The organism is Daejeonella sp., assembly GCF_046590655.1.
In the GTDB taxonomy this organism is placed as follows: domain Bacteria; phylum Bacteroidota; class Bacteroidia; order Sphingobacteriales; family Sphingobacteriaceae; genus Daejeonella.
On the sequence record NZ_JBKJUM010000100.1, the window covers coordinates 1 to 57,671 of the forward strand.

45 protein-coding genes (1 of these 45 running past the window's edge) are annotated in these 57,671 nt (G+C 42.0%); 20 read left to right on the forward strand and 25 right to left on the reverse strand.

Features of this window, described 5'->3' with window-relative positions; genetic code table 11:
* Window positions 1-225: 225 nt before the first annotated feature.
* Both prfA and ACLL8Z_RS09545 read right to left on the reverse strand, forming a co-directional pair.
* Window positions 226-1,299: a peptide chain release factor 1 gene (gene prfA / locus ACLL8Z_RS09540; protein ID WP_411274549.1), complete on the reverse strand. Its 1,074-nt coding sequence runs from the start codon at window positions 1,297-1,299 to the stop codon at window positions 226-228.
* Window positions 1,300-1,404: 105 nt separating this feature from the next.
* A complete protein-coding gene (locus tag ACLL8Z_RS09545) occupies window positions 1,405-2,172 on the reverse strand; it encodes a UDP-2,3-diacylglucosamine diphosphatase (protein WP_411274550.1) in 768 nt (255 codons plus the stop codon).
* A gap of 252 nt (window positions 2,173-2,424) precedes the next feature.
* Between ACLL8Z_RS09545 and ACLL8Z_RS09550 the strand changes: the two genes are divergently transcribed.
* Entirely contained in the window at window positions 2,425-4,563 is a 2,139-nt protein-coding gene (locus ACLL8Z_RS09550) for a prolyl oligopeptidase family serine peptidase (RefSeq protein WP_411274551.1), read from the forward strand.
* Between the two features lie 94 nt (window positions 4,564-4,657).
* On the opposite strand, the gene ACLL8Z_RS09555 is transcribed toward ACLL8Z_RS09550, so the two are convergent.
* The gene (locus ACLL8Z_RS09555) at window positions 4,658-6,388 is read right to left on the reverse strand and encodes a S41 family peptidase (protein WP_411274552.1); all 1,731 of its coding nucleotides are present in this window, start codon (window positions 6,386-6,388) and stop codon (window positions 4,658-4,660) included.
* A 96-nt stretch (window positions 6,389-6,484) separates the two neighbouring features.
* Complete coding sequence (locus ACLL8Z_RS09560; protein WP_411274553.1) at window positions 6,485-6,700, reverse strand: hypothetical protein; 216 nt, start codon at window positions 6,698-6,700, stop codon at window positions 6,485-6,487.
* 137 nt (window positions 6,701-6,837) lie between these two features.
* On the opposite strand from ACLL8Z_RS09560, the gene ACLL8Z_RS09565 reads away from it, so the two are divergent.
* On the forward strand, window positions 6,838-7,452 hold the full coding sequence (locus ACLL8Z_RS09565) for a porin family protein (protein WP_411274554.1): 615 nt from the start codon (window positions 6,838-6,840) through the stop codon (window positions 7,450-7,452).
* A gap of 83 nt (window positions 7,453-7,535) precedes the next feature.
* Here ACLL8Z_RS09565 and ACLL8Z_RS09570 read toward each other — a convergent pair whose 3' ends face one another.
* From ACLL8Z_RS09570 to ACLL8Z_RS09590, 5 genes are all read right to left on the reverse strand, one after another.
* Window positions 7,536-9,089, reverse strand: a complete 1,554-nt coding sequence (locus tag ACLL8Z_RS09570) for a glycoside hydrolase family 10 protein (RefSeq protein ID WP_411274555.1) — start codon at window positions 9,087-9,089, stop codon at window positions 7,536-7,538.
* A gap of 20 nt (window positions 9,090-9,109) precedes the next feature.
* The gene (locus ACLL8Z_RS09575; protein ID WP_411274556.1) at window positions 9,110-9,883 is read right to left on the reverse strand and encodes an N-acetylmuramoyl-L-alanine amidase; all 774 of its coding nucleotides are present in this window, start codon (window positions 9,881-9,883) and stop codon (window positions 9,110-9,112) included.
* 9 nt (window positions 9,884-9,892) lie between these two features.
* A complete protein-coding gene (locus tag ACLL8Z_RS09580; RefSeq protein WP_411274557.1) occupies window positions 9,893-10,915 on the reverse strand; it encodes a glycosyl hydrolase family 18 protein in 1,023 nt (340 codons plus the stop codon).
* A 95-nt stretch (window positions 10,916-11,010) separates the two neighbouring features.
* A complete protein-coding gene (locus tag ACLL8Z_RS09585; protein WP_411274558.1) occupies window positions 11,011-12,849 on the reverse strand; it encodes a RagB/SusD family nutrient uptake outer membrane protein in 1,839 nt (612 codons plus the stop codon).
* Window positions 12,850-12,859: 10 nt separating this feature from the next.
* Window positions 12,860-16,273 (reverse strand): SusC/RagA family TonB-linked outer membrane protein, encoded by a 3,414-nt coding sequence (locus tag ACLL8Z_RS09590; protein WP_411274559.1) that lies wholly within the window; start codon window positions 16,271-16,273, stop codon window positions 12,860-12,862.
* 462 nt (window positions 16,274-16,735) lie between these two features.
* Between ACLL8Z_RS09590 and ACLL8Z_RS09595 the strand changes: the two genes are divergently transcribed.
* The 6 genes from ACLL8Z_RS09595 (at window position 16,736) to ACLL8Z_RS09620 (ending at window position 26,364) form a co-directional block, all read left to right on the forward strand.
* Window positions 16,736-17,479 (forward strand): DeoR/GlpR family DNA-binding transcription regulator, encoded by a 744-nt coding sequence (locus ACLL8Z_RS09595; RefSeq protein ID WP_411274597.1) that lies wholly within the window; start codon window positions 16,736-16,738, stop codon window positions 17,477-17,479.
* Window positions 17,480-17,693: 214 nt separating this feature from the next.
* The gene (gene nagB, locus ACLL8Z_RS09600; RefSeq protein WP_411274560.1) at window positions 17,694-19,610 is read left to right on the forward strand and encodes a glucosamine-6-phosphate deaminase; all 1,917 of its coding nucleotides are present in this window, start codon (window positions 17,694-17,696) and stop codon (window positions 19,608-19,610) included.
* Between the two features lie 7 nt (window positions 19,611-19,617).
* On the forward strand, window positions 19,618-21,141 hold the full coding sequence (locus ACLL8Z_RS09605; protein ID WP_411274561.1) for a sulfatase: 1,524 nt from the start codon (window positions 19,618-19,620) through the stop codon (window positions 21,139-21,141).
* Between the two features lie 78 nt (window positions 21,142-21,219).
* On the forward strand, window positions 21,220-22,377 hold the full coding sequence (locus tag ACLL8Z_RS09610; RefSeq protein WP_411274562.1) for an acyltransferase family protein: 1,158 nt from the start codon (window positions 21,220-21,222) through the stop codon (window positions 22,375-22,377).
* A gap of 30 nt (window positions 22,378-22,407) precedes the next feature.
* Complete coding sequence (locus ACLL8Z_RS09615; RefSeq protein ID WP_411274563.1) at window positions 22,408-25,239, forward strand: M16 family metallopeptidase; 2,832 nt, start codon at window positions 22,408-22,410, stop codon at window positions 25,237-25,239.
* Between the two features lie 159 nt (window positions 25,240-25,398).
* A complete protein-coding gene (locus ACLL8Z_RS09620; RefSeq protein ID WP_411274564.1) occupies window positions 25,399-26,364 on the forward strand; it encodes a hypothetical protein in 966 nt (321 codons plus the stop codon).
* On the opposite strand, the gene ACLL8Z_RS09625 is transcribed toward ACLL8Z_RS09620, so the two are convergent.
* Window positions 26,348-27,880 (reverse strand): glycoside hydrolase family 10 protein, encoded by a 1,533-nt coding sequence (locus tag ACLL8Z_RS09625; RefSeq protein ID WP_411274565.1) that lies wholly within the window; start codon window positions 27,878-27,880, stop codon window positions 26,348-26,350. The genes ACLL8Z_RS09620 and ACLL8Z_RS09625 overlap by 17 nt on opposite strands.
* A 251-nt stretch (window positions 27,881-28,131) precedes the next feature.
* On the opposite strand from ACLL8Z_RS09625, the gene ACLL8Z_RS09630 reads away from it, so the two are divergent.
* Window positions 28,132-29,046, forward strand: coding sequence for a hypothetical protein (locus ACLL8Z_RS09630; RefSeq protein WP_411274566.1), 915 nt, complete (start codon window positions 28,132-28,134; stop codon window positions 29,044-29,046).
* 55 nt (window positions 29,047-29,101) lie between these two features.
* The gene (locus tag ACLL8Z_RS09635; RefSeq protein WP_411274567.1) at window positions 29,102-29,431 is read left to right on the forward strand and encodes a hypothetical protein; all 330 of its coding nucleotides are present in this window, start codon (window positions 29,102-29,104) and stop codon (window positions 29,429-29,431) included.
* Window positions 29,432-29,437: 6 nt separating this feature from the next.
* Here ACLL8Z_RS09635 and ACLL8Z_RS09640 read toward each other — a convergent pair whose 3' ends face one another.
* Window positions 29,438-29,575 carry a hypothetical protein gene (locus ACLL8Z_RS09640; RefSeq protein ID WP_411274568.1) on the reverse strand — a complete coding sequence of 46 codons (138 nt, stop codon included), beginning with the start codon at window positions 29,573-29,575 and terminating at the stop codon, window positions 29,438-29,440.
* Between the two features lie 57 nt (window positions 29,576-29,632).
* On the reverse strand, window positions 29,633-30,244 hold the full coding sequence (locus tag ACLL8Z_RS09645) for a hypothetical protein (RefSeq protein ID WP_411274569.1): 612 nt from the start codon (window positions 30,242-30,244) through the stop codon (window positions 29,633-29,635).
* A 372-nt stretch (window positions 30,245-30,616) separates the two neighbouring features.
* Between ACLL8Z_RS09645 and ACLL8Z_RS09650 the strand changes: the two genes are divergently transcribed.
* Both ACLL8Z_RS09650 and ACLL8Z_RS09655 read left to right on the forward strand, forming a co-directional pair.
* Window positions 30,617-31,144 (forward strand): RNA polymerase sigma factor, encoded by a 528-nt coding sequence (locus ACLL8Z_RS09650; RefSeq protein ID WP_411274570.1) that lies wholly within the window; start codon window positions 30,617-30,619, stop codon window positions 31,142-31,144.
* A gap of 372 nt (window positions 31,145-31,516) precedes the next feature.
* Complete coding sequence (locus ACLL8Z_RS09655; protein ID WP_411274571.1) at window positions 31,517-31,810, forward strand: ATP-binding protein; 294 nt, start codon at window positions 31,517-31,519, stop codon at window positions 31,808-31,810.
* Here the strand turns inward: ACLL8Z_RS09655 and ACLL8Z_RS09660 are convergent.
* A complete protein-coding gene (locus ACLL8Z_RS09660; protein WP_411274572.1) occupies window positions 31,796-34,441 on the reverse strand; it encodes a hypothetical protein in 2,646 nt (881 codons plus the stop codon). The genes ACLL8Z_RS09655 and ACLL8Z_RS09660 overlap by 15 nt on opposite strands.
* Before the next feature lie 217 nt (window positions 34,442-34,658).
* Here ACLL8Z_RS09660 and ACLL8Z_RS09665 point away from each other — a divergent pair, with 217 nt between their 5' ends.
* The 3 genes from ACLL8Z_RS09665 to ACLL8Z_RS09675 all read left to right on the forward strand — a co-directional run bounded on the left by ACLL8Z_RS09665 (window position 34,659) and on the right by ACLL8Z_RS09675 (window position 38,842).
* A complete protein-coding gene (locus ACLL8Z_RS09665) occupies window positions 34,659-35,030 on the forward strand; it encodes a response regulator (protein ID WP_411274573.1) in 372 nt (123 codons plus the stop codon).
* A gap of 96 nt (window positions 35,031-35,126) precedes the next feature.
* Window positions 35,127-37,466, forward strand: coding sequence for an ATP-binding protein (locus ACLL8Z_RS09670; RefSeq protein ID WP_411274574.1), 2,340 nt, complete (start codon window positions 35,127-35,129; stop codon window positions 37,464-37,466).
* A 158-nt stretch (window positions 37,467-37,624) separates the two neighbouring features.
* On the forward strand, window positions 37,625-38,842 hold the full coding sequence (locus tag ACLL8Z_RS09675) for a family 1 glycosylhydrolase (RefSeq protein ID WP_411274575.1): 1,218 nt from the start codon (window positions 37,625-37,627) through the stop codon (window positions 38,840-38,842).
* A 47-nt stretch (window positions 38,843-38,889) separates the two neighbouring features.
* Here ACLL8Z_RS09675 and ACLL8Z_RS09680 read toward each other — a convergent pair whose 3' ends face one another.
* The 4 genes from ACLL8Z_RS09680 to ACLL8Z_RS09695 form a co-directional block, all read right to left on the reverse strand.
* Entirely contained in the window at window positions 38,890-39,048 is a 159-nt protein-coding gene (locus tag ACLL8Z_RS09680; RefSeq protein WP_411274576.1) for a hypothetical protein, read from the reverse strand.
* Window positions 39,049-39,203: 155 nt separating this feature from the next.
* Window positions 39,204-39,341 (reverse strand): hypothetical protein, encoded by a 138-nt coding sequence (locus ACLL8Z_RS09685; RefSeq protein WP_411274577.1) that lies wholly within the window; start codon window positions 39,339-39,341, stop codon window positions 39,204-39,206.
* 516 nt (window positions 39,342-39,857) lie between these two features.
* Window positions 39,858-42,032, reverse strand: a complete 2,175-nt coding sequence (locus ACLL8Z_RS09690) for a family 1 glycosylhydrolase (RefSeq protein ID WP_411274578.1) — start codon at window positions 42,030-42,032, stop codon at window positions 39,858-39,860.
* A gap of 208 nt (window positions 42,033-42,240) precedes the next feature.
* The gene (locus ACLL8Z_RS09695) at window positions 42,241-42,420 is read right to left on the reverse strand and encodes a DUF3606 domain-containing protein (protein WP_411274579.1); all 180 of its coding nucleotides are present in this window, start codon (window positions 42,418-42,420) and stop codon (window positions 42,241-42,243) included.
* Window positions 42,421-42,923: 503 nt separating this feature from the next.
* On the opposite strand from ACLL8Z_RS09695, the gene ACLL8Z_RS09700 reads away from it, so the two are divergent.
* Both ACLL8Z_RS09700 and glf read left to right on the forward strand, forming a co-directional pair.
* Window positions 42,924-44,075 (forward strand): glycosyltransferase, encoded by a 1,152-nt coding sequence (locus ACLL8Z_RS09700; RefSeq protein WP_411274580.1) that lies wholly within the window; start codon window positions 42,924-42,926, stop codon window positions 44,073-44,075.
* Window positions 44,068-45,213, forward strand: a complete 1,146-nt coding sequence (gene glf, locus ACLL8Z_RS09705) for a UDP-galactopyranose mutase (RefSeq protein WP_411274581.1) — start codon at window positions 44,068-44,070, stop codon at window positions 45,211-45,213. Before ACLL8Z_RS09700 ends, glf begins: the two co-directional genes overlap by 8 nt.
* Window positions 45,214-45,250: 37 nt before the next feature.
* Here glf and ACLL8Z_RS09710 read toward each other — a convergent pair whose 3' ends face one another.
* From ACLL8Z_RS09710 to ACLL8Z_RS09725, 4 genes are all read right to left on the reverse strand, one after another.
* Entirely contained in the window at window positions 45,251-48,988 is a 3,738-nt protein-coding gene (locus tag ACLL8Z_RS09710; RefSeq protein ID WP_411274582.1) for an ATP-binding protein, read from the reverse strand.
* A gap of 75 nt (window positions 48,989-49,063) precedes the next feature.
* A complete protein-coding gene (fabD, locus tag ACLL8Z_RS09715; protein WP_411274583.1) occupies window positions 49,064-49,948 on the reverse strand; it encodes an ACP S-malonyltransferase in 885 nt (294 codons plus the stop codon).
* Between the two features lie 17 nt (window positions 49,949-49,965).
* Window positions 49,966-50,598 carry a GTP cyclohydrolase I FolE gene (gene folE / locus ACLL8Z_RS09720; protein WP_411274584.1) on the reverse strand — a complete coding sequence of 211 codons (633 nt, stop codon included), beginning with the start codon at window positions 50,596-50,598 and terminating at the stop codon, window positions 49,966-49,968.
* Window positions 50,599-50,609: 11 nt separating this feature from the next.
* A complete protein-coding gene (locus ACLL8Z_RS09725) occupies window positions 50,610-51,020 on the reverse strand; it encodes a 6-pyruvoyl trahydropterin synthase family protein (RefSeq protein ID WP_411274585.1) in 411 nt (136 codons plus the stop codon).
* A gap of 176 nt (window positions 51,021-51,196) precedes the next feature.
* Between ACLL8Z_RS09725 and mqnB the strand changes: the two genes are divergently transcribed.
* Genes mqnB through rfaD form a run of 3 tightly spaced genes read left to right on the forward strand, consistent with a single transcriptional unit; the run spans window position 51,197 to window position 53,658 of the window.
* Window positions 51,197-51,835, forward strand: a complete 639-nt coding sequence (mqnB, locus tag ACLL8Z_RS09730) for a futalosine hydrolase (protein ID WP_411274586.1) — start codon at window positions 51,197-51,199, stop codon at window positions 51,833-51,835.
* Window positions 51,832-52,683 carry a menaquinone biosynthesis family protein gene (locus tag ACLL8Z_RS09735; protein ID WP_411274587.1) on the forward strand — a complete coding sequence of 284 codons (852 nt, stop codon included), beginning with the start codon at window positions 51,832-51,834 and terminating at the stop codon, window positions 52,681-52,683. Before mqnB ends, ACLL8Z_RS09735 begins: the two co-directional genes overlap by 4 nt.
* Before the next feature lie 9 nt (window positions 52,684-52,692).
* Window positions 52,693-53,658, forward strand: coding sequence for an ADP-glyceromanno-heptose 6-epimerase (rfaD, locus tag ACLL8Z_RS09740; protein WP_411274588.1), 966 nt, complete (start codon window positions 52,693-52,695; stop codon window positions 53,656-53,658).
* 59 nt (window positions 53,659-53,717) lie between these two features.
* Here the strand turns inward: rfaD and ACLL8Z_RS09745 are convergent, their stop codons facing one another.
* From ACLL8Z_RS09745 to gldD, 4 genes are all read right to left on the reverse strand, one after another.
* Complete coding sequence (locus ACLL8Z_RS09745; RefSeq protein ID WP_411274589.1) at window positions 53,718-54,947, reverse strand: FtsX-like permease family protein; 1,230 nt, start codon at window positions 54,945-54,947, stop codon at window positions 53,718-53,720.
* Window positions 54,948-55,119: 172 nt separating this feature from the next.
* Entirely contained in the window at window positions 55,120-55,758 is a 639-nt protein-coding gene (locus tag ACLL8Z_RS09750; protein WP_411274590.1) for an MBL fold metallo-hydrolase, read from the reverse strand.
* Window positions 55,759-55,886: 128 nt separating this feature from the next.
* Window positions 55,887-57,188, reverse strand: coding sequence for a M20/M25/M40 family metallo-hydrolase (locus ACLL8Z_RS09755; RefSeq protein ID WP_411274591.1), 1,302 nt, complete (start codon window positions 57,186-57,188; stop codon window positions 55,887-55,889).
* Window positions 57,188-57,671, reverse strand: partial view of a gliding motility lipoprotein GldD gene (gene gldD / locus ACLL8Z_RS09760; protein WP_411274592.1) — the 3' portion only. The gene runs 101 nt beyond the window's last position; the window shows 484 of its 585 coding nt (coding positions 102-585); its start codon lies off the right edge, out of view; the stop codon is at window positions 57,188-57,190. The genes ACLL8Z_RS09755 and gldD overlap by 1 nt, the downstream gene beginning before the upstream one ends.

The window sequence follows — 57,671 nt, forward strand, 5'->3', positions numbered from 1 at the left end:
CAGGACCACTACATTAAAAGTGTAATGCTCTACCAGCTGAGCTACGGAATCATTATTAGAACTACTTTCAAGATCGTTTTTCTTAAAAGTGAGGCAAATATACGGCAATAACCCTTACAGTGCAAATAATAAAAAGGTTAATTTTCTGATAGTCCTTAACCCCCTAATATTCAATTAAAAACATTAAAATGAAGCCGGGTTTTACCGATTTCTGCAGACTAAATGTCAGGCAAATGATCCTTCTTTCATCTTTTCCGCGTTCTCTGCAAGCTGCAATTGGTCGATAACTTCCTGGATATCGCCATTCATCACATTCGGAAGGTTATAGATGGTTAAGCCGATCCGGTGTTCTGTTACTCTTCCCTGGGGATAATTATACGTTCTGATCTTGGCAGAACGGTCGCCTGTTGCAACCATTGTTTTTCGCTTTTTGGAAGTTTCCTCAAGCATCTTCGCATGTTCAAGCTCATAAACCCGGCTTCTTAAAACTGCAAAAGCCTTATCAAAATTTTTCAACTGTGACTTCTGGTCCTGACATTGTGCTACAATTCCTGTAGGTAGGTGAGTTAAACGTACGGCAGAATAAGTAGTGTTTACTGACTGCCCGCCCGGACCAGACGAACAAAACAAATCTTTCCGTACATCATTCATGCTTATCTGAACATCAAATTCATCGGCTTCGGGTAATACCACTACAGATGCAGCTGATGTATGCACACGCCCGGCTGTTTCCGTATCAGGAACACGCTGTACGCGATGAACACCTGATTCATATTTTAGCTGGCCGTAGGCATCTTCTCCATTCACATTAAATACAACTTCTTTATAACCGCCTGCTGTACCTTCTGTAACATCAACTATTTCCATTCTCCAGCCTTTACGTTCGCAAAAACGAGTATACATCCTGTATAAATCGCCTGCAAAAAGAGCTGCCTCATCACCACCGGTACCGCCACGAATTTCCACGATAGCATTTTTGCCATCTTCAGGATCCTGTGGAATAAGCATCATTCGGATCTTTTCCTCCAGTTCTTCCTGTTGCGGAATCAGCTCTTCAAGCTCCATCTTAGCCATTTCACGCATCTCATCATCCTTCTCGTTGGAAAGAAGGTTTTTGTTAGCCTCAATATTGCTCATAACGAGACCATAAATCTTGTACTCGTCTACAATTTTGGTAAGATCTTTATATTCTTTATTAAGCTGGGCAAAACGCTTCATGTCTCCCATGGTTGCAGGGTTACTCAGTTCCCGTTCTACGTCTTGCCAGCGCTCCTTAATTAATTCTAATTTATCTAACATCGTCTATTTCGGATTGCAAATACCCAGTATTTTGGGATATGCTAATAATTCACAAAAATACGGCTTTTTCAGATAATAAATAATCTTGAAACTAAGAGGAATATTCTATGACAGATTTGTCGTTTTCGGGTCCCGTTCAAAATACCCTAATACAAGATTTTTCCCATCAAAAACAGCGTATGAATTAAAATGAACCCACTCACCAAGATTGATGTAGCGGCTTTTGCCTAAGCTTAAGTCTAAAGGAAGGTGCCGATGTCCAAAGATCAGGAAATCGAAATGCTCCCTTTCAAGCATTTCACGTGAATATGTATAGAGCCATTCGTTTTCGATATTTCCAAAGGCGTCCTCCTCCGCATTATGGGCACGGCTATTCCTGGACCAACTCTGAGCAATGGCAATACCCAGGTTAGGATGCAAACGGGCAAAAAGCCATTGACAGGTTTTACTCCTGAATATTTTTTTTAAAAGCTTATATTTTTTATCTCCCGGACCGAGCCCATCACCATGATGGAGATAAAATTTCAGACCATTTCTTTCAATGACAAGTTCATCAGAAATGATATTAATACCTAATTCCTTTGAAAAATAATCAAACATCCACATATCGTGATTGCCTTTGAAAAAAGTGATTCCAATTCCCAAATCGCTTAATTCCGCGAGCTTACCCTGGAATCGGATGAATCCACGTGGAATAACCGTCTCGTATTCAAACCAAAAGTCGAACACATCCCCAACGAGAAAGATCTCTGCTGCGTCAGATTTGATTTGATCCAGCCATCTTACAATGCGGTCTTCCCGTACCCGGCTACTTGTTTTGTCTGGAACACCCAGATGGAAATCAGATGCAAAGTAAATTTTGGTGCCTGGCATGATTTCAAAAGTACATAATTTTTGCTTTTTGAATTAAACACTTCCCGGGAGGTGTATGCACAATCTATTTACAGTTCATTTGTTGTTTATTGACCATTTCTCAGCTGTCATGCGAAACTACACTGCTTATCACAAATCTGTCAACTTATACTTCAGATCCTGTGTTCATATGTACTTCTCTGCTCAGGCAACGAGGATATTACATGTTTCTCAAGGTCTTTTCTTATTTTTAAAAAATAAAACCAATTTCACATGAAATCAATTCTAACTTTTAGCGTACTAAGTGTTGCTTTGCTCAGTTGTCACATGGTTAACGCCCAACATACAAGCCCGAATCCCAATACAATGAACTACCCGAAAACAAATAAAGTTGAAGTTTCTGACACCTATTTTGGAACGACGGTCAAAGATCCATATCGCTGGCTGGAAGATGACAGAGCAGAAAATACCAAGGCATGGGTAGAAGCTGAAAACAAAGTCACCCAGAATTATTTAGCGAGAATACCTTTCCGGAATGAGATCAAAAACCGGCTAGAAACTTTATGGAATTATGAGAAATTCACCGCGCCCTTTAAGGAGGGTACCTATACCTATTTTTACAAAAACGATGGACTCCAAAATCAATATGTCCTTTACCGCCAAAAAGATAGAGGTACTCCTGAGGTTTTCTTAGATCCTAACAAGTTTTCAAAAGACGCCACCACATCACTTGCAGGGATTGAGTTTACTAAAGATGGGAGCATGGCCGCATATCAAATTTCTGAAGGAGGATCGGACTGGCGAAAGGTGATAATACTAAATACAAGCGACCTGAAAATGGTGGGGGATACCATGACGGATGTTAAATTCTCAGGACTTTCCTGGAGAGGAAAAGAAGGCTTTTATTACAGTAGTTACGATAAACCAAAAGAAGGAAGCCAGCTTTCTGGTCTCACTCAATATCATAAGTTATATTTCCACCGCCTCGGGACTAAACAGTCGGAAGATGTTCTTGTATTTGGCGGTGATAACACCCCAAGGCGATACATTGGCGGCAACGTTACGGAAGATGACCGATTCCTGGTTATAACAGCCGCAAAGTCAACGACGGGAAATGAGCTTTACATTCAGGATTTGTCCAAACCTGGAAGCCCGATTGTGAATGTGGTTGATAACTTTGACGGAGAGCACTATGTTATCGATAATATCGACGGCAAATTGTACATCTTCACGAACTTGAACGCTCCTAACTATAAAGTAGTTACAGTTGATGCATTAAACCCATCACCAGCAAACTGGAAAGACCTCATTCCTGAAACAGGGAATGTGTTAAATGTAAATACAGCCGGCGGAAAGATATTTGCCAATTACCTCAAAGATGCCACTTCGCTGGTGATGCAGTACGACATGAATGGTAACCTCGAGCGAACTGTAACTCTTCCCGGAGTAGGTACAGCAAGCGGATTCAGCGCCAAAAAATCCGAAAAGGAATTGTACTATACTTTCACTTCATATATTTATCCTCCAACAATATTCAAATATATTATCGGTACTGGGCAGTCGCTTGAGTACAAGAAATCCGGGGTTTCATTCGATCCCTCTTTGTACGTTTCTAAACAGGTTTTCTATACCTCCAAGGATGGAACCCGGATTCCGATGATCATCACTCACAAAAAAGGAGTTGAACTCAATGGAAAAAACCCAACACTTCTTTACGGTTACGGGGGCTTTAGCATCAGTCTGACACCGGCATTCAGTACCTCTAATATTGTTCTTTTGGAGCAGGGCGGGGTTTATGCTGTGCCTAATCTACGTGGAGGCGGTGAATATGGTGAAAAGTGGCATTTGGCTGGTACGAAAATGAACAAGCAGAATGTATTTGACGATTTCATCGCAGCAGCGGAATATTTAATTAGTAATAAATATACTTCCAAAGACTACCTCGCAATTTCCGGGGGGTCGAATGGAGGCTTATTGGTTGGAGCAGTTATGAGCCAAAGGCCTGAATTGTTCAAGGTTGTACTTCCTGCAGTGGGTGTTCTCGATATGCTCCGCTATAATAAGTTTACTGCCGGAGCGGGTTGGGCTTATGATTATGGGACAGCAGAAGAATCCAAGGAAATGTTCGAATATATGCTTAAGTATTCGCCTTATCATGCTTTAAAACCGGGAGTTTCATATCCGGCAACATTAATTACTACAGCCGACCATGATGATCGTGTTGTACCTGCACATTCATTCAAATTTGCAGCCCGTTTACAGGAATTTCACAGTGGCGAAAGTCCTGCCTTGATTCGTATAGAAACAAATGCCGGTCATGGAGCTGGAAAACCCACTGCTAAGATAATCGAAGAGCAGGTAGATAAATGGGCGTTTATGTTGTATAATATGGGGCTGACCTGGAAACAGTGAGGGGTTAGTTGTTCGTTGTCGTTTGTTAGGCTAGGCGGTTAGGAATGTCGGAAATCCAGTCCAGCAACTTACAACCAATAACCAACAACGAAAATCACTGAGCGTTTGCAGAAAAATTGACCCCAGGCTTCCCTATTGATTTATAATTTCCTTCGCCATTAAGTATCGACGCTAAAACAGATCTATTACTGATAATTTTAAGGGACTCAGCGATATCGGCATCGTATTTAAATCCTTGTTCAAGCCTGCCTTTTTCAAAAAAATATCTGGCAACGATTTCAGCTTCGAGTACTTTACGGATTTCGTCTTTAAACTGTGTCAAATCATTCTTCTTACTGTGGGATACTTTGGTTTTTAATGCATCATATTCAGCTTTGATATCTCCCATCTTGCTTTCCCTTTCGGCTTCGTCACGCAAATCATTCAAAATTTTTTCGGTGCGGGTATTGTAGTTATAGTCGCGGTTTGATAGATATGCTACAAACTTGGAGTATTCAGCATCAGTAAGCTTAAAGCCCTTTGCATCCGGAATTGCTGCACGCTCATTCCGATATAATGTGGCATAGTCAAAAATATGAAATTTAGATGCAAGTGTCTGGGTAATCAAATTGTATTTAACCGGTTTGACAAAAACGTCCGGAAAGATGCCACTGCCATCGTAAACAGACCTTCCAGCCTTAGTTTTATATTCGGTGATCAACGAATCGGCTACTTTGACAACGCTCCCTTCGCTGTCGCGATGGGTATAATCAAGAGCTTGTATACACCTGCCGGATGGAGTATAATATTTTGCGACAGTGACTTTTACCAGACTGTTATATGGAAGATTAAATGTTTGCTGAACAAGTCCCTTACCGAAACTTCTCTGCCCTATTACTACTGCCCTGTCCAGATCCTGCAATGAACCAGCGACTATCTCTGATGCAGAAGCGGCGCGATTATTAACTAAAACAACCAAGGGAAGGTTTGGCTCCTCCGGTGTATTGAACGTATTATATGTTATCGATTTCTCGCGATTTCTTCCTTTTTGGATAACTACCGTAACTCCTTTATCCACAAAAAGGTTTACAATTTTAACCGCTTCCTGAAGAATTCCTCCACCATTATATCTCAGATCAAGGACAATCCCTTTCAAATCGTTCTTTTTAAGGTCAATAAGCGCATTCTTAACTTCCTGCCCGGAATTTTCCAGAAACTTATCAAGCTTAATATATCCAATGTTGCCCTCAAGCATTCCAAAGTACGATACATTCTCCTGTCTGATCTCTTCTCTCTGGAGATTTATCTCTATTTGTTTTGACGAACCCGGCCTTAAGATTAAAAGCTTTACGGGGGTTCCTTTTGATCCCTTTAGCATGGAGCTTACCTGATCATTAGCCTTCCCTTTTAATGATACTCCATTGATCTCTAATATTTCATCACCTGCACGAACATCCGCTTTTTGTGCGGGGAAACCTTCATATGGCTGAGCTACTACAACCTTACCATCGCGGTTAGAAATGGTGGCGCCAATTCCGCCGTATTGTGTACTCACATATTTTAGTTTATAGTCCTCGATATCAGATTCAGGGATGTATTCAGTATATGGATCCAAATCCTGCAGCATAGCATCGATACCTGTTTTCATCATCTCTGATGAATTGACATTATCAACATAATTAATGCTGAGGTTCTTATATACTGATGCGAAGATGTCCAGATTTTTAGAAACCTGAAAAAGATCCTCCACAAAGGATATGGAGAACAGGGAAATAGCTAAGGAACCAATCAGGATTCTTCTCTTCAAAGCAGATTTACCAGGCTTAGCATCAAAAGATTTCTTCATACGTTTCAATTATGATACTTAAAAGTACGAAAAACCTGACTTAATAGTATATGCCTGCTACAGAAAAGCTTATTTAAGGTGTTTGTAATAAAGGAATTACAACCTGTTCGTATCCAAATGAACCATGCCCTTCTTCAAAGTGAAGACCACATATTCCCTGTTTCGTTTGATCCGGTTCATTAAACGTGTGATCAGTTCTTCTTCTTGCCCTTGCTGATAGGAAAGGTCCTCCTCACTCAAGTGATTGTATTTACGTATAATCTTTAATTTTAAACGCTCCCAATCTGAATTGCTGATACTGATCTCTGCCATGGCTTAAATTTCCACAAAATTAAGTTATATCCCGATATTTCACAAGACGATTTATAAAATGAACGTTCATGCAATTTTTTTGCAAAAAAAACGTCTAATACGAAAGCGTGAATCTCGTAAATACTTACATATTAATTATGAAGAAAATCATTGTAATTACCTGTATAATGCTGACCGCTGGTGTAGCCGCTATGGCCCAGCTGCCGAACTTTGCATTTGGTATAAAAGGTGGAGCAAATTATTCCAAGTTGAAAACGGAAGATGATCTCACAGATGAGAATAGTATTGTCGGTTACCATGTTGGTATTTTCACGCGGTTAGGCGCTGCCGGACTGTATGTGCAACCAGAATTATACCTAGGAAGTAAAGGGAACAAGTTTATTAAAGTAGAAGATACAAATGGAAATGAGGTTGAAGCTAGTGGGAAGGTTAGATTTACCACACTGGACCTTCCATTACTTATCGGCACGAAAATCGGCCCCAGCAAATTGAATTTACGATTTATGGGCGGTCCGGTAGCTTCGTTTGTAATTAATGAGAATACCACCTTTGACAGTGCTTATCAAAATATAAGTGATTTTGATAATTACAAAAAACAGAATTGGGCATATCAGGCGGGTGCCGGTGTAGACGTGGGGAACCTAACAATAGACCTGCGTTATGAAGGTGGCTTAAGCAATGTCAGCCGGAGTGATGAGTACAATCAAAAGCAGAATCTATTTCATTTAAGTTTAGGAATTAAGCTGTTGTAGATCAGTTGCCAGTTACCCGTTACCGGTAACCAGACTGGGTCGACTAGACGCTTTGCCAGGTAACTGGTAACTGATAACTCAAATCACAGTTCCAGTCTAAAAGGAAGACTTTCATTCCCGGTCCGGTCTACTGCTGTAATGGCAATCCTGTTTAAAGAAATACTTGTAGGGTTGATATTTCCTTTTGCTTTTTGAGCTGCTGTTGGCATTACCAATAAATTACGCTGTAGAGTTAGGGCTCGGTCTCCAGAATTTAACACACGATAGTCCCAAACATTTCCGTACTTATAGTGGACGACCCAGCGGAAAATATCTTTCTCGTCAGGATGATTCCAGCTTACATTCAGGCTGTCTCCTATAAGGGACGTATTTGCTACTGGTGGTGCTGGCACCTTATTATCCAGCCATGGAGTTGCCGGAACGAGTGCTGGTTTTTTATAAGGGCCATCCAAAAGGGCTTTCGAAAGGCTATCGTTTTTAACAAGCGCTGTGATGCTCCAGTGCACCGTCCCCATGCTTTTTGGCAGCATTCCCCTGGAGATCATGATCTGATTAACAGTTTCATCATTGTTCTTTTCCCCACCGCCCTTATAAACACTAATTCCTGGCCATAGGTGCCTGTTCATCAGGTTTTCAGAAGACCACCAACCCAGAAGTACCGGGAAACTCTGCGGTATCCGGTTTACATCCCAGTATAATTGAGGTGTAAAATAATCAATCCACCCTTTATTCAACCAGAGCCGTGCATCAGCGAATAATTGATCATACTGATCAAAACCTTCTATAGATGCTGGGAACCCTGGCCTCCAGATACCGAAAGGGCTAAGTCCAAATTTTACATATTTCTTTTCCGCTTTAATCTCTTTATACAAACGCTGTATTAATGTATTCACACTTTCGCGTCGCCAGTCACTTCGGGTCAGTTTCCCTCCATTTTTCTGGTAGCTCGTCCAGCTTTGATCGTCAGGAAAATCTTCATTCTGATTATATGAAGGGTACGGGTAAAAATAATCGTCGAAATGTACTCCATCGATATCATATCTTTTTACAATATCCATAACAACAGAGACGGTGTGGTCCTGAGTTTCCTTTTTTGCGGGATCCATCCACCAATAACCTTCTTTTAGATAAACCGACAATTCAGGGCGAGTTTTTACAAACGACTTTTCAGACAATGCACCACCTGACTTGTGATGAGAACGATAGGGATTTAGCCATACATGCAATTCAATACCACGCTCATGAGCAGCGGCGGTCCAAAATTCTAAAGGGTCGTAATAAGGATCCGGAGCTTTTCCAATTTCACCAGTCAGAAAGTAAGACCATGGTTCAAGATCACTTTTATATAATGCATCAGCTTGTGGCCGGACCTGAAATATGACTGCGTTAAAATTATGCTTCTTTAAATAATCAAGCAACACCAAAGCTTCCTGCTGCTGCTGATTAGTACTCAAACCTGGTTTACTTGGCCAGCTGCTGTTTCCAACCGTTGCCACCCAGGCAGCACGGAATTCGGATGGAATCTTTGGACCTTCCTGTACGGTCGTGACTGGGTTAACAAGGCTGACAGGTTTTATAGTTGTACAGGCAGTCATTAAAGTGGCCAGACCTGTGATAATTAACAGTGACTTTCTCATTAAATTGCAATTAAATATCATTATCTCTTTTCCGCTATCCATTCTGCCAGCGCAGCTTTTATTGCCACGCCAAGCTTTTTCTGATTTGCGGGGTTTTCGAGAAATTCCTTACTTACCCCATTATCTCCAACTTCAAGCAGCACTCGATAGGGCGCTTTATTCACATTCTCATCCAGGCTGAAGAAAGCCAGCTTACCGCTTATTGTACATTTATAATCATTTCTGCCGGTTGAGCTGTCAAAAAGTACACCCCTGTCTTCCAAGCCAGTTGCAGCACTGATAGCCTTAACCAGGCGACTAGCAAGCGCACGATTTTCAGCTTCGTACTTATCTCCCTCGTGTATAAAACCCCAAATGGCATGACGCTTTGTGCCTCCATTATTATGAACTGAAATGAATACTTCAGGCTGTTTCTTGTTTGATTTCTGCAACTCCCACGCATAGCCTGATAATTGACCGTTTATTAGGGCTGATGTTTGTTCAATGATTGTATTACTGCCTACATCCGCATGGTGAAGGTTTTTCTTTCCCAGACTCCAGACCTTAAACTCTTTCATTCGAGGTTCTGCGGCCATCGCAGCTTCAACTATGCCATTGCATACGGCAGCTTCGCTAAACTCGACACCCGTATTGGTTTGATGTGAAGGTTGCCAAATCACTACAGGGCACTTTTTTAAAGGGATCGATACGGATTGATTTGAATTAGTTCTATCGGCAAAAATTTCCTTATGTAAACTCACGAACGAGGCTGACAGAAAAAGCAAGGGTAAGAATAGAATAAGGTATTTTTTCATGTTTGGACTTTAGTTATAGGCTCTGCCTAACGTATCATTTGCTGCTTTAAGTAAAGAATTAGTGCCATTAGTATCGAAATAGAATTCCCAGAACATGATACCATTACCCCGTTGTTTAGCCAGCATTGCTTTTTCCTTTACAGTTTTAGTTCCATTGTAGTAATATACCGATCCGTTATAAGCTGCTGAATCGATATTAGATTTACCCCCTGCAGCCATAAGAGTTCTGTAACCTGCCGATGCATTTGAGCTATTCCTGCCATAAGAGGGAATTCCCATTATAGCCTGTTCCTTACTCAGGCCTTTTGTATTCAGCCAGATATCGTAGCTAAAAACTGACATATTGTAGGATGCGTGCTGTTTAGGAGCAGCTTTATCCCACGCCAGCCCATCATACATCATAATATTTAGAAAGTCCAAATACTGAAAGTTTTCAGGTCGAAAACCGTCCCTTACACTGCCTGCGTACACCGCCGGTGTGACCGCCGCGCTCAAGTATTTATTATTATTATGAAGGGTATCAGAAAGCTCTTTAACAAGCAGGGTGTAAGTTGCATCACTACCGTCAGTGGTGCGGGGATATTCCCAATCAAGATCAACACCGTCCAGATTATTCGACTTTACAAACGCCAATACATTCTTGACAAAATTTGTCCTGGCACCCGCATTGGCCGCTAAGGCTACGAAAATATCATTAGCTCCGGATACAGAAATTCCAACCTTAACACTTCTGCTTCTGGCAGCTGCTATAACCTGATTGAACCGGGCTAATTGAGGAAGTGAATTTAAGCTCCCGCTCGCAGTTGGAGTAAGGAAAGCATAAAATAAATGGGTTATCATTTTATACTTGTTAATATCTACAGAATCGGGATTCTGATAGGAAGGGAAGTATGCGACAATTTTAAAGCTATTGTCTGAAATGTAAGATGGTTTCGGAAGTGGCGGTTGAACTATCGGCTTAGGTTCGCCACCTTTTTTACAAGCATTCAAAAAGAATAAACTCACCAGCAGCGGAAATATCAGTTTCTTCATCGAAAGATATTAAGTAAAGAATATTTATGCCAAAAAAAGGAGACTGTCTATAATTTAAACAGACTCCTTTCTTATACTTCATTGTTATCACACAATTACCAGCCGATAGTTTGTGTAAGGGTATAGCCTCTTTCCTTGTACTCCACAATTTGGGTTTGTCCGATAGGAGCAAGGTATGACCTGTCGGTGAATGGAGTTCTGTTGACGGCATTCTCAACTACAAAGTAGCCTACCATCGCATCTTTATTGGTGCCATTAAACGTTACGATAGTTCCATCATCCTTTCTAACTTTCGACTTGTTGATAAATGCTGTAGTAAGCAATGCCGGAGTCTCAACTTGCATATTCACAAACGGACCTAATAAGTAATCAGGTTTAGTGCTGTAGTCCATATACCGAAGTTTCTTCCAACGTTTCAGATCTAACAGCCTGGTATGCTCATACACAAATTCCATACGTCTCTCGCGGCGAATCTCCCAGATCAGGGCGGGTACATCGGAGTCACGCGCAGGGTCAACCGGTAGTGCTGCAACCAGCATCGGAGAAGTTTTTTTAACTCCTTTCGCCGTAGCCGCTGCATCCAGGGGACGATTACGGATGGCGTTGATCGATTTATCCAAATCCCCTTGCGTTACCACCGGACCTGCAAAGTGCTGTTGTAATACGGCCTTTGCCTCGATCCAGTTCAGTACAACTTCTGCCAAACGCATGACCGGCGCATCGCTGGTGTTTGTATTGCTTCCCCACATAGCAGGGTATGCTTTACCGATAAAAGTGATGGCCTCTCTGGAAGCAAATTTATAACCATAAAGCAATGTTGATGCTGGTGTGTGAGCGCGGTCAATAAATGTAGCTTCGAAACGCGGATCGCGGGTTTTTGCCAGTTCAGGGATGGAGAAACTAGCAGCGTTTGCCACGGTAGAATTCTGGTATGGTTTTCCATCGTTCACTATGAACGCTTTTACCAGATCCAGGTTGGCATCGCCACTATTACCTTCTGTACCGTTGCTGTATGATCCGATACTGTGTGTAACTGTTAAAGCAGCATCGTACGTTCTGTATAAAAGCACTTCTGGGTTTCCATTCAAATTATCGGAAGAAAATAGTGCCTTGAAATCACTTCCGAAATTGTACGCATTACTGTTCATTACAACCTGTGCAGCTTCGACTGCCAGTTCCAGGTATTTTTTAGCCCGGGCAGCATCCAGGTTATGATAATGCTGGAAAGTACCTTCAAACAACATGAAACGGGAAATAAAACCCGCTGCAATGTTTCTGTTCAGGTATTGCTTTCCATCATTGATACGAATATTGGCCAGGGCGAACTTAAAATCATCATAAACCTTGTCCATTACCACACCGCGGTTATCACGATCTTTATAAAGGATATCTAGTTCTGTTTCCTTAACGTCCTTGTCGAAATAAGGCACATTTCCAAATACACTTACCAATCGACTGTACTCATATCCCCTGAAGAAGCGTGCAACACCACTCCAGTGGTTATAAGCTTCCGTTGTTAAATTAGGCTTTGCCACATTGTCCAGACGGTCTATAAAAATATTGGTTTTACGCACCCATGAAAAATTCCAGGTAGGCCCTGCATATTGAGACATCCATGCACCTGTTTCCAAAGTCGAAAGACGACTTGGCGGAACTGTGTTCTCAAATGGTGACTGAACATTCCTGCTGGTCAGGTCGTCCGAAAACGTATAGCCACGGACAGGAGTGTAGTCCACGGTAAATGAACTTGCAAACCCGTTGAAGTAATTTGAGTAATACCCGTTTGCGTATAACCGCACATCCGTTTCATTTTTCCAATAGGTTGCGTCCGTAGGGTCGTTCAATTGCGGGCGATCCAGTACATCCTTGTTACAGGAAGTGATTAGAACGAATGCCGCAACGACACTGTATATAAATTTAAATTGATATTTCATCTTTGTAAGTTTAGAAATTTAATTGAGCACCAAACGAGAAGCTTTTGAACGTTGGAATTGCAACACCTGTTCTGTCTGAGTTGTAGTTGTCAGTATTAAACATCGAAAATCCGTTGATGTACTCAGGATCAATTGGCAGATCGCCTAACTTATCCCACGATAACAAATTTTCTCCCGCTACGTAAACACGCAGTGTGTTAATACCTACCTTTCTAAGCATCTTATTCGGTAATGAATATCCCAGAGTTAGGCTTTTCATTCGCAGGTATGACATATCTAATAAATACTTTGACTGGACTTGCATGTTGTTGGTGGAATTGCTCCCTCCGTTGTTAAAGGCCGCAGGATAGAATGCGTTTGTATTGGTTGGAGTCCAATAGTTATCCGAAATCGCTGCTGGTATGGCTCCGTCTCCTGAATTGTAACCCGCAATCGCCAAGGCTCCGTCTCCCCAGATCTGACGGCTTCCTACTCCCTGGAAGAAAGCACCAACATCAATCCCTTTGAAATCACCACCCAATCTGAATCCGTATTCATAACGAGGGGTTGAATTTCCTATTTTTTCAAGATCGCCGTAGTCGCTTAACAGCCTGTTGCCATTACTGATCTCGCCGTCACCATTGAGATCGACAAATTTAACGTCGCCGGGACCGAAACTGAACGTCGAGCTGTTTTGCAGGAATGGCTGGTAAACTGGTTTTTGACCATTAACGGTTTTCAATTTGAAAGCCTGTTTACCGGCATGAAGTGCACTCTCAGCAGCTGTCAGTGTGATAAGCTGTGGCTTTCCGGCCGCATTCAGTTCAAAATCGCTGTCCTGGAATAACCTGTCTGTCCGGTATCCCCAAATTTCACCAAAAGTTTTGCCATTGTAGTTGCCAGTGACTATCTGAGAGGAACTGATCTTAGTAAAGATTGATTTCGCATCCGCGACATTTCCTGTTAAATTTATTGCCAAACCATTTTCAAAACGGTGGTCGAAGTTAAGTGACAACTCCAATCCTCTGGTCTCCAAAGAACCATAGTTTCCCCTGGGCGCCCCTGTACCAAAAGTACCTGGAATACCTTCTAACCCGACAATCATATTGTCAGTATTCCTTTTGTACACCTCGACGGTCAGATTTAAGCGGTCGTTAAGAAATGTGGCATCCAAACCCAAGTTCGTTGTCCTGATATCCTGCCAGGTAATGTCTTGTGCGACCGCACCCGGCGTACCTACAGCCACTTCACGGGCATTACTACCGTTGATCCAGGTAGTCTGTCCGCTGTTCATGGTTGGAACGTACAGGTTATTCGGCACAGATTGATCGCCGATTGATCCGTACGATGCTCTGAATTTCAAGCTATTCAAAACTGGCTGGGTCCATTTCATGAAACTCTCTTCACTCGCCACCCATCCGATAGATGCAGACGGGAACCAACGGTGCTGGAGATGAGTTGGGAATTTAGAAGATCCATCGTAACGTATGTTACCTTCAAGAAGATATTTATTCTTAAATGCATAATTCACGCGGCTAAAGTATCCCAGCTGCGCCTCGTGGAATTCGTCACCCCCGCCTGTCTGAACTCCAATCGTGTTGCCAAACTGCGGATTATTCAGGTTAGTCAGGTTGGTCACCTGGGTGAACTGGTTCGCACGGTTATCCGTAACCCTGTTCAAACCGGCCAGGAACTTAAACTGGTGGTTCTCTTTCAGGCTGAGATTATACGTTGTGATCGCGTTAATGGTATGACGGTAAAAATTCTCTGCGAACTTGTAAAGGTGATCAGGGGCAGCGCCAGTAGATGTATAGGTAGAAAGGGGAAGATCATAGGCACGGATCGCCCCAGTGGTGGTTGATGGAACAACTGCTCCTTCTGCATTCACAAATACCGGGCTACCGCTTCCGTCCACTCTTGCTATCGGTGCAACCCACGAGTCTCTTGCGGTGTACTTAGTACCCGGACGCCTCGTTCTTCCTTCCTGGTTAGAGAATGAGTAATCAAGATCAGCAGTCCAGTTTTTCATCACGTTGAACGTTCCGCCCAGGTTTATATTCAGGTAGTTTTGAAGGATGTTAGCGGTGTTAGCTGCATCCGCCTCACTGGCAGGGCTGCGGATCGCTTCACCGGTTTCTGCGTTTCCATATGGAAAGAGTGAGCTCCACCTGTACATGTACAACCATGGATCGGCAGTTGTAGAGTTAGTGACATATGGATACTCCTTATTTCTTCTTGAGTAAATAGCACCAGCGCGGGCTGTGAAATATTTGCTAACCTCACTGTTTACTCTTACAGATGCATTATAACGGGTGAACTGGTCAACCTTCGCAGATTTCATCATACCGCTCTGGTCCAACGCAGCTAACCCTATATTATAAGAAGTCTTCCCTTGCGTACCGCCGAGAGATAAATTGTGAAGCTGGGTAGGAGCCCATTCTTCTACCATTGATTCATACGGATCATAAGTTCTGACACCAAACTTGAAATTTCTTGCAGCATCAAAGTACCAATCACGGCCATATACGGTCGGGTCGCTGTTTTTGACGGTTTCGCCATATTTAGCTTCCCATTCTACTGATTTTTCGTAGCTTTCCCGGCTGGTCTTATAAAATGCGCCTGAAACGTTTCCTCCTGTGCGCTCAAATGCATCCACACTATATTTGAGTGCACTTACTCGACCCATTTCTAGTTCTTTCCAGGGGTTCTGAAACGATAGGTTACTTGAATAGGTAACCTGTGGTTTTTCTGTGCCGGTCCCTTTTTTAGTAGTGATTAAAACGACACCGAAAGCTGCTTTAGCGCCATAAATGGATGATGCAGCGGCATCTTTCAGGAACGTTATGGATTCGATATCACTTGAATTTACCAGCTGTATACTTGGAATCTCTACGTTATCGAGCAGTATCAATGGGGATGAACCTCCTACAATAGATCCTATCTGGCCCCTGATTTTAATGACCGGATCGGATCCAACCTCGCCGCTTGGAACCCTTACACTCACACCTGCAACAGCGCCCTGCAGTGCCCTGCCCGCATCAGCAACTGGTCTGCCTAAGAGAGTTTTCTTGACGTCGATCGTTGAAACAGCACCGGTCAGGTTGCCCTTGCGCTGTGTTCCATAACCCACAATAACCACTTCTTCAAGTGATCTGGTATCAGTTGCAAGGCTAATATTAATCACATCCTGAACTCCCACGGTACGTTCCTGTGATACAGAACCGATGAAGTTAAATTGAAGCACAGCCCCCTGGTTTGCTCTTATTGAATAATTCCCGTTCAAGCCTGTGGATACGCCAGTTGTAGTTCCCTTGATCTTTACAGATACACCCGGAAGAGGTAGATTATCAGTATCAGTAACACTCCCTGTAACAGTTTTTTCCTGTGCTACAGCGCTGATTACGAATAAAAATATCCCTAACAACATTAGTAATGTTTTTTTCATACTGCGATAATTAGTTTAAGAAATGATGATTAGATAGGCCTCAATGAGCTTTTGAATCAATTAATTTACACACTAAAGTTTGGATTAATTGCAGAACTACGCAACAAAAAGATAAAATAAATGAAGAAATCTGCATTTCAAATTAAATAGTGTTAAATAATTAAAGTGTATTTAATACACGCAATTAAAAAACAAAATGCCATTTAAGAGTCCTAGGCGTACTATTATAAGAATTTGGTAATTTATCGGATATTTATAGGTTCCCCTTAGTGTACAATGGATAAGCAAATACAAACTGCATGAATTTGCAGTCCGACAAGAAATGGGAGGCATTTCTATAGCGAGGATGGTAAAACTCCGGAGATTTGTAAAATTAAGCGTCCCAAAATTTTGCATTCCCGAAAAAAACCGCAACTTTATGAAGCTAGACTTGACCGTTACATGAAAATCATTACTGCCGGCATGCTAAAAAAAGAACGGCATGCCTTTATCATACGCCAAATTAATTTGCACAACAAGGTTCTATCGTCAGATCTCGGCCTGCAGCTGCATGTTTCAGAAGATACTGTGAGAAGAGATTTGAATGAACTTTCAGAAAACGGGAAGATCATTAAAGTTCACGGAGGCGCTTTGTCCAAATCTTTCCATTTTCCTTATGAACAGAAAGATGTTTATGCCCAGGATGCAAAAAAAGAGATAGCACGTAAGGCGATAGGGCTCATTTCAGAGGGTATGACAGTTCTGACAGGTGGCGGTACAACCATGCTTGAAATGGCCAGGCTGGTGCCCGATGATATGGAGGCCACATTTTTTACAATCAGCCCGGTTGTTGCGCTTGAACTGTCCGAGAAAAAGCTTTTGACCGTTATTCTGATTGGCGGAACGCTCAACAAAAACGCGCAGGTTAATATGGGGTCAAAAACCATTGGAGACCTTTCAGAAATTGGAGTAGACCTTTGTTTTCTGGGTACAAACGGAATAGACCTCCAGGACGGAATAACTGATTCTGAATGGGAAGTTCTTCAGGTCAAAAAAGCGATGATCAGGGCTTCGGCCCGTATTGCAATAATGTGCATCGGCGAAAAACTAAATTCTGTAAAGAAGATGAAGGTGTGTTCTCTCAATACAATAGATTACCTGATCACTGATCTGGCGCCTTCGGATAGTAAATTGCGTCTGTATGAAGAACATACGCTCGTGATATAAAGAGTATCAATGATCAGGCTCTTTTTTAACCTCACTGCCACTCCCGGAAGTGTTTCTTTAGTTTTCGCATCTGTTACTTTTCCACTTAGATCAGCAGCAAATTACCCGCAATAAAGCGCAGAAAATCAAACAGACCGTTCTAAAAAATATAGATACCGGACATCAAAGGTTTAATTTTTTATATTTGCTTCTCAACTAAAAGTCAGACCCCCTCATGGCCCGATTAAATTTACTGGAAGAAACCCGCTTCGAAAAGCTACCTGTTACTGTTTATGTTAATACTGACGTTGCTTCCCGCAAAGTTGCCCGGAGAATTACTGACCTTATTCTGAAAAAAAGTAAAAATGGCGAGAAAGCTGTACTTGGCCTTGCTACAGGAGTAACACCTATAGGTGTGTACAAAGAACTGGTACGAATTCATAAAGAAGAAAATGTAAGTTTTAAGAACGTCATCACTTTTAATCTGGACGAATATTTCCCGATGAAGCCTACCTCTTCACAGAGCTATGTAAGCTTTATGAAAGAGAATTTATTTGATCATATAGACATCGAAATGGCCAATGTCCATATCCCGGATGGCACATTAAATATAGAAAAGATACCGGCATTTTGCCTGGACTACGAGAAAAAAATAACAGATTTGGGAGGTCTGGATCTGCAGATCCTGGGAATTGGTCGTACAGGTCACATTGGTTTTAATGAGCCGGGTTCAGCACCAAATTCAGGAACACGCCTGGTAACACTTGACGATCTGACTCGCAGGGATGCATCGCGCGATTTCGGTGGCAAACAGAATGTTCCCACGAAGGCTATCACTATGGGTATCGGTACTATATTCAAGGCCCGGGAAATCATACTGATGGCATGGAATACTAAAAAAGCTTCCATAATAAAAAAGGCGGTAGAGGGCGAAATATCATCAGATGTACCGGCGACATATCTTCAGCTTTCTGAAAACGTAGAATTTGTTCTGGATCAGGATGCAGCATCAGATCTTACACGCTTTAATACCCCATGGCTTGTTAAAGATTGTGTCTGGGATGGCCCTTTGATAAAAAAAGCTGTGATATGGCTTGCTAATCATCTTGATAAACCAATCTTAAAACTTACAGAAGAAGATTATAATAATAACGGTATGGCGCAGCTGGCCACAGAAAAGGGCCCGGTCTATAATATCAATATTGATATTTTTAATAAAATTCAACATACAATAACTGGCTGGCCGGGTGGTAAGCCGAATGCAGATGATAGTCAGCGCCCTGAACGTGCCAATCCGGATAAAAAACGGGTGATTGTATTCTCGCCTCATCCGGATGATGATGTGATATCCATGGGTGGAACTTTCATTCGCCTTGTAGATCAGGGTCACGAAGTACATGTTGCATACCAGACTTCAGGGAATACGGCAGTCTGGGACGATGATGCCCTCCGTTTTGTGGAGTTCGCACGGGATTTCAGTAAGGCAATTAGCATTGACACGGAAAAGTTAGACGCCTTATATATGTCGATGCGGACCTTCCTTGATTCTAAACAACCTAACCAGGCAGATACACATGAAATTCAGACCCTGAAAGGATTGATACGTAAAGGCGAGGCTATCAGTGGGGCCCGTTTTGCAGGCCTTGCAGATGATCGGATCCATTTTATGGCACTTCCTTTTTATGACCGCGGAAAGACCGAACGCAATCCTGTTACGGAAGCTGACATTAAGATCACTATGGAACTCCTTCAGAAGGTAAAACCTCACCAGATCTTTGCAGCCGGAGATTTTGCCGATCCTCATGGAACTCATAAAGTGTGTTTCGATATCATAACACAGGCACTTAACAGGCTAGAAAACGAATCATGGGTAAAGGATTGCTGGCTGTGGATGTACCGCGGCGCCTGGCATGAATTCGAAACACATGAGATACAGATGGCCGTTCCGCTTTCACCTCAGGAAGTTGAACGGAAACGCTTCGCTATTTTCAAACATCAGTCTCAGAAGGACCGGCCAGTATTTCCAGGAGACGATGCCCGGGAATTCTGGGTTCGTGCAGAAGATCGCACGCGGGAAACTGCAAAATCATATGACAGATTAGGACTTGCAGAATACGAAGCTATGGAAGCTTTTGTACGCTGGAAATTTTAACTGTGGCATGAAAAAAACTGCCTTCCTGATCATAACCCTGGTATTGGGATTAAATGTTTTTGCTCAGCAGAAAAACAGGCCCAATATAATCGTTATCCTAACGGATGACCATGCAGTCCAGTCGATAGGGGCTTATGGCTCTAAAATGGGTGCAACCCCAAATCTGGACAGGCTGGCAAAGCAGGGCGCGGTTTTTAATAAAGCTTTTGTCGCAAATTCAATCTGCGGCCCCAGCCGCGCGATTCTCCTAACAGGTAAGTACAGCCACATAAACGGCTTTAAAGATAATCACGATAAATTCGATGTGTCACAGGACATTTTTCCTAAGAGGTTGCAAGCTTCTGGCTTTCAAACCGCGTGGGTAGGAAAATGGCATCTTTTATCGTATCCTCAGGGATTTGACTATTGGAATATCCTCCCCGGTCAGGGTCAATATTACAATCCCTCTTTCATTAGTATGAAAGGCGATACCAGCCGGATAGAAGGATATGGTACTGATGTAATCACAGATTTAGCCCTTAAATGGCTCAGCAACCGTGATCAGGCAAAACCTTTTTTTGTTGTCGTGGGCGAGAAAGCCCCTCACCGGACCTGGATGCCCGATATCCAGGATCTTGGAAAATTTGACGACGTCACCTTTCCACTACCCTCCAATTTTTACGATAATTATGATAAACGACTGGCTGCAGCTATGCAGGATATGTCGGTTGAAAAAACCATGAAGCTCGGCTACGATCTTAAAATGAAAAGCGACCCCGACAACCTCGCTCAAGCTTTCCTTGCCAGGATGAATCCCGTACAAAAACAAGCCTGGAGCAATTATTACGATCGGATCGAAGAGGATTTCCTTACGAGAAAATTAAGCGGCAGGGCATTAACAGAGTGGAAATTCCAGCGCTATATGAGAGATTATTACAGTACCACTTTGTCTCTGGACCGCAATATTGGAAGAATATTAGACTATCTTGATAACAACAACCTGACGAAAAATACAATGGTAGTTTACACTTCCGACCAGGGTTTCTATCTGGGTGAGCATGGCTGGTTCGACAAGCGTTTCATGTATGAAGAGTCCATGCGAACTCCCCTTATTATCCGCTATCCCGGGTTTATTAAATCCGGTATCGTTTCCGATCAGATGGTTTCCAATGTAGACTTCGCCCCTACATTTCTTGATGCCGCCGGTGTGTCAATCCCCAAAGAAATTCAGGGCCGGTCTATGATGCCCCTTTTCAAAAATCCGAAAGCTAGCATCAGAAGATCTGCATATTACCATTTCTATGAATACCCCGGAGAACACAGTGTTTTGAAACACTTCGGCATCCGCACCCGCCGCTACAAATTGATACGCTTTTATGATCATAGGAATTTTTGGGAACTGTATGACCTTCAAACAGATCCCAATGAAATGAATAATCTTTATGGTGAGAAAGAGTATCAGTCTATAACTGTGGATTTAAAGAAACAACTAAGGCAATTGTGTGTGGATAACAAGGATATTGAAGCACTGAAGTGGTTGCAAGACAATTAAAATAAGGTTTGGGACATACGCTTTTTTGTTATTCCCTAAATATTATGCAGATTTAGTCTTCTAATTAACCCAAACTCAATGACTCAACCTCCCATCTTACAAACTTCACCACCAAGGTTACTATCTCTCGACGTTTTCAGGGGATTCACTGTGGCAGCAATGATCCTGGTCAATAATCCCGGGAGCTGGAGCCATATTTATGAACCGCTCAAACATGCGGAATGGCATGGCTGCACCCCCACCGATCTTATTTTCCCATTTTTCCTATTTATTGTGGGCGTGTCGATAAGTTTTGCACTGGGATCAAAAAAAGATCATGTAAAACATTCAACTTTAATTATTACAGCCTTAAAACGAGCTTTAATATTATTTGGTTTAGGCTTGTTCCTCTCGCTCTTTCCGCGGGTATTTACAGAACCAATCGAAGCTTTTAGAACGGTTCGGATACCCGGGGTGCTGCAAAGAATTGCGGTTGTATTTTTTGTTGCTGCTTTGATATTTATTAAAACTAGAGAAAAAACACAAATCAGAATCCTGATTGGCATACTAATCGGTTACTGGCTCTTAATGACGTTTGTCCCTGTGCCGGGCGTAGGCTATGCCAATCTTGAGAAGGAAACTAATCTTGGCGCATGGCTGGACAGAACTTTGCTTACTGAAGCCCATTTATGGCGTTCAGCAAGAACCTGGGATCCTGAAGGAATTCTGAGTACTCTTCCCGCCATAGCAACAGGTTTATTTGGCGTTTTGATTGGCTCATGGCTGAAGCGGAAAGATAAACCCGATGCTGTAAAGATTTCATGGATGTTCTCTGTCGGACTGCTTGCTGTTATATCAGGCTTGATATGGGACCTTTTTTTTCCAATAAATAAAGCGCTATGGACCAGCTCCTTTGTATTATATGCAGGAGGTTTAGCAACGCTCGGACTTGCCTTATCATACTGGCTTATCGATGTACAAGGATATAAGAAGGGCACCACACCCTTCGTAGTTTATGGTGTAAACGCCATTACCGTATTCTTCCTGTCAGGTCTGATCCCGCGCATTCTAAACATGATTCAAGTTGACATGCCGGACGGCTCTAAGGCTGGCTCCAGAGAATGGATGTATCAAACATTTTTTACACCCTACTATTCACCCTTAAATGCTTCGCTCGCAGGGGCAATAACCTTTATATTAATCTGGCTCGCAATCCTTTGGTGGATGTACAGTAAAAAAATAATAATAAAGGTTTAATTATATATTGTAATACCTAAATGCAAACTTATGAAACATAATTTCAAGGTCTATATCAGCGCTGGAGCAATATTGCTTTCGCTGTCTGGCATCCTGAATGCACAAACCACGACGAGAGTCGCGAAACCACAACCGGAGGCAGCTATTCCCCTGGATCCTGCAGTCAAAATAGGGAAACTTCCTAATGGGTTTACCTACTATATCCGCAAGAATGTTGAACCCAAAAACCGGGTGCAGCTTTATCTGGCCAACAAGGTAGGATCTATTTTGGAAAATGAAGATCAGCAGGGCCTGGCTCACTTTATGGAGCACATGGGCTTTAACGGAACTAAAAATTTTCCAAAGAACGATTTGGTGAACTACCTGCAAAAAGCCGGTGTGAGGTTCGGTGCGGATCTTAACGCATACACCAGCTTTGATGAAACTGTATACCAGCTACCCATCCCATCTGATGATCCCGCAGTCTTAAAAAATGGATTACAGATCATGCGCGACTGGGCACAGGATGCTACGCTGGATCCTGCAGAGATCGATAAGGAACGGGGAGTAGTTCTGGAAGAAAAACGTTTGGGAAAAGGAGCTCAGCAACGCTTGCAGGATAAATATCTTCCGATGATCTTCAATAATTCGAGATATTCTAACCGTCTGCCAATCGGAACTGAGGATGTGCTAAAAAACTTCAGCTATGCTACTATCCAGCAATTTTACAAGGACTGGTACCGTCCGAATATGCAGGCGCTGATTGTCGTGGGTGATATCGATGTAAATGCCATGGAAAATATGATCAAATCCAAGTTCTCTGATCTGAAAAATCCTGCGAAACCAAGAGCACGTACAAACTATGCAATTCCATTGATCAATAAAAACCAGTTTATGGCTGTTACTGACAATGAATTCCCGGTAACGGTGGCGCAGATACTGATTAAACATCCGGAATCAAAATTAATTACTAAAACAGATTACAGGAATAGCATTGTGCGATCCTTGTTCAACAAAATGGTAGCTGAGCGTTTTGGCGAACTTAGCAAACAAGCTGATCCCCCATTTTTACAGGCAGGTGCAAATATTGGCGCCTTTCTGGCTGGATTAGACGTTTACAATGCATTTGTGGTGGCCAAGCCGGGCGAACTTGAGCGTGGCTTCAAAGCTGTGTTGACCGAAACTGAGAGGATTCAGAGATTCGGTTTTACACAAACAGAATTAGACCGCGCTAAACAGTCATATATAACCAATATGGAATCTTCACTGAAAGAGAAGGACAAAACCTCTTCGGATCAGCTGGTGAATGAATATGTAAGAAATTTCCTTGAGCAGGAAGCAAGTCCCGGAATTGTCTATGAATACGAACTCGCTACGACCATTACACCAGGGATAAGTCTTCAGGACGTAAATCAATTGTCTAAAAAATATATCACTGATCTAAATCGTGACGTTATTATAATGGGCCCCGAAAAGGATAAAGCAACCCTTCCGAATGAGGCCACGGTTAACAGCTGGATCAGTAATGTTAACCAGGAGAATGTTACCGCATTTGTTGATCAGGTGTCTGACAAACCATTGCTGGCCACTAAACTTACCGGCGGAAAGGTAACTGCAGAAAAGAAAATAGCTGAATTGGGGATAACTGAGTATACCTTAAGCAACGGAGTTCGGGTTGTTTTGAAACCTACCGATTTTAAAAATGACGAGATCAGCTTCACTGCGTTTAGCCCGGGTGGCAGTTCACTTTACAGCGATGCTGATTATCAGTCGGCAAGTTCTGCTACCGCCGTGGTGAGAAGCGGAGGAATCGCCGAATTTAATTCCGTACAGCTTCCCAAATTGCTTACAGGGAAGAAAGTTTCTGTAAGCCCATATATCGGGGAGCGCTTTGAAGGAATTTCGGGATCTGCAGCACCTAAAGATCTTGAGACCGCACTTCAACTAACTTATTTGTACTTCACACAACCGCGCAAGGATGCCGAAATCTTTAAAGGCCTCATCGCCCAAAGCAAGGGCGGTCTGGCAAACCGTGAGAACGATCCGAACAGTGTGTTTGCAGATTCAGTGTCTGCAGTCCTGGGTAATTATAATGTACGCCGTACAGGCCCTACCGTACAAAAAGTTGAACAAATAAACCTTGACAGGGCATTTGATATCTATAAAGATCGTTTTGCTGATGCAAGCGATTTTACGTTCACTTTTGTGGGGAATTTTGAACCTGAAAAGATCAAGCCCATGCTTGAACAGTATTTAGGATCGCTGCCTTCAACAAACAGGAAAGAGAGCGCAAAGGATCTTGGCATTAAGATTCCCGCAGGAAAAATTGACAAAAAAGTATATAAAGGAAAAGAGCCTAAAGCAAATGTGAGACTGGTATTCAGTGGCGATTACAATTACAATGAAAAAAATAATAACCAGCTTGATGCTCTCGCTGAGGTATTGTCGATAAAACTTATCGAACGCCTGCGCGAAGACGAAGGCGGTGTATATGGTGTTGGTGCCCGTGCATCCTACAGCAAGCTACCGCAAGGCAGATATACCATGAATATTACTTTTGGCAGCGCACCTGAGAATGTCGAGAAATTGATCAGCTCCACACTTGATGAGATCAACAAGATCAGGCAAAATGGTGCTTTGGCAGTCGACCTCGAAAAATTCATAGCAGAAGAAACACGCACGACTGAAACCCAGTTAAAGGATAACGGATTCTGGCTGAATTATTTAAGTAATCAGCTACAAAATGAAGAAGATCCTAAACAGGTATTGACGTATTTAAGCTCATTGAAAGAGCTAACGCCTGCAGCATTGAAAACAGCTGCAAATACTTATTTAAGCGGCAATAACTATATCAGGCTGGTATTACTTCCGGAGACGAAGTAAGAGAGTCTGTTTTTGGCTACTTATGAACTATCTACACTGGAGACCGGGGTACGCTTCTTACCCGCCCAGACTAACCTGCATGCCGGCAGGCAGTCAATCAACAACAACCAACCTGCCTGCCGGCATGCAACCAGAAACTAACAACTAACAGCCATTTACATGTTCCTACACAAAATCAAATCCTCCCAATCCGGTATTTTACTTTACGGGATCACCCCTCCAAAATCGGAAACAAGCCCGGAAAAAATTGCTGAAATTGCTCAAAAGACTATTGCACGACTAATTCCACTTGATCTTGACGCCCTTGTTGTGTATGATGTACAGGATGAATCTGCCAGAACTTCAGAAGAAAGGCCTTTCCCATTTCTAACGGCACTGGATCCCCTGATATTTGCGAACGGCTACCTTCAGGATCTCAAAATCCCAAAAATAATCTATCGACCTGCTGGAAAATTCTCTAATGAAGAACTATCCGAATGGTTAGAAGAACTGCACAATAATGATTTCTATCCGGTGTTTGTCGGAGTGCCCGCACCCGACTTCCCTGTTAAAACCACTTTACCGGAAGCTTATAAGATCTGGAGTAAAAATGCTGAGACCTCCGTTATTGGGGCAGTAACTATTCCCGAGAGGCACGCATTATTAAAAGATGAGGACAAACGTATACTCGATAAAGTGAGTTGCGGAGTATCTTACTTCATATCACAATGTATTTTTAATCTCGCTTATGCAAAACAGATCATTGAAGATTTAAGCTGTACCTGTAAAAAGGAAAGTAAAAAAGTCCCGACAATTATTTTCACCTTAACGGCGTGCGGCTCGCCAAAAACGCTTCAATTTATGGAATGGCTTGGTATCCACGTTCCGGAACAGCTGAAAGAAGATCTTAAAAACTCTGAAAATATTCTGAAAAACTCAGTCAGTGTATGCCTTAACATCGCCTCAGAACTAGCTGATTATTGCACAGAGCACTCCATCCCGTTCGGCTTCAACATTGAAAGCGTTGCGATCAGAAAAGAAGAGATCGAAGCTTCGATCTATATGGTTAATAAGATTAACGAGATGCTCAATGAAAAAGGAATACGAAAGATGAAGGTTTCTGATAAGTTTACTGAAGCACTTTAGCCTCAGCAACATTCGAAACAGCGCTTTCGTTTTTAAGACGATCAATGGCAGTTACCACATAAATGTAAGCATTGCCGGCACTTACGCTCATATCGGTATAAGAAGTTTGTGCCGCGTTAAAGCTGATCTTAACAATGTTTGACGGATCGTCAATGTTTATGGTCTTGCCCTTAGCAAATCGGTAAATGACATACCCATACACTTGCTCACGATCTTCAGATAAAGTGCCTTCCTTCCAGCTCAGTGCAACACCACGATTAACCGATTTTGCAATGAGTTCGAATGGTGGATTTGGAACCACAACATCCAGCCATTGCATTTGAGGCTGAAGCGCGGGGTAACGGTAAAAATTATTGCGTAATGAATCCTTTACGCCTGCCATATTATTAGTCACCGACTTCGAGCTAAAAAATACGCTGCCCTGCGCTCTTGGGTTATCCCTTAGGTATCGGATCTGATTGGGAATTTGCCTGCGGTCACTCCAGCCCTGCCGGTTCTCCATGGAACGGTAAACTCCCTGGCCGATATAAACATGCTTTCCAAATGCATTGTCGGTCCACCAGTCTACCAGTTTATCGTATGGAGCTACAGCATACCCAAACGGGAAATAGATCTGAGGATTGATATAATCCAGCCAGCCTTCCTGCACCCATTTTCGCGCATTCGCATAAAGCTTACTGTAACCATCAAATCCATTACTCTCAGATCCTTCGGGATCCTGGCTTCGATTTCGCCATATTCCAAATGGACTTATTCCAAATTTTACATATTTCTTTGCAGCATGAATGCTGTCGGAAAGAATATGTATTAAGGTATCCACATTATTTCTGCGCCAATCTTCAACATTCTTAAAACCTGCCCCATACTTGTAAAAAGCCTCGCTGTCACGTATCACCTGGTTTGCTTCAGGATAAGGATAGAAATAATCATCAAAATGCACCCCGTCGATATCATAATTCTTAACCACATCCATAACAACCTGAACAATATAAGTCCGAACTTCAGGCAGCCCGGGATTAAAAAGCTTTTTTCCACCGTAAGTAAAAAACCAGGCTGGTTTCTGCTTTGTGATATGATTTGGACTTGTATGTGAGTCGATAAGGGTTAGTGTGGCCCGGTAGGGGTTAAACCAGGCATGCAATTCTATACCTCTTTTGTGTGCTTCAGTTATAGCAAATTCAAGGGGATCATAATATGGTGCCGGAGTTTTTCCCTGTACCCCATTCAGGTATCTGCTCCACATTTCCCGGCCTTTGCCATAAAATGCATCGGCAGCAGGCCGGATCTGAAACATTATGGCATTGATTCCAGTCCGTTGATGATCATCAAGAATACGAATTAGTTCATCTTTCTGGATCTGCGTGCTCAACCCAGGTTTCGAGGGCCAGTCAATATTAGCTACAGTAGCAACCCATGCGCCTCTAAATTCGCGCTTTGGCGCATGACGCGGCTGAGAGCATACTGATAATGAAAAACTGCTAAAAAGTAAGAACAGGAGAATCGGCTTCTGAATCATAAATTAACCGGAATTAATTTGCAAAGATAATTATCTAAGGGTGATTACGGCGATTTTTCGAATTGTTCCACATCCCGGCTCTTCATTTAAGATGAATCTCATTCAATTTTGGTTTAATTTATCAGGCAGGAATAATAACATTCAAGTCAGGAATGTTAACTTCGTGTTCATTCTTACAATAAAGATACGCTTGCCGTAGTTTAAGTGTAAACTTTACATGGACATTTAATTAATTTAACAGAAAATTGAACATGGAGAACCAAAACCCGGAACAGCCTATACGCAAAGATTCAAATAAGATCTATTTCCTGGTCGTAGTAATACTGGCACTGTTGGGAACCAACGCTTACCTATTCTTTAAAGACAAGAAAGCAAGCGATCGTATCGTCACAATAAGTGATGAAAAAACAAGCATGCAGACTGAAATTGATAAGATTGAAGCAGAGCTCGACAATGCTTCGAATGATAATCTTAAATTATCTGAGACTATGCAGAATGAGCAATCAATTGCAAGGGAAAAGATCCAGGAATTGCGTACCGCATTAAGAAAAGGCCAGTTGACGCAAGGTCAGCTGCAAAAAGCACAGGAAGATATTAAACAACTCAGATATTTTGTGACGAAATATACTGCAGATATTGATGTGCTTAGAAAACAAAATATAACGCTTATTAACGAACGTGATGAATTAAAAACGGCCGTTGATTCTGTGAGCTCCAAAGCTAGTGATCTCGAAAAGCAAAACCAGGAGCTCAATACCAAAGTTCAGGCTGCTGCTGCACTTAAAACCGGAAATGTAGCTGTAAATGCTTTTGAAATCAGGAATAATGGGAAAGAAAATGGAGTTACGCGAGCAAGTACTGCTGAGAAGTTAAGAATCAATTTTTCTGCTGTTAATAATTCTATCGCTGAAAAAGGACTTCATGATATCTATTTTAGAATTATAGATCCGAGCGGAAATCTTCTCGTTTCGAGCAGCGGCGGACTTTTCACAGCAGATGACGAAGAATTGCAATACACCTATAAAACAGCAATTGAATTTGCCAACGATGGAAAATTATATAGCATCGACTGGGCAAATCCTGCAAAATTTGAAAAAGGAACTTATACAGTTGTACTTTATGCCGACGGGTATACCATGGGCAAAGGCTCTGTTATTTTAAGATAAACCAGGTAAACATTATTATTCAGCTCGTCTTACGTGGCAGACTAAACTATTTAACATGACCTTATCAGATCAGGATTTCAGAGAAAAATTTAAACCTATACAAATCCCTTCATCATACGATATAAGCGATATACTCGAAAACCGGGCTATTTTTGCGCTTGCAAGCCTCGGCGAAGCTAATGGTGAAGAAGTATTTAATAGAATGCGGGAATATGAACCGGGAATTAAAGAAGTAACAATCAAGTTCATTAAACAGTATCTTTTCACTCTGTACGAAAAGGGTCTTCTAAAGGGAATTAAAGAGGGGAGCAGCATCAGATATAATCTAAGCAAAATAACAGAGCCAAATGAAGGATTTGTTGATCCTGAAAGGCTTGCTCCATAAACAGGTTTATTTTTTAGTACTCTTTGACGCCGTGCTCTTTGCGGTACTGCTTTTCGATGCTGAAGCACTTTTCTCAGTGGTACTCTTTCCTTTGGCCTGACTGGAACCTTGTCCGCTTGGGCCCTTTGTTGATTTTTCTGGCATGATGTAAATTTTGGTTCTTTCTATTACTACCACAGCCCATAATCATTTGTTCGGTATTTAATCTAATTTTACTAAACCATCAACCAGACTTTTCCATTGCACCTTTGACAATCCCAGGATCGCACCAATCCCTACAACAAAGTTCCTAATCTGACTGCTGATTGATTGTGAATCTGTATTCGTTATTTCGTTTCTCCTATGCACCTCCGCTGAAATAACATTGTATTTCCTGTTCACCATAAAAGTTGAGGTCGCGATATCCTTGAAAAAATGGGCGGTGGCTGGCTCATTGTTAAGCGGACTTGGACAAGGGCGAACATTCATCGCTACATATTCAAACGATTCAGCTTCGTTATCGGTGAACTCAATCTGCTCAATTTTCACCCAGCCATAGCCTTCACCATCTCCATTCCCCGGTCCCGGAATATTGATCCTTAAATAATCCCCTTCTCTCACTCTCCTGTACAATTCGTTTCCATCCCCATCCATAAGCTGGAATTTGGCTTCAATATCAGCACTCAGCTGGTGCCAGTGTGAGACATCCAGCAAGCGGTCCTTAACGATTTCGAATTCCCATAGAGCTTCATCAATGGTGTCCAGTTTGATTTTAGAAACCGCATCAGTGCTCGCGCCATGTTTTTGTTTTGGTATTATCTCCCATGCTATCATAATATTAGGCCTTAAGTATAACCTGTCAGTCAAATCCGAATGGATATTAAAAAATCCTCTCTGGAATTTTGGTAAGCCTGCAGTTCTGTATAAGTAGTGCTATTGTTATAAGGCAACAACAGGCGTTTGGGAATAGTTTTATTAAATACGGATATTCTTTGTCGTATTTCCATTACAATCGACTGCTTAATTTTTTGCTCACCAAATAATTATCGTGCTCCTTTAATTCGAAGCAATGTATTTCAGTTTATACGTGAATTTGCGAAAATACCCTGCGGAAAATACCTATTCATTGCTTCTTCGAATAAGGCAGGCACAGACTTTGATATTTGGTTACGGCTTAAAAACTTCTTTCTACTAAGATTAACTTCTATGAAAACTCTCGATTTTACCTCTACGCTAATCAACCATCGCAATTCTTTGAAAATGTATGCTTTGCATTTTACTCATGATACAGACGATGCAAGTGATCTTGTACAGGACACTATACTTAAGGCTATAAAATACTATTCGAAATTTAGAGAAGGTACAAATATTAAAGGCTGGCTTTATACCATCATGAAGAACACTTTTATAAATAATTATAAGAAGATGGTAAGGACCAGTGCATTTATAGTTAGAGCAGACGAGATTTCATACGCCAATCTGATGTACAGTTCCACCCATAATCAAGCCGAACCCAAATTTGTGATGGATGACCTCCAGAACGCTTTAAAAAAATTGCCTGATACTTATTTCGTGCCCTTTAACATGTATTTCGAAGGGTATAAGTATCATGAAATTGGCATTCATCTGGATCTTCCAATTGGAACAGTGAAAACAAGGATACACGTAGCCAGACAGCTTATTAAAAAATACCTGAAACCGTATAACGTTGGGCGGGAATTTCATTACAATTAACAGGAAACAGTGGAAGCTCCCGGTCGCCTAGTCTCCTTTCAGCCGTAAGCACCATACTTCGTTCTAAATATCCAATATTTTATGGTGGGAGCCGGACCTTATCCAGTTTTATAATGATGCTTATCGCCCCAGTATGGGTAATAGTGGCAAACATCCTTTAGCACTCGGTCAGCGGGGAGAAGATTGCTGGCCGGAAATTTGGCCGACAATTAAGCCTTTGATCGATCTGGTCATGGAGTGAGGAGACGCAACATGGAGCGAAGACCAGTTAATTCCAATATACCGGAGTAATCAGCTTGAAGACGTTTACTGGACATTTAGCTACAGCAGTAATATAGACGAACTAGGTAATCATGGCGGAGTGCTGGTAATTTGCCAGGAGGCTACAGAGAGAATGCAAAAAAACCGTCATCACGTGCAGTTAGTTTTTCGGACAAAGGGATTGGAATAAACGCAGAGAATGTCGAACACATTTTCGACCGCTATTATCGGGTCGAGACAAACCACACCCAGCACATTTCAGGTTTCGGCATCGGCTTGTATCTGAGCGCGGAAATTATTAAGCGGCATGGCGGAAAAAAAGAACAATTCCATTGCAATAAGATCTTTTTTTCATCCGTAAACCAGCTATTTTATAGTTCCAGCATTTTTTTACTTCTGCAATGATAAATATGTTACCAAAGAGGAAAATTCTTCAAATGACAGTGAATTTACCAAACCCTCCGGCATCATTGAATTCTCCATTTCTTTGCGGCTGGCTATCTCGGCGGTTTTTATCGTACGAACACCACCGCCGATATCTCTTAAAGTAATAGCCTGTGCCGACTCAGCAGTTATGAAGCCCATAAAGCTTCGTTGAGATTTGGTAGTGATCAGGACAGTGGCAAAACCTTGTGATATGGACGCATTGGGTTTTAAGATCGACTCGGCAATCTGCTCAGCGTTCATAATGGAACCAATTTGCCCCATAAACGGACCTTTCAGCGCTTCAGTTTTGCTGGTACTGTGACATGCCTGGCAACCCTGCCTCAAGAAAGCTGCCTTTCCCAAATCCGCATTGCCTTTTAACCGCGCGATAGCAAGCATGACATCCTCTATTGAGGAGTTCCCGATCTGGCCTTTTTTCATCTTAATAGCTTCCAGATCGACTCTTTCTTCTATAGAAGCAACTGTTTCCTGGCTACCAAATTCACTGATTCCCATCTGGTGCTTATCGTTCAGGCGGGTGAAAAATAATTTTTCTGAATCACTTGCTCTATTCCATTCCCTGACAAGAGTTTGCCGGATTAATGGAGACGATTCCCACTCAATAGTATTATAATAGGGTCCGTGACCATCCGGCCTTGTGCTCCACCAGTATTCCCCCTGATAGGGTGCTTCCTTTCTGTACAAGCGCGAGAGGGTACTTAGGATTTCCTTTTTTAGTCCAGAATCGCTGGCCTGGTTATGGGCAGCAATTAATCCCTCTACAGCTTTCGGGCTGTGCATATAACGCAAAGCCCAAAGAGCCAGAAGGGAATTTTTTCCGCTTATAGCTTTTACAGCTTCGTCAATAGCATTTAAGCTCACCAGGGATCGGACGGCGAGATGAGCATTGATCAGTGAGGAGTTAGGTTTTGCATGAGGGCCTTCCGCATTACCAACTGGCGCCCTGAATGATGGCGGAACGCTTACTCCCAGTAATGCTTCACTGTATCCTCTTTGGCCCAGGCGACCGAGTGATATAATCGCTGTCGCCTGAACACGTTCAGACTTATCTTTTATTGCCATCAAAAAAGGATTAGCAGGTACATTCTTTAAGTATCCCTTGCGGTCAGTTAGGGCCCGGAGAGCAAACTCTTTAACATTCTGGTCCTGTGTTAAACTGAGAAGGTTTTTGATGGATTTCTCACCCGCAGCTTGTGTGTAAGTAAATATTCCAGCTACTCTCACTTCCAGCGGAAGGCTTTTGTCGGCGGCAATACCCCAGGCTGTTTTAACAACACTTTTTAAGGGCCGGGCAAGTAGTTCCTGCTGTGCGTTTAAGCGGGCAACGGAACCGGGCGATTTTAATAAGTCCGCTAATTCCCTCACAGATGCTTTCTTTAGATCCGGGAACGCTTTATACTTCCAGCCTTTTGGAATAGCTCTTACAATAAATCCTTTATCAGGGCTTCCTGAATATCCCGCACCGTCCCAGGCCGACAGATAAAGACGGCCGGAACCATCTATATCCAGATCGGTGATTTGAGCTAATTTGATAAAGCCTTCATCCTTTTGAAGGAAGCTTGCCCCATCAGGTGTAACGCGGTGGATAGACAACATACTTGTACCCCAGTCAGCCATCATGGGCACTTTGTTGTATTTCTCAGGCCAGTTCGCATCATCAAGGAACAAAGCCCCGGTCCCCGAACCCCCTCCAAGATCTGCGAGTGCGGGAAGAATTTCTTCTGTAAAATTTTTGAACAGGAGAGGGTATCCATATTCACCTGACTGTATCTGATGGCTGAAACGAATATTCCATCCTCCACCATCATTTGTATTATCACGGGTAAAAATGTTCATGAATGGATCGATAGCCACATCATAAATATTGCGTAACCCGTGGGTGTACACTTCCATTTCTGTTCCGTCTGGCCTTACCCTTACGATCCCGCCTCCCAGCATAGTTAATTTTGTCCCGGCGCGGTCTACGGCATTATGAAAACCAAAGTCTCCAACGGCAATATAGATCCAGCCATCGATACCCATCCGGATGCCGTTAGTGGAATGATCGGTTCCCCGGCTTTGCAGAAATTTTGGTGAACTGATATTCTGAATCAGCGGCTTTGGAGGGCCGTCTGCGATGCCGTCCCGGTCGTTATCGTAAAAAACCGCCAGTTCCATACCCGTTGCCAGTTTCGTCTGTGAAGAAAAGGTGGTGTAAAGCACGAAGACCTGGTCGCCAATAGCAATAATTCCCCTGGGGTTATCAACCATCGTAAATTGAGTATGACTATCTACCTTGCCATCGTTGTTGGTGTCTGAAAGCTTAATTATACTCCCCTTCCCCGCCGTTTTTCCTAATGAACCGATTTTATCGACACCTACAAATACGGCTCCGTCTGCATGAACTGCCAGGCATGCCGGGCTGGGAGTCAGTTCAGAACTGGCGAAGTGCGTGACGTTGATCTCTTTGGGCCAGCTAGAAGCGTTGCGAAGGGTGTCAATGACTTCCGTTTTTGAAACATTGCCGGATCTCGGGCTAAGGTCGTCATAAACCTGATATCCCAATAACAGGCTGAATAAAAAGTATAAGCTTAAAATAATATTGTACATAGTTTACAGATTAGAGGTAGAAAGATTTGAATGGCGGGCTATTGTTAAAAAAATCAGAGCATTAAAATTCACCTTAACATCATAGTTCAATAATACTAAAAATTGCACTGTATTAAAAAGGATTTTGTTTTACTGAAACTCCGACACCCCTCTAAAATTCTGATTTGTAAAAATAATCATCCAATTGAATCGTTGAATTCTTTAAAATATCTATTTCATGTCCAAACGAATTCTCACTATTGATGATGATCCGGATATTATCGAATTCCTGGATATAATACTACGCCATGAAGGATATGACGTTATTAGTTCCAGTTCTCCTTCCAATATTTTTAATACCATACAGCTCCAAAGACCTGATTTGATACTGCTGGATATTAACCTGGGTTCCTATAATGGTCTGGAGATCTGCAAAGCGATGAGATCGTATATCAGAACTGGGGAGACCCCAGTTTTAATAATTTCTGCTGACAATGCTATTGAAAATGCGGTAAAGGATTTTGGTGCTACGGATATTATCCAGAAGCCATTTGATACCAATCTGCTTATTGAAAAAATATCCTATTACTTGTCTTCAAAGGACGTATAGTTAAATACAGAACTTTATTAGCACTTTTCTTTTTGAATACATTTGTTAACCTTTGAAACTAATTGATAGAGGCAATAATAAAGGCGTATAACCACTATGCTAACACAACTTGACTTCCAAAACGTTCACTTTCACACCTCAGTAGGAGTTGTGGCGCTCGATAATAACGGCATCATTGTTTACAGTAATCCAATGTTTTGTCATTTACTTTCAGATGAGGCGCATCTTGGTAAGCCAGCAAGTTTATTTTTGGAAGAGGTAGATGGTCCTAACTATGGCAACGACTTATTGTCTGATGAAGGTCTGACTGATGTGCAGTATTGTTTAAAAAGTGCTACTGAAAGTAAAACTGTATTAATTAGTTCCACCCGATTTACGGACGCATCGGATACGTTGGTTTACCTTATTATCCGGAATATTACCAGTCTGAAGAAAAAAGAGAGGCTCTGCACCTACCTGAATTCTGCTGTAGAAGCTTTAGGAAGCGCAAGAGATATGGAAACAGCACTGGCGCAGATATCCGATCTTATCGTTCCCAAATTTGCAAACTGGTTCAGCATTGATCTGCTTAAAAATGGTAAGATCCAGGAACTGGTCCTGACGCATGAAGATCCTGAAATGATAGGCTGGGCACGCAAATATCGGGAGGCCTATCCGACTGACCTGAGCGGCGATACTGGTCTCGCTGGAGTTTTAAAAACCGGAAAATCCAGTTTTGTTCCTATTGTAACAGAAGAAATGATACTTGCTTCAACTCCGAATGAGGTACAGTTGCAATTGATTCAGCGAATGAAAGTGCAGTCCGTTTTGATCGTAGCAATCACTAATAAATCAATAATTAAAGGCGCGATAACCTTTGTTTCTTCTGAGCAGCATAATTATTATGATGAAAATGATTTGGAATTTGCAGAGTCTTTCGCCAGCCATATTGCTACTGCCCTTGAAAATGTTAGGTTAAACGAAACAGCAGAAGCTGAAATCATCCGGCGAAAAGAAACTGAAAGTGAGCTTCGTGTTACTCAGGCTCAGTTAAAATCTGCCCTTTCATCAGGCCTGGTCGGTACATGGATTTCGGATTTAGATTCAGACACCATTTACATGGACGAAAATCTATCCCGAATGTATGGAATTCCTTATTCTCCCATTGGCAGCCACCAGGATATAATTAACCTGGTAATACATCCGGATGATCTGGATTTGCTGCAACCGCAAAATCGGAGTATTCTTGTTGAAGGACGATTTTACGAGGCCGAATTCAGGGTCTTGCGTAACAAACATACTTATTGGTTTTTTGCGCGAGGCAGTCTCGAGACGAATGAGCACGGCAAATTATTTGGAGGGGTGGTTATAGATATCACGCAAAGAAAGAAAGCAGAGCTTGCCCTGCTGGAAAATGAGGAACGATTCCGTTTCCTTACGGACGCAATTCCCCATAAGTTATGGACTTCAAATCCGGACGGTAGTGTTAATTATTATAATCAGGGATGGTACGATTATACCGGAATCCACAATTTCGAGAAACTGAAGGATACTATCTGGGATTTTATACATCCGGACGAAAGGAAGATCCTTGAGAGGGAGTGGCCTGAAGTTATCAAGCGTGGAGAAAATAGATCCTTTGAACATCGCCTGAGGCGTAATGATGGAGAATATCGCTGGCATTTGTCCCGTTTTAGTGCGCACAGGAACGAGAAGGGAGAAATTCTTTTATGGGTAGGCACAAGTACAGATATAGAAGAACAGAAGAGAAACGAACAGCGCAAGGATGAATTCCTCTCTATCGCAAGTCATGAACTAAAAACCCCGCTCACAAGTATCAAAGCCTTTAACCAGATTATGGCGCGCTCAGCCCCTGAAGGCAATTTGTCTAAATTCGTAAATAAATCAGCGGAACATATCTATAGATTGGAGCGCCTTATCGCCGACTTGCTCGATGTGACCAAAATTAACGCCGGCAAGCTTCGGTATAATTTTGAGGAATTTCCCGTCCACGAAATGCTCTTACATGCGAAAGAAAATTTTCAATACAATGATACACACAGTATCATTATCCAGAATTCCGCAAATGTTATAGTCATGGGCGACCGGTTCCGCCTCGAACAGTTGCTTGACAATCTTTTGGCGAACGCTATTAAATACTCTCCGGAAGCAGATCGCGTGGTGATCAACTGCACAAAGGACGATGAAAGTCTGATTATTTCAGTACAGGATTTCGGGATCGGGATAGATGTCGAAAAAATCGAAAAGCTTTTTGACAGATACTACCGTGTTGACAATACTGCTATGCGTTTTGAAGGACTAGGACTTGGCCTGTATATTTCGCATGAAATAATAAAACGGCATCAGGGCCGTATATGGGTAGAGAGTGAGCCGGGTAAAGGATCGACCTTTTATGTGAAATTCCCAATTTCGCCAACTCCCGAAACTGCACATTAAAATACACCCGGAACGAATACCTTATTCTTACCTGTATAATGGGTATATCTACCTGATTTCGATAAATTAAGAACCCTGCACGTTAAAGGATGTTGTAATCCTATACAAAATCATGTCTCATCCACGCGCAAACATCTCCGCCAGGCAGGCTATTAATTATGGAAAGAAATAAATTTATGTTTGCAACAGGGATAGAAAATAGCTATCCAAACATTATACTTCCTGACGGCTCCAGAAAAAGAGTTGATGAGATGGAAAAAGCAGGCCATTATAAACATTGGAAGCAAGACTTTGACCTTGTGCTGGAAATGGGGATTGAATTTCTCAGATATGGGCCCCCATATTTTAGCGTGCATACCGGGCCGGGACAATACAACTGGTCCTTTGTAGACGAAACGTTTAATTACATGAAGTCGGTGGGGATAACGCCCATTGTTGATCTATGTCATTTCGGCGTTCCTGACTGGATGGGAGACTTTCAAAACCCGGACTTCCCGGCTTATTTTGAAGAATATGCCAGAGCATTTGCCGCGCGCTATCCGTATATCCAATTTTATACTCCGGTAAACGAAATCTTTATAGCAGCCGCATTTTCAGCTGAGTATGGCTGGTGGAATGAGAAAAAATCTGACGAACGATCATTTATCACCGCTTTGAAGCATTTGTGCAAAGCGAACGTTTTAGCAATGCAGGCCATCCTTGGTGTACAGCCTAATGCTATTTTTATACAGAGCGAATCTTCTGAATACTTCCACCCTGAAACACCGGACTGTGATACGCGGGCATCGTTCCTGAACCAAAAGCGCTTCCTATCACTTGACCTGAGTTATGGCTACCCCATCAGTGTGGTGATGTATGAATATCTGCTTGAGAATGGCTTAACAAAAGAAGAATATCACTGGTTTGCTAACAATGTAAACAAAGGCCGCTGCATCATGGGAAACGATTATTACGTAACCAATGAACACATGGTGCACGAAGACGGCCACACCTCTGCCGCTGGTGAAATATTCGGGTATTACGTGATCACGCACCAATATTTTAGTCGTTATAAATTGCCTGTAATGCATACGGAAACGAATATTGCCGAACCTCATTCAGTACGATGGCTCCAAACTCAGTGGGCAAATGTACGCAGGTTGAAAAGGGATGGTATACCGATCTATGGCTTTACCTGGTATAGCCTCACCGATCAGGTGGACTGGGATTCGGCTCTTAGAAATGACGCAGGAAACGTAAATGCTTTGGGCTTATATGACCTTGACAGAAATATCCGGCCTGTGGGAACTGCCTACAAAGAGCTGATACGCCAATGGCAGCCGGCCCTGGAAGAAGCGAGTTATCAATTGAATTTTAGGACGGGATATTATAAGTAGTTGTCTGCCTACCGACAGGATGGTTGGTTGCGTGCCTGTAGGGAAACCTACTTCTTATAACCTTTATTTTCGCGGGAGCCCTTATCCAAAGATATAGTTTTAGCTATAACTGATGCTGGCCCGGGTGTTTCATGCTTAGGCCTGGAAGACATCATTTCAGACGACATTTTCATTAGCGGGCGGGTATAAGTATAGTTGCTTTTCATAAGATATTTTTTGGGGGAATACACGATCAATTTAGTAACCACTACAAAGACGATTTAGTTTGGTTTCTTTTGAATTCTTTCCAAATTCGCCAAGCCAGCAGAAAAATCCTGTCAGATCTACCAATCTCCAATCAGCCATCGGCAACTGTCCGCTGTCAACTGTCCCCTAAGTTTTGATATGACTTTTTAAACTCCTCCGCATCCAGTTCACCATTTTCATCTGTAAAATCCTCCGCGTTTGAGATTAACTCGTTGTCGTTATTCTTAGTCGATTCTGTCATGGAATCTTTCATTGCCTCTCCATTTGTTTCATGGATAGGCGAGATTTTCTCTTGTCAGGTATCATGTCTTGTGATTTTGAGTAATTAATGCTTCTAATTGAAAACAACAAAGGAGGAGTTTGGATTTCCTTAGTGCAAATTCAAGTATTTATCCAGTGTGAAAGCTGAAATACAGTATAGTATGATTCCGGTGCACCCAACACTTTTCGTAAACCGTATAAATCCCGATCAAAACGGGTATTTATCTGTAGAACATCTGGCCTTTAGAACTGTTGCTTTGTAAATAGCAATTGGCATTATCAGATCCATTTTACGGAGCTTGTGCAATATTGTCAATTGCTATATTATGTAACAAATCAGCTATCAGAAATATTCCATCCGCCTCAAAGCTCCGATTGCAGGTAGTGTGGATTTCTTTTGAAAACCTACAAAACTATGAAGAACATGTCGGGGCAAAATCTACATCGAGTCCAATCCAAATCTGGATTGGACTTTTTTTATATTTATAAATTAAGCCCGGATAGAAATTTATTTTCCGGAATAGACTTTGGAATTAAAATACCTGTCGAAGGCATTTTCAAGTGACGGCAGCAAAATACCCTTCCCGCTTTCCAGAGCAGAATTTTTTGGACGCCGGGCTTTGTAATTCATCTCATTAAGAGATACAGCTCTGATAAGTTTGTGATTCAGTTTGGCGCGTTGAGCGACTTCAAGGGCAAGATTTGCCCAGCTTGTGGCACCATCATTTGATAAATGCCAGATACCGCTCTCATCATCCAACAGCAAATTAAGAGTGTTTTCGGCAAGATCAGGAACATAGGTTGGAGAAACCAACACATCAATTTCTGCATTAAATTCCCGGCCTTCTTTCAAGGCTTTCAAAACCCCTGCGACAAAATTATAGTCGTCCCAGGGCCCGAAAAAAGCGGATGTGCGGATAATGAGGGCGTCTGGATTTATGCGTAACACCGCGTATTCTGCCCTGGCCTTACTGGCTCCATAAACATTTAAGGGATTTACAGGGTCTTTCTCCAAGTACCGCCCTTCTCTTGAACCATCGAAAACAAGATCCGAGGAGAAAATGACAAGCTTCACGGCGTACTTCAGGCAAAGCTCTGCAATGATGGCCGGGCCAGCGGTGTTCGACTTATAACAGCTTTCCGGATCACTTTCCGCGTCTTCTACACGTACATATCCCGCGGCATTGATTACGGCCCATGGCTTGTATTGCCTGATAATGAATTCAATCTGTTCCGCGCTGGTAATGTCGGCAACCTGCCGGTCTAAAAGATGATGATGAATATTGCGCTGAATACACGTTTGGCCAAAAGCAAAGCCCAACGTACCGGTTTTACCAATGATCATCAGGGGCCTCGACCGATATATGCTCTGCACGCTTTTCAAACTTGTTTGTTTATTATACAATACCCTGTTATCCATTTCCCACCAGCCTTTGTCGTACAGAACCGGATGTTTATAGTCTTCCCCTTTGCTGAAAGCGCGAACCAATTTCGACAGTACCGTAGGCCGGGGTGAGGAACTGCGTATATCATAGATGCCGGACTCATAGTCGCCTTTTGGCTTTACCAGGAGTTTATTCCAGCCGAATGAGCCAAGCAGGGCCCAAAAGGTAACTGCCCGTATATCTACTCCTTCAGTTCTTAATTTTTTCGCAGTGATCCAGAGTGCTGAAAGCCACCGCAACTGATCCTCACGGCTACAGTGTAAATGTGCTTCCGTAATTGCAAGGGGCAAGCGATATCTTTCCCATGCCCCTTTTAATAACCCGGCAGCACCTGTCGCTTCAACATTACCCACGCGGACTACTTCCACATCGGCATAACGATGTTTATTATTACTACCGATATTATTTGAAGGGAACCGGGCCGTTCGATGATCCAGGTACCTTTCGGAGGTGACATAGTAGTTGAGACCAAGAATATCAGGCGGGCAAGAATTATTTATAAAGAACTGAAGCTCATTATCGGTAACACCATATTTCTTAAGGTATTTATATAAAGGATGGTATGAATCGACTCGCCCGCACAGCAAATCGGATCCCAGCCACCGCCGGTGGTTTTCAAAATCGGCCTGGTATTTTAATAAAGAAGTGCTGTGAGTTTTCCCAAGATCTTCGGTATAAATAAATTTCGCCTCCTTATTTACTTTTCGTATAGCCTGCATCGCAAGAACGGTACCCTTACACTCGCTCATGAGTATCTTTAGAAAACTAACGTCGTCAGTACAGTGCGGGTACCATAATCCATATAATCCGCAGAACCTGGCCGTAGTTAAAGGCTCGTTCACAGGTGTATAATATTTCAGGAATGGGAAGCGTTCAGCCACGGACGATGCATAAGCTGCTAGCCCGCGGGTAAAAGACTCATCAAAGAAATTCACATAGGCTGGGCCACTCCCATGATGAACAAGGCCTGCAATAGGTTCTATATCGCGATTTAATAGTTCATTCAATTGATTTGAGGTAGGTCGCCAGTCAATATTGGAGTGTTTAAAAGGCTGATGCTTTTCCCAAAGCACCGGGTAACGGATCTTACTTATCCCGAGTTCAGCAAACGAATGCAGATCGGCCGGGCGGTCGTAATGGCCAGAGTATTCCATCTGATCAAGGTAGGAGTCGCCGACCCTATTTATGGTGCACTCGAGCCCGCCCCAGGTTTCCAGATTTAAGTTGGAATCTACCATTAGCTCAGTATTCAACTGCTAATTGCTTTTCATTTTTGTTGCAGGCTAAAACTTTTCATTAATAACCGTTTAGGTATAGAATGTTTACCTATACGAATTCCGAAAAGTTTTACTAACGAGCAAAAGGAGTATTTAAACTAGATTGTTTGCGTTAAATACAATCTCGTTGATATATTATTTTTGAGCTCTCGGAAATCCTGAAAATAAATCAGGATTTTTTTAAAAAGGCCTCAATCTGTTCCCGGTTATTTCCAACTGAAGCAATAGCTTCCTTAACTTTCTCGCGGCTTACATTAAGCTTTTGTGCCACGTAATCTAATTCATATTCCGAATTTCCGTCAATCTGAGCCCTATCGCGGCCATCCTGAACATTTTTATTGTCTGCCATATTTTTGGTTGCCTGCCTTCCAGGCAGGTTAAATTAGAACATAGGAATAATTGGTATTGTTTGACAACTTGTGATATTTACATTGGCATATAAGCAGAATTAATACGGTACACCCAGGTATAATTACATGTATTATCACCTGAAAAACAGGTGCTATTACTCTTGACATTTGGCTTAAAGCAGTGTAACTTTATTCTGTGAATCAAGCTAAAAGAAAGGGCGATATGGAAAAAAACAGAACTGTCTTAATATTGATGTGCTCGTAGAAAAGGTTTCTCATTTGATGCCGGTGCCCCATTAATATTGCAGAACAAGCAATACTTGTTACCGAAACCTTATTGCACCTGCAGTCATAGATGGAGATATCATCCACCACCCGGAAAAATACGCTCCCAAAGTGAGCAAATACCTGATTTCCGAACAGGTCAAACAAAAAACCCTGTACTTAAGTATCATTAGTGAAGCTTCACGTGAATGCACCGACATTTCAGGCTGACAGAACTATGAAAACTAAACCCCAACATCTCATTTGTTTTTCCCACTTGCGTTGGGATTTTGTGTATCAGCGTCCACAGCACCTCATGACACGAATTTCCGGGGATATGAAAGTCACATACATTGAGGAACCTGTTTTTGATAATGAAGGAGAACCTAATTACCATCATCACGATATCTCAGATTCATTGACTATAATCAAACCGCAGTTAAGCTCTGGCCTTTCGAAAGCGGAGGAGAACGTTCAGCTTGAATTGCTGCTCTCAGACTTTGTCGGAAGAAAACATAATGAAGAGCTTTTGTTTTGGTATTACACCCCGATGGCACTGGAGTTCTCACGCAGTTTCTCCCCGGGTATGGTTGTATACGATTGTATGGATGAACTCTCCGCATTCAAATTTGCACCCCCGATACTTAAAGAACTGGAAGCAGAATTATTTACAAAAGCCGATCTGGTTTTTACCGGCGGGCAATCTCTCTTCGAAGAAAAAAGGAAATTTCACTCCTTAGCATTTCCGTTTCCAAGCAGCATTGATAAAGCGCATTTTGGGGCTGCGAGAAACATTGCTGAAATGCCGCAAGATCAGGAATTAATCGAAGGTATCAAAATCGGCTTTTTCGGAGTTATTGATGAGCGGTTTGATATCGAATTGATTCGTGAAATGGCGGAAAGACGTTCTTCATGGCAGATCATACTGATTGGTCCTGTGGTTAAAATTGATCCGTCCATCTTACCTCAGGCGTCAAACATCCATTATCTCGGATCCAAGACTTATGATGAGCTACCAGCCTACCTGAGTGGCTGGGACATTGCGCTTATCCCATTCCTGCTTAACGAATCGACTCGCTTTATCAGCCCGACAAAAACACCTGAGTACCTGGCCGCTGGGGTGCCCGTGATTTCCACACCTATACGGGATGTAGTGGACCCTTATGGCACGGAAAAGCTTGTTTCGATTTGCTCTACTGTTGAGGAGTTTATTGAAGCAGCGGATATGGAACTAAGCCGTGACGAGTATAATAAGAGTGTCTGGCTACTGGACGTCGACTGCTTTTTGTCAACAATCTCCTGGGACAAAACAACTTTAAGTATGCTTAGCCTAATAAACAATTATTGGGATCAAAAATTAAAATCCTTTTCAGAATCTGCTTATGTTTGATTTTCTTGTTGTTGGGGCGGGTTTCGCCGGAAGTGTTATTGCCGAAAGGCTGGCCAGCCAGGCTGGCAAAAAAGTTTTACTAATTGACAAACGTAACCATATTGGTGGAAATGCCTATGATCATTATGATGAAGCTGGTATTTTGGTACATAAATATGGGCCGCATATATTTCACACGAACAGTGCGGACGTTTTTAGCTATTTATCGCAATTCACAGACTGGCGTAATTATCAGCACAGGGTACTTGCCAGTGTTGACGGGCAGTATTTCCAGCTGCCGGTTAACCTCAATACTGTGAATAAAATGTATGGTCTTAACCTTAACAGTTCAGCGCTCGATGATTTTTTTGCTTCGAAAGCCGAGCCCGTTAAGGAGATTCGGACATCCGAAGACGTAGTAGTAAACAAAATCGGCCGTGAACTTTATGAGAAGTTTTTTAAGGGCTATACCATAAAGCAGTGGGGTATGGACCCATCCGCTCTGAATGCTTCCGTTGCTGCCCGAGTACCTACCCGGACGAATAAGGATGATCGATATTTTACTGACACGTATCAGGCTATGCCGCTTCATGGTTATACAAAAATGTTTGAGCGAATGCTGAATAACCCGAATATTAAAATCATGTTAAATACGGACTACAAAGAGATCATGAATGAAATTTCTTATAAAAAGCTGGTATTTACAGGCCCAATTGATGAATACTTTGATTACAGATATGGTAAATTACCCTACCGATCTCTCGAATTTAAGTTCGAAACGCACGATAAGGAAGTGTTCCAGCAAACCGGAACAATAAACTATCCTAATGATTATGCATTCACACGAATCACAGAATTTAAATATGTTACCGGTCAGCAGCATTCCAAAACATCCCTGGTATATGAGTTTCCCAAAGCTGAGGGAGATCCTTATTATCCTATTCCAAAACCTTCAAATACAGAGCTTTATGAAAAGTATAGTGCTCTGGCCTCAGGTATTAAGAACACCTATTTCGTAGGGCGGCTTGCCAGCTATAAGTATTATAATATGGATCAGGTGGTGGCACAAGCATTGACGACTGCGAAAAAGATTGCGCTGGAAGATCAGCTGTCCCATTCCAATGGCCACCAGGGAATTGCATTAAAACGGCTAAATTAAAACCTTCCCGGATTTTTGTGGATTGAGAACCTTAGGGTTAAGATGAAACTGTAGGACTTACCATTGGAATCCGGATAAAGAAGGTCGTTCCCTGACCAGGAATGGTATTGAAACTTACCACGCCGTCAATGTTTTCGATAGACTGTTTAACAAAGGCAAGACCAAGCCCTGTACCCGAACTCTTGGTCGTGAAATTGGGGGTAAAAATACTTTGTCCCAGGGCCTCCGGAATGCCGGATCCATTGTCGTGAATCTCAACAAGTACATTGACTTCCTTGCAATACATAACTATCTCAATACGGCTTGGAATATCCTGGTTACGAGCCTCAACTGCATTCTTGATAATATTATTGAAGCATCTCAGCAGCTGGTCTTTGCCGGCTTTAACAAAAACTTCACGTTCACACTTATCTTCAAAAGTTATAGTAGTATGTTCTGCCTGCTGGTGAAGGTCGATAGATTGAAGAATTACTCCTTTGAGCTCAACGTTTTGGAGAATAATCTCAGGCATCTTGGCAAAGTTTGAAAACTCGGACGCTATATGCGAAAGACTATCAATTTGCTCGATAAAGGATCTGCTGAATTTTTCGAACTTTGCATCAAACTTAGGATCTTTTTCTTTCCAGGATTTATCAAGGAGCTGAACCCCAAGCTTTAGGGGAGTTAATGGGTTTTTTATTTCGTGGGCAACCTGCTTTGCCATTTCCCTCCAGGCCGTTTCGCGCTCAGATCTTGCAAGCTTTGACGCACTCTCCTCAAGTGCAGCAATCATGGTATTGTATTCCTTTATTAGGCTACCTATCTCATCATTTCGTTTCCATAGAATTGGTTCGTTCTTCCTGCCAATCTTGGTTTCGCTTAAGCTTTTCTGAACCATAGTCAGCGGGCTGGTGATCCGATTTGCAACGAACACAGCAAAGAAGCCAATGGCAACAAATACCAATGCGTAAATATTTATGAGTGCGTTAAGGAACAAACCGATCCGATCTTCGTAATCTTTTTCATTTGCGAAGTAAGGCAGGCCAAGATAGGCTATAGGCTCATTTTTACTATTTTTCAAAGGGACATATGCAGCAAGGAAGGAAAGGTCGCCGATGCGCTCCGTATTGATATACTCTGATTTTTGTAAGCGATTTAGATATAAATAAGACAAAGAGTTCATCCTTCTTGCAATCAACCCATTTTCATAGATCTTAGGCTGGGTTGAATGGATAAGCTTGCCCTGAAGATCAAAAAGGTTTAAATCTGCCCCATTAACGTCTGCATAGGTATTGAAGGCTAAATTTGCCTGTTCATTTTCTGCCAAAATATCATTATTGATGAGCTGCTTATTAAACCCGGAAGAAATCTTGCCGATCTTGTCAAGAACTGTTTCGTCTTGCTGTTCCCGATATTGCTGGCTTATATTGTAATAGGTGATAATGCCTGTAATTAACAGTGTGATAACTACAGCAGCCACCATAGAGACCTGAATCCGGGTTTTATAGAGAACACGGTTCGTCGAAATGAGATAATTCCAGCGAAAATTCCGAAAGCGGATGTCATAATTCTGGACGCTGTACCAGAGCCAGTGGAGGACATAGACCAGAATTGCAAAAATCAATAAAACTAAAAAAATGAATGATGCCGATGCGAGCTGGTTAACCAGATTATTTACCTCTTTACTTATAACAATGACCTTTCGTGGGTTAGGCTGATATACCAAATGATTATACTTCCTGCCATCTTCTGTATTATTAACGAAAACAAAGTCTTTGTTGATGGCCCTGAAATGGGTATTTCGCAAGTTGTATACATATCTGCCATGCTGGTTTAAAAGGAGGCCATCATTGTAATATGCATAAGAATAGTCTTTGAGCTGCACATCTTCCTGGATCCTGCCATTAACCAGTAGCTCAGGAAATGCCCCCATTTGATCAATTCGATTGGAAGTTAGCTGCACCACGAGTGTTCCAAGCACATTGGTACTGTCCCTGACAGGTAATAAGGCAAAATAGTGCTGGAAGCCGAAAGTGTTATTCTTGCGGTAAAAATAATCAGATACTTTAACAGAGCCTTTGAGAACGAGATTTTTAAAGCTGCTTAAGGCAATACCTCCGTCACCTTTATAAAATATACCCCTTTCATCATATTCATATGCCTCAAATTCATACCTGGATAAATAACCTGCCATATATAATTTAACCAGGCGATTATTCAATGCATCATGGCTGGCCAGCGGATTCTTGAAATAGTCTATTACAAACTTATCATTAAGAATCTGTTTTTCTACATTGAAAAATTCCAATACAGCGTTTGCATCCCCGGCAGATTCTAATCTGGCAGCCAGCAACTTTCGGCTTTCCCTTTCTTTCAAAAATTGAAAACGAGAAAGCTTTATCGATCCTATAACTGCAAATATCAGCAGACAAAATATAAAAGTGCCCAGATTAAACTTTTGATAATATCTATAGAAAGACCAGCCTGATACCAGAAGGATCAGAGCAAAAAGTATGAAGAAGATGTTAAAATCTGAAAAGAATACACGGTATAGAAACACCAGGAATAAGCTGAACATAAACAACAAAATCCGCTCTTTATTATTTAACAGAAGGGAATTTGAGATAGCAAGCGCTGAATCAATAATGAGGTACAGATTCAAAATTGCAAAGCAGAAAATAACAATGCTTAGCCAACTAAGCCAGTTTGAATTCAAGATATTGGTAACATCGAAACCAATATTGGAATTAGTAACCAGGCCGTAGAATAGCGCATTTGTCATAAGGGCCGTCCAACATATAAAAAGACCAATAATCAGAAATATAATACAGTTTATTATTTTGTTAAAAGGCGTCGCTATATCCAGGATCTGGAACCGGTAAGAATGTATAAATGCCAGTATCCAGGTAATCGCTAATACATTAAAAAGGAATTCGCCGATGGATGGGAAAAAATAATTAGAAGCGTAATGCCGCGGATTGAATAATTCTATATCGAAGTTATTGGCAAACCATCTAAATTCCAGGTCCAAAAGTCGAAATGCGATTGTACATCCGATGACTAATAGAATCGCTGTTCGAACATGGCCATTGTTGGCAATAGATACAGCCCAATGTGTTAAGAAAACAAACGAAAATAGCATTGCTATCAACCACATCCATAATTCGAAAGATGTGTAGAATGTAGTTTTAACGTCCGGCCTGAACTTAACTGAAAAAAGGTATTTCCCTTCGATATTCCGGATATTGATAACGTTGGGGTCACTTTGAACCGCTATATCCAGGTTATTTGAAGAAATAAGCTCCTCATGAAAATCATTTTGGAGATAGTTGTTTTGATAGGGATAACGGTTCATTACCGGTATAAAACATACAACAGAGAATTTGCCAGAGGATTTTTTAATTGCCTCATAATATCCATTATCCCAGGGAATAAAGGTACTTCCGTCTTTTAGGGCGGTATCGGATTCAAGAACAATTTTTATACCGCTCCAAAACTTTAAGCGACCGCTTTCAAAGGTTTGAACATAAATATTCTTCTTATCATTTAAATCTGTAATTACATATTGAGCCCATGATTCGTTGGTGGAAATATTCCTGAGCGAATCAAGAATTGCTTTATCATTTATGAAATCTTTAATGAATAGTTCTTTTCTGTGCAGACGACGTTCGATCTTTTTTGCGTCGAGTTGGAGAACTTCAAGGCGGTTTATCGTGAAATCTATAGTTAATGCAGTGAATGCGAAGCCAATGGCCAACATCAACAAGAGTAACCTGATTTTAAAATTTCCGCTCAAAGAAAGTAAATTAATTTGATATCATAACAGCCAAAAAAGGCACAATTACTGTGCCTTAAACTAAAAAATCCAGGTCTAATTCAAGGAAGCACTGCTGGTTTCAACCGTTCGGTTAACTTTTTTTACGAGCCCCTGCAATACATTCCCTGGTCCGACTTCTGTAAAGGATGTAGCGCCATGCTCAAGCATCTTTTCGACAATCTGTGTCCAGCGTACTGCCCCCGTTAATTGTGCTGTTAGGTTGTGTTTTATACTCGCAACATCTTTATAAGGTTTGGCGTCAATATTTTGATAGATCGGACAAATAGGTTCCTTTATTTCGGTTGCCTCAATAGCAGCCTGAAGCTCTACACGGGCCGACTCCATTAACGGCGAATGAAACGCACCGCCTACATTTAATTTCAAGGCTCGTTTTGCACCCGCTGCAATCAACAATTCACATGCCTTGTCAATTCCTTCGATTGTTCCTGAAATCACAAGCTGACCAGGGCAGTTGTAATTTGCAGGAACTACAATTTCACTTATACGCTGGCAAATGTCCTCGACTGTAAAATCGTCCAGGCCCAATATCGCCGCCATTGTGGAAGGCCTTATTTCACATGCTTTTTGCATCGCGTTCGCCCGTGCGCTTACTAGACGCAAGCCGTCCTCAAAACTTATTGCATCTGCAGACACAAGAGCGGAGAACTCGCCAAGAGAATGACCTGCAACCATATCAGGTTGAAAATCGTTCGCCAGCTCCTGAGCAAGAATTACGGAATGAAGAAAAATGGCCGGCTGTGTAACCCTCGTTTGTTTAAGATCCTCATCCGTTCCACTGAACATTATATCTGTGATACGAAATCCCAAAATTTCATTAGCCTTTTCAAACAAATTCCTTGCTTTTTCTGAGTGATCGTATAGATCTTTCCCCATTCCGACAAATTGAGCACCCTGTCCCGGAAACAAATATGATTTCATCTGTTATTAATTATTGATTAGCTTAAATTAGATGCAATTAGCTTAAGGAACTCACTGCGGGTGGTTTCCTTAGCAAACTCACCTGTGAAAGCAGATGTTGTAGTAACGGAATTTTGCTTCTGTACACCACGCATGGACATACAAAGGTGTTTACATTCGATGACAACTGCAACACCTGCAGGCTTCAGTGTATTCTGGATACAATCCCTGATCTCATTAGTCAGGCGTTCCTGAACTTGTAAACGACGAGCAAACGAATCAACAACCCGCGGCAGTTTGCTTAGGCCAACAATATGTCCGTTTGGTATGTAGGCGATGTGCGCCTTACCGAAAAAAGGAAGCATATGGTGTTCACACATGGAAAACACTTCAATATCTTTGACCACTACCATCTGGCTATAATCTTCTCTAAACATCGCCGAACGAAGTATCTCTTCCGGCTTCGAATCATAACCATGAGTTAAAAACTGTAGCGCTTTTGCAACTCGTTCAGGTGTCTTTAATAATCCTTCACGGGATGGATCTTCTCCCAGATCAGCTAAAATAGCTTCATAATGGGCTGCGATGCGGTCGATCCTGGACTGATCATACCGGTCGATCTTTACGTATCCTTCAATCTGATCTGAGTTGAAATCTTGATTTTGATCCATGTGCTATACTATTATCCAAAGTATTCTACAGAATTATTTTCGGTCTCAAACAACCTTACGCTATGCAGCTGGGCTCCCTGTTCTTCGATATATGGTTTCAGTCTCTCGAATATCGTAACCGCCAGTATTTCTGTCGACGCCAACTTTCCTTTCATGAAACTTACATCAAGGTTAATATTCTTGTGGTCCAGTTCATTTGTAACATAGGTCGTTATAATAGCCTTTAGTTCTTTAAGGTCCACAACAAAACCAGTTTCAGGATTAATTTCACCTTTAACGGTAACATACAGTTCATAATTATGCCCATGCCAGTTTGGATTGGAACATTTTCCGAAGATTTCTAAATTTTTCTCATCACTCCAGTCTTCACGGAATAACTTGTGGGCCGCGTTAAATCTCTCCCGCCGGGTAATATAAATCATGTTGAATATTTTAAAATTCAAATATACTTAATTTGATTAAGATGCTGGGAGGAGCTAGTCAAGGATAAGTGGATTGAGAATCGATTGTCTGAATTAAGATTTATAGGATTGTAGAATTCACAGGATGTTGGTCGGAGATGCATTGTATGAAACATCCATTTACTTAACTTCGCTTAATGAAACTATTGTTCGTAGCTGCTACCCTTCCCGAAGTGCAACCTTTACTGTCGGCACTCCAATTGAATACAAATTCGGAAGGAAAACTTATTGGCAAACATCTCGTGAAGGTTCTTATCACGGGTGCAGGTATGGTACCTACTGCATTTTCTTTGGGAAGGCATCTGGCAGAAAATCAGTATGATCTTGCAATAAATCTCGGAATTGCAGGAACTTTCAATTTCGATCTGAGTCTTGGAGATGTATGTTTAGTTAAAGAGGACACATTCGCCGAGCTGGGTGCGGAAGATGGTGAAGAATTCCTCTCGCCCGATAATCTTAATTTGGGATCCGCAACGCACACACACAATCCGAAACCTGATTTTGCGCTACCAGAACTAAAAGAAGTGTGCGCCATCACTGTAAATAAAGTACACGGTCATGAACTGTCTATCGCCAGGGCTATTGCTCGGTTTAATCCTCAGATAGAAAGTATGGAGGGTGCTGCGTTTTTTTACGCCTGTAATCAATCGGGTGTTCATTGCATACAGATTCGTGCAATTTCGAATTTCGTGGAGCGGCGCAATCGCGAAAAATGGGATATTGGGCTTGCAGTAAATAAGCTCAACGATGTCATGATTAATCTGCTTAAAGGATGAAACTGACCCTTGGATTCTCACCCTGTCCAAACGACACTTTTATTTTCGATGCCATGATCCATCAGAAAATAGATACCGAAGGTTTAAGCTTTGAAGTGACTTATGAAGATGTGGAAACGCTGAATCAAAAAGCCTTTAGTGCTGAGCTAGACATAACAAAGCTGAGTTATCATGCATACGCATATCTTACTGATAATTACGTGTTGCTTGACTCAGGAAGCGCGCTTGGCTTCGGTGTTGGCCCGCTGTTGATTTGTAATAACCCTGAATATCTTCAGGAAGGCATTGAGAGCCTTGCCTCTCGTATAAAAGGCCTTAGATTAGGAATCCCTGGCAAATATACTACAGCAAATTTCCTCCTGAGCCTTGCATTTCCTGAGGCAGGGAATAAGATTGAATTAAAATTCTCAGACATTGAACCTGCTCTGCTGAACAACCGCATCGATCTAGGGGTAATAATCCATGAGAACCGTTTTACCTATGAAGATAAAGGCCTTTTAAAAGTTGTTGATTTGGGAGAATATTGGGAAAAGTTAACTGCTTCTCCAATTCCGCTCGGCGGCATTATGATCAGGCGTAAGCTTCCTGAGGAGATCAAACAAAAAGTTAACCGCATCATAAAACGCAGTGTACAGTTCGCGATTAAAAATCCGTTGTCGGGTCTCAATTTTATACGTTCACACGCACAGGAAATGAGTACAGAGGTAATGTATAAACACATCGAACTATACGTTAATAAATATTCTGTCGATCTGGGAGATGAAGGCCGTAGAGCTGTGAACATCTTTTTTGAAGAGGCATTGAAAAAGGGCATTATCCCTAAAACAAATCAGAACTTATTTTTATAATACATCACAATGATCATTATTACGGGTGCAGCAGGATTTATAGGAAGTTGCCTGATTCAAAAACTAAATGATGAGGGATATTATGACCTTGTTTTGGTAGACAATTTCCTTGACGTGGACAAAAACAGAAACTTTGAAGAAAAACGCTTTTCGAAACAGATAGATAGAGATATTTTCCCCGCCTGGCTTAAGGAAAATCAGCTTCTTGTACAATTTGTCTTCCATATTGGTGCGCGTACAGATACAACGGAATCGGATGTAAATATTTTCAACCGTTTGAACCTGGAATACACTAAAGATATTTGGAATATTTGTGTGGAGTTTGGCCTTCCGCTGGTATATGCTTCCTCTGCAGCAACCTATGGTCTGGGTGAACATGGTTATGATGACGATGAATCTAAAATTCCTGAACTGACACCTTTAAATCCTTACGGGGATTCCAAGAATGATTTCGACAAATGGGCAATCAACCGGGAAAGGAAACCATATTTCTGGGCGGGCTTAAAATTTTTCAATGTCTACGGACCGAATGAATATCATAAGGGACGTATGGCCTCTGTTATTTTCCACACCTTTAATCAGATCAGGAAAACAGGGCAAATGAACCTTTTTAAATCCCACAATTCTGATTTTAAAGATGGTGAGCAAATGCGCGATTTCGTATATGTAAAGGACGTTGTAGATGTTTTATATTTCTTTATGCATCACCGTAAGGATTCGGGTATATACAATCTTGGATCAGGAACAGCGCGGACTTTCCATGATCTCGCCACAAACACATTTAAAGCCCTTGGGGAACCGGTTAATATTTCGTTTGTTCCAACCCCGGAAGATATTCGCCAAAAATATCAGTATTTCACAGAGGCAACCATGGATAAATTGAAATTAATAGGGTACTCCAAACATTTTCACACTTTGGAGGAGGGGGTTGATGATTACGTTAGGAATTACCTGGTTAAGGGCGCTTATTATTAAATTGTAAAGTGTGTCTTGTTTTAAGCGCACAGTGTGCCCCGCGGGCGGGCTTGGATCAATCACAACTCCTCCCTCAAACTCCCCGTATTCTTAACACTTAGCCTTGAAGAAATCGCCGAAGCAACGAGTGATACTGTCAACACAGTTCCTAAAACAAGTATAAAGTCCGTCCCTTTTAAGACCACCGGATAAGACTCGACAAGGAAGCTGGCACCTGACATTTTGATAAAACCAAAATATTGCTGGAACAGGCAGAATAATAAACCGGCAATCATTCCAAAAAGGCAGCCAACCATTGAGATCATCATACCCTCGATAAAAAAAATCCCGCGGATGAGACTGTTGTTTGCTCCAAGACTGCTAAGTATAGCAATGTCTTTGGTTTTATCGATAACCAGCATTGTTAAGGAGCCTATGATATTAAAAATAGCTATAATAAGTACGAAGGTCAGGATCAGAAATATAGCCCACTTTTCTGAATTCAGAATCTTGTACAGCAGCTGGTTTTGCTGGCTCCGGTTTTTTACGACAAAGTTTTTACCAAGATTTTCGGAGATTTCTTTTTGAAAATCTTCTACATAAATATCTTCTTTTGTATTTATTTCTATCAAAGAGACCTTACTTTCCTCTCCCAATAAACGACGGGCAAAGTCAATAGGTACGAGCATCATATTATCAAATTCCTGCTGAACAGAAAACACACCGGCGGGATGGATAGACATGATATTAAACTCGTCGGCGGGGTTTAAAGAACTCGCTGCACCTTTGCGGGGCGAATAAATATCAAGATTCCTAAACTCATCATTCAGATTCACCGACAGATAGTTTTGAATAGCAGATCCGATTACCGCGAAACCTTCGCCCTGATCTCTCAATGTAAAACTGCCGCTGGAAATGGCAGAATCAATACTGACTTTTCCTTTGGTATAATCGCCGCTTACTCCCTTTACCAGAGCAATGGACTGGCTTTTACCATATCTTATAAGTGCTTTTTCCTGCAAAACTTCGGTATAGTTTGCAATGCGGTCATCATTCTTCAATTTGAGGAATCGTGAGTCCATAGGTTCAAATGCCTTGCCTTCCGCTGCCTCAATCCTAAGTTCAGGGCTAAAGGTGTTATACATCGACAGCACAATATTTTCAAAACCATTAAACACAGAAAGAATGATAATCAGCGCTGCACTTCCTACAAAAACACCCAGAATAGAAATGCCAGAAATGAAGTTTATTGCGTTAACCGATTTTTTAGAAAAAAGGTATCGCTTAGCTATGTAGTAAGAGGTGTTCATAGAGGAAGCTAAGATACTATTCAGTTACCAGTTGCCCGCTATCAGCCCATAGCCATCGGCTTGCCAGTCAACATGGCCTAAACGTTTGGCCTGGTAACTGGCAACTGGTAACGATTGACTCAATTAGTGTAAGAGTTTCTTCATTGGATAATGACGAACCGGGATAAACAAATCAGGTTAAAAAGGGATTAAACTGTTTTTCATAGCCAATCGTAGTAGATTGGCCATGTCCTGAAAAAACCCTGCAATCATCCGCCAAAGTAAAAATCTTTTCGCGAATATTAGTGATCAGCTGATTGTGGTTACCTCCTGGCAGATCCGTGCGCCCTATACTTTGATAGAACAAAACGTCCCCGCCTATTAGAAATTTAAACTCTTTGTTGTGAAAGCAGAGATGCGCGGGCGAGTGGCCGGGGCTAAATATCAGATCAAGTGTGCTATTACCAAACTTTACTGTGCCGGCTTCAGGTAAATACTTTTCAGGGATAGGAGAAACTTCATATCGGATTCCCATTTGCGGGGCATACGAAACCACTGCATTTAAAACCGCCTGTTCGCCCTCGTGAAACTGTGGAAGTAGACCATAAGTATCGTAAATAAATTTATTGCCTAACACATGATCAATATGGCAATGTGTGTTAAGAAGCAGTACTGGTTTTAACTTTTTTTCAGCTATGAACTTCAAAACTTCATTTTGCTCGTCGCCGTCATACATTCCGGGATCAATGATGGCACATTCCAGCGTTTCGTCATATAACAGATACGTATTTTCCTGGTATGGATTGCAGACAAAGGTTTGAATGTTAATCATAAGTTCAAAAATACCAAAATCCTGCTGTTTTGTTAAATTAGTTGGTCGCCCGCCGGCAGGTAGGCAGATTGGATGTTGGTTGCCTGCCGGCCGGTAGGCAGGTTGGTTGGATGGATAGTGCCAGATTCCTATTTCACTACGGCGTTTTCACGTGTAAGTCGGTAGATCATAATAGCAGCACGTTGGATCAGGTAAGGAAACTCTTTCAGATTTATTGTTTCTCCCGGTTTATGAGCGCCGCCTCCTGATGCTCCCATTCCATCTAGTGAGTCCACATACTTGGCAATGTCAGAAATATCTCCCGCACCTCGGGAGCCAGGATCGCCTGCTTTCGTCGCGCCAATGCCCATATCCCTGCTAACGCCATCCAGGAAATTCACAAGCCGGTAGTTACCTTCTGTGGGTTCCATAGCGGGCAGGCCATCAGAAAATGAAATACTGGATTTGGTTCCGTTGAGGCTTTGGCTGACAATCGTGCGCATCTTTTCTCTAGCCTTATCCCGTTGAGCCTCTGAGATAAAACGAAGGTCGCCTGCTACATATGCTGCCGGCGAAATAATGTTTGTTTTGCCAATCGCCTCTACTTTCGCCGCTGAGGGGTCAATCTTTATCTCAGAACCACCGCTCATTAAACCAGCATTAAATGTCAGGTATTTCTCGTTGGCTAGCTGAGTACGGAATTCGTTAATAACACGTGCCGCTTCATAGATTGCGCCATATCCGGCGCCTTCACTAAAAACACCCGCCGAGTGCCCGGTTTTAGCTTCGACATTCAGCTTCCAGCCCCCAATGCCCCTCCGTGCTACAGCAACGGTATTTAAACCTGCAGCACCCTCAAAGCCTAATGCAATATCGGTTGTCTTTGCACGGTCAATAAAATCCTGCCTCGCAACCTGATGCGGAACACCTGAGCTTTCCTCATCACCAGTGAAATAAGCTATTATATGTGTGTTCTTAAGTAGGCCAAGCGCTCCAAGGGCCTTCAAAGCGCCAATCATTACCACGTTGCCGCCTTTCATATCATTAACACCCTGTCCGGTGGCAGTTGAGTCATTCAGCTTTGTATAGGGCGCGAAAGCCATGTCGAGTTCAAATACCGTGTCGAGGTGACCAATAAGGAATAGTTTCTTGCCCTGCGGCCCCTTTACAGTTGCGACGAGATGCCCTGCACGTTTTAATGAATCAGGCAATATAATCCATTCAGTCGCAAACCCAATCTTGTCAAGCTCCTTCCTATAAACTGCGCCTACCTTTTTAACTCCTTCAACATTCAGAGTTCCGCTGTTAATATTTACAGATTCTATAAGTAACTGCTCAGATTCTTTTAAATGAGCATTAATGTATTCGATAATCTTCTTTTCTTCGCTGTTTAGCTGGGCTAATGCCGAACTGCTGATAAAGACAAATAGTACCAGGAACAGATTTTTCATTAGTTTTTCCATTTAAAAGATTTTATCATAACATCAATATCCTTTTTAACAAAGTCGAGAACGGGCTGGATTGAGTCTAAACGAGGTTGTTCATTAAAATATAAAGCACCTCTAAGATAGTTTTTTGTGCTATCAGTTAGAAAAAATTGTACAGACGAAGCTGTATTACCGTCAATTGAATAATACACCCCGTAAACGTTACTTTCAGGATATGAAATAACCCCTTCATCGATAGCTGTTGCTTTCACGGTATGTTTAAAAGCAAATGTCCGTGCATCTTCCACCAACCGGTTGAATTGCTGCCGGGAGCTTACAGCCTGATAACTTAGATGAATTCTACCGTTGAATTCCGGATAAGCAATGTCCAGCCAACAGGGCTTAGCGTCCCTTTGCATGTCGGGCAATACTTTTGCATAAACAGGATAATCAAAAGTGTAGGGGCAAATACTGCTGTAGTTCTGGTATTTTTTTTCAGGAAATTTT

Coding starts and splice junctions, on each gene's coding strand:
- prfA (WP_411274549.1), bottom strand. CDS start 1,299: ATGTTAGATAAATTAGAATTAATTAAGGAGCGCTGGCAAGACGTAGAA.
- ACLL8Z_RS09545 (WP_411274550.1), bottom strand. CDS start 2,172: ATGCCAGGCACCAAAATTTACTTTGCATCTGATTTCCATCTGGGTGTT.
- ACLL8Z_RS09550 (WP_411274551.1), top strand. CDS start 2,425: ATGAAATCAATTCTAACTTTTAGCGTACTAAGTGTTGCTTTGCTCAGT.
- ACLL8Z_RS09555 (WP_411274552.1), bottom strand. CDS start 6,388: ATGAAGAAATCTTTTGATGCTAAGCCTGGTAAATCTGCTTTGAAGAGA.
- ACLL8Z_RS09560 (WP_411274553.1), bottom strand. CDS start 6,700: ATGGCAGAGATCAGTATCAGCAATTCAGATTGGGAGCGTTTAAAATTA.
- ACLL8Z_RS09565 (WP_411274554.1), top strand. CDS start 6,838: ATGAAGAAAATCATTGTAATTACCTGTATAATGCTGACCGCTGGTGTA.
- ACLL8Z_RS09570 (WP_411274555.1), bottom strand. CDS start 9,089: ATGAGAAAGTCACTGTTAATTATCACAGGTCTGGCCACTTTAATGACT.
- ACLL8Z_RS09575 (WP_411274556.1), bottom strand. CDS start 9,883: ATGAAAAAATACCTTATTCTATTCTTACCCTTGCTTTTTCTGTCAGCC.
- ACLL8Z_RS09580 (WP_411274557.1), bottom strand. CDS start 10,915: ATGAAGAAACTGATATTTCCGCTGCTGGTGAGTTTATTCTTTTTGAAT.
- ACLL8Z_RS09585 (WP_411274558.1), bottom strand. CDS start 12,849: ATGAAATATCAATTTAAATTTATATACAGTGTCGTTGCGGCATTCGTT.
- ACLL8Z_RS09590 (WP_411274559.1), bottom strand. CDS start 16,273: ATGAAAAAAACATTACTAATGTTGTTAGGGATATTTTTATTCGTAATC.
- ACLL8Z_RS09595 (WP_411274597.1), top strand. CDS start 16,736: ATGCTAAAAAAAGAACGGCATGCCTTTATCATACGCCAAATTAATTTG.
- nagB (WP_411274560.1), top strand. CDS start 17,694: ATGGCCCGATTAAATTTACTGGAAGAAACCCGCTTCGAAAAGCTACCT.
- ACLL8Z_RS09605 (WP_411274561.1), top strand. CDS start 19,618: ATGAAAAAAACTGCCTTCCTGATCATAACCCTGGTATTGGGATTAAAT.
- ACLL8Z_RS09610 (WP_411274562.1), top strand. CDS start 21,220: ATGACTCAACCTCCCATCTTACAAACTTCACCACCAAGGTTACTATCT.
- ACLL8Z_RS09615 (WP_411274563.1), top strand. CDS start 22,408: ATGAAACATAATTTCAAGGTCTATATCAGCGCTGGAGCAATATTGCTT.
- ACLL8Z_RS09620 (WP_411274564.1), top strand. CDS start 25,399: ATGTTCCTACACAAAATCAAATCCTCCCAATCCGGTATTTTACTTTAC.
- ACLL8Z_RS09625 (WP_411274565.1), bottom strand. CDS start 27,880: ATGATTCAGAAGCCGATTCTCCTGTTCTTACTTTTTAGCAGTTTTTCA.
- ACLL8Z_RS09630 (WP_411274566.1), top strand. CDS start 28,132: ATGGAGAACCAAAACCCGGAACAGCCTATACGCAAAGATTCAAATAAG.
- ACLL8Z_RS09635 (WP_411274567.1), top strand. CDS start 29,102: ATGACCTTATCAGATCAGGATTTCAGAGAAAAATTTAAACCTATACAA.
- ACLL8Z_RS09640 (WP_411274568.1), bottom strand. CDS start 29,575: ATGCCAGAAAAATCAACAAAGGGCCCAAGCGGACAAGGTTCCAGTCAG.
- ACLL8Z_RS09645 (WP_411274569.1), bottom strand. CDS start 30,244: ATGATAGCATGGGAGATAATACCAAAACAAAAACATGGCGCGAGCACT.
- ACLL8Z_RS09650 (WP_411274570.1), top strand. CDS start 30,617: ATGAAAACTCTCGATTTTACCTCTACGCTAATCAACCATCGCAATTCT.
- ACLL8Z_RS09660 (WP_411274572.1), bottom strand. CDS start 34,441: ATGTACAATATTATTTTAAGCTTATACTTTTTATTCAGCCTGTTATTG.
- ACLL8Z_RS09665 (WP_411274573.1), top strand. CDS start 34,659: ATGTCCAAACGAATTCTCACTATTGATGATGATCCGGATATTATCGAA.
- ACLL8Z_RS09670 (WP_411274574.1), top strand. CDS start 35,127: ATGCTAACACAACTTGACTTCCAAAACGTTCACTTTCACACCTCAGTA.
- ACLL8Z_RS09675 (WP_411274575.1), top strand. CDS start 37,625: ATGGAAAGAAATAAATTTATGTTTGCAACAGGGATAGAAAATAGCTAT.
- ACLL8Z_RS09680 (WP_411274576.1), bottom strand. CDS start 39,048: ATGAAAAGCAACTATACTTATACCCGCCCGCTAATGAAAATGTCGTCT.
- ACLL8Z_RS09685 (WP_411274577.1), bottom strand. CDS start 39,341: ATGAAAGATTCCATGACAGAATCGACTAAGAATAACGACAACGAGTTA.
- ACLL8Z_RS09690 (WP_411274578.1), bottom strand. CDS start 42,032: ATGGTAGATTCCAACTTAAATCTGGAAACCTGGGGCGGGCTCGAGTGC.
- ACLL8Z_RS09695 (WP_411274579.1), bottom strand. CDS start 42,420: ATGGCAGACAATAAAAATGTTCAGGATGGCCGCGATAGGGCTCAGATT.
- ACLL8Z_RS09700 (WP_411274580.1), top strand. CDS start 42,924: ATGAAAACTAAACCCCAACATCTCATTTGTTTTTCCCACTTGCGTTGG.
- glf (WP_411274581.1), top strand. CDS start 44,068: ATGTTTGATTTTCTTGTTGTTGGGGCGGGTTTCGCCGGAAGTGTTATT.
- fabD (WP_411274583.1), bottom strand. CDS start 49,948: ATGAAATCATATTTGTTTCCGGGACAGGGTGCTCAATTTGTCGGAATG.
- folE (WP_411274584.1), bottom strand. CDS start 50,598: ATGGATCAAAATCAAGATTTCAACTCAGATCAGATTGAAGGATACGTA.
- ACLL8Z_RS09725 (WP_411274585.1), bottom strand. CDS start 51,020: ATGATTTATATTACCCGGCGGGAGAGATTTAACGCGGCCCACAAGTTA.
- mqnB (WP_411274586.1), top strand. CDS start 51,197: ATGAAACTATTGTTCGTAGCTGCTACCCTTCCCGAAGTGCAACCTTTA.
- ACLL8Z_RS09735 (WP_411274587.1), top strand. CDS start 51,832: ATGAAACTGACCCTTGGATTCTCACCCTGTCCAAACGACACTTTTATT.
- rfaD (WP_411274588.1), top strand. CDS start 52,693: ATGATCATTATTACGGGTGCAGCAGGATTTATAGGAAGTTGCCTGATT.
- ACLL8Z_RS09745 (WP_411274589.1), bottom strand. CDS start 54,947: ATGAACACCTCTTACTACATAGCTAAGCGATACCTTTTTTCTAAAAAA.
- ACLL8Z_RS09750 (WP_411274590.1), bottom strand. CDS start 55,758: ATGATTAACATTCAAACCTTTGTCTGCAATCCATACCAGGAAAATACG.
- ACLL8Z_RS09755 (WP_411274591.1), bottom strand. CDS start 57,188: ATGAAAAATCTGTTCCTGGTACTATTTGTCTTTATCAGCAGTTCGGCA.